The following is a 57,671-nucleotide window of genomic DNA, read 5'->3' as shown; positions in this document are numbered from 1 at the left end:
GCCGCCGAGTCCGAGCACGTGCACGACGATCGTGGCGACTATGACGAGAAAAACTGTCCCGCGTTTTTTTCGACTGCGCAGTTGCTTTCCTAGTTGTTGTTCGTTGTGGGGAAGCGACATCGTTTCTTATTAGAGTAGGATTGGGCGAAACTACGGAATGGCACTACATCTGACTGAACGAAACGTATTTAAGTTTTGCTTCGGCGCAGGCATTCAACACATCGATCGAACGATAGTGCGGCGAATACGCATCTGCTTGAATCGTTACGATCGTGTCCTTCTGTAGGCGATCCGCAGAGGCTTTTAGGCCTGCGAGCATACTGGTTAATCCGGTGAGCTTGCCGTAAGGGTCACCGCCGATATTGCCGCCATTGAGTAGCACCGTGCCATCGGGAAGTATATCGACCGTGTGCTTGGATGGTAATTCTGGCGCCGCAGTCGGCGGCGCTTGAGAGGGCAGTTGAATACCCAGGTCGGCTTCTTGTTTAATCAACTCGGTCGTGACCATGAAGAAGACGAGCATCAAGAAGACGACGTCAATCATAGGAGTCAGATCAGGTTTTCCTGCACTTTCGAAGATGTCGCTAGCTTTCATAGGTTCTTAGGTTACAGGTCGCTCTGATAAGTGGCAAAGATGATATCGTTGACCCCATTCTCTGCGCAAATCGTAAGCAATTTATTAACGTGCTGATGCTCAGCCATTCGGCCGGCGCGAAGGACGATTTTGACGGCACTGTGATTTTTTGTGATCTGTGCCAGTTTGTCAGAGAGCTCTTGCTCAGTCATGGGTGTCACACCGTAGTAGAAGGTGCCATCGTCAGTTACTGAGAAGCTAAAGCGGTCTTTGATTTCTTTCGGAATGGCTGCTTCCTCAGCGACTGCTAGGTTCAGGTCAATCTTGTTGGTGGTCAGCGCGCTGGCCACAGTCATGAAGAAGACGATCAACAGGAAGACCACGTCGATCATCGGCGTCAGGTCGAATCCTTCGCCTTCTTGTGGGACTTTATAGCCTTTTAAACTCATCCGTATTGGTGCTGATTGAGCTACGCACGAGGATTACGCGGTGCTTGCGGTATCGTGGCGGATGGTGAGGTGGACCCAGACACCGATTTACTACGAGTGCCATGGACGAGATCGCCATGCATGTCGTCGAGATACATGGTCATGTCCGCAACGAGATTACCGTATTGATTCTTAAAATAAAAGAAGAAGAACATGGCAGGGATACCGACTAACATACCAGATGCGGTGGTGATCAGCGCCTCCGAGATATTACCTGCAAGCACTTCAGGTTGGCCCATCCCGACAGTCGCGATCGAGTCGAAGGCCTTAACCATACCAGAGACCGTTCCTAGTAGTCCGACCATCGGCGCAATCGAGGCAATAATGGAGAGGTAGTTGATCACAACAAAAGGCTTTGCGAGCTCTTTACTTGAGCCGGCCTCTAGACGTTGACGAAATAGTTCCGTATCGATGTGGCCGCCCTTAATAGAATCTAAGCCGTGGTTGACGATACGAGTGAGTGGTGCGGAGTGTTCCTCGCAGAGTGCTGCCGCGCCCGCGATATCGAGCTGATTCAGTTTTTGACCGAGTTCGGAGGCGACTACATCGTCGAAGAAATCCTTCTTACGCAAGGCGATGAAATTATAAATAGTCAGCGCGAATGCCGACATCGAGAGAATCCCGAGTGGATACATGGCCCAACCGCCTTGCTTCACCTTCGTGAATAGGCTATTGGAGGATGCCACTTCAGGTGCTGCTTCGGTGGTTTCTTCGCTTTGAGCGAAGGCAAAGGTGGCGAGTCCGACAAATAGAACGGCGCACAGTGTGGTTCTAATTTTGTTTAATTTGATTGGGCTTATCATAATACTTAACTGGGTTATTCAGAGGGTTCTTCGTTGGTTTGATTGTTTAAAGCGGCTAAATAGGCTCCATCTGGAAAGAGTAGATCCATCTCGTCTAAAATGTTTTGTGCGATCTCAGGTTGTTCTAAATTAGTGTAGCACAAAAAGGTAAAGTAGAGTCCTGCTTGCTTGATGTGACTACTCATTTGAATGACTGCCATTGAGTGTCCTAAATAATTGAGCGATAACTTAGTCTCTCCCTTCAAGAAGGACTGCACACCAAGGACTAAATATTCTGTGCCCGTGCTCTCCACGTCTGCCGGTTCCATGGATTGCGCTTGCTGTAGATAACGATCGGCATCTTCAAATTTACCGAGCTGAAGCGAGAGATAGGCACAGTTCAGAGCCGCCTTTTTCTTTGAGAGTTCTGAGCCTCCACCCAGCAGTGAAGCGTAGAGTTTTAATGCTGGCTTAAACAGGCGTATATCCAGTAATCGCTTGGCGATGATTAAGTTAAACTTACGCGACTCCTTGGACGGGCGTGCTGCAATTAGCTGATCGATCAGCTTGAGTGATTTCTCTTCTTCTCCGCTTTCGAAGAGTTTGATCACCACGGTATAAAAATGCTTCACTGTTTTTTGAGGGCTTCGATTGAGCGCGATATATTGAGACACATCGTAAGCGCGCTCCCAGTCCTCCGTATCCATGATTGCTTCGATATATGCGTTGATGAGGATGTGAATATTGGTCGATTCGGAGCGAATACTCGCAAGTGGTAATAGCGGCCAGATCTGATCATGTAACAGCTCAACCTTCCTCTTTGGGTCGGATTTTGTAAGCGCTGCACTCAGGTCATCTGTCATCGGCATAGTGATGGTAAACTGTTCCATGTGATCCCATCCCACCATGACTGAGCCTTGACCATCGAGCATCTCAATCTCAATGCCTTCCGTGGACGGGCGAACAAAACGTGCTCCCATCACGCCGGAGGCTTGTGTGATTTCCAAGCGAACCGGTGTCGCACTGGAGAAGTCTGGTTCGGTATACGTGTCTTGCTCGACTGCAAACACAGTGCTGCACGCGATTGTGCAGTAAAAAAGGAGTGTCCTAATAAGAGAAATATTCATTATTCAAATTCCTTTCTGATCAAGGCTGCAGCTTTAGTATCTTCGAGCCCTGGAGTTAGCTTGAACGCTTCGAAGACGGTCTGCGCGCTCTCTGGTTCATTCATTGCTTTTAAGGTCGTAATATCTTCGTAGTAAGCCGTAGCGAGTAGTTCATTGAAGCCAGGGTAGCCGAGCATGATACGCTCGTAGAAGCCATGTGCCTCTGAGAGTTTGCCTTCGGCGACATAGGATCGACCAATCCAGAGCAATGCATCACCGTGCCGCTGCCCTCGCCATTCATTGTGGTGTAAAATCGTCTCAAGCTGTTGGCGGGCTTCTTTGTAATTGCCTCGTTCGATTTCCATACGCCCGATTTTAATAGCAGCGTCGCCGGACTCATCTGCCGAAGCGAAGCGTTTGATCAGGGTCTTGTAGGTGTCGATTGCATCTTGGACGCGATCAACATTTTGGTAGGTCTCTGCCAGCAGTTTCGTCATCCCCAACTCAGCACTTGAATTCATGTAATCGACGCGCGAGGCTTCGATGAAATCGATCACTCCTTGTGGGTTCGATTTCACATATTCTTTCAATATCCACAACTTACCAGCCAGACCGATCTGAGGCCACAGTTCCTCATTATCGACGAGGGCAAGCATCTCTGCATTTGGTATGCCCTCTGGGGTCTGCGTGATAGCAAGCGCGGTTAGAATGCGAACGACCAACGGCACATTCCCGGCCGCTTTGGCGTGGTTCAGCTGATTGCTTAACCACGCATCTGCAGTTAGCTCCGGAATCGACTCATTGAGCGCCTCAATCTCAGCCTTCAATGCCTCTAAAACCGCCAATTCCACGATCGGGTAAGGTTTCTGAACAGGAGCAGGGGCTTCTGGTTTTTTTAGCGCCCGATTCTTCACGCGTGCTGCATGCGCATCGTCAAATACCTTGAAATGATCCATGATGACTGCGCGAAATTCGTTATCCTTAACGAAGCGCTCTTTCACCAATGCATCGAGATTGGGGTTCTTTTTAAAGTAGTGATATTGCTTCCCGCGGTCGCCGATCAGCTCTTTAAGTAAGTCTGGTGTATTCGCGACGAGATTAAGGAATGCCTCGGTGTTCTCACGTATCTCACGCAGGCTGCGGTCTTTCTTTAGGTAGTCCACAAGGAGCTCATCCAGTTGTTCATCTTCGGTAATCTCAAAGAACCGATACAGTGGCTTCTCAATGATAGCGAGTGCAACGCGCGGTTGGCCTAGCTCATCATGGATGTTTGCTAAGGCTGATACCACTGGAATGATTTCCGGGGATGCTTCATTGGTTTGGATAAACGCAGTCAACCGCTCAATGGATTCATCGACGTCGCCACGATCCACCCAGATACGCGAGATCTTGAGCTCACCGGTAGCACGTAGTCCCAAATCATCGGTATACTGATCGATTAAATAGTAATGTTCTAGGGCAGCATTGGCATCCCCGAGCATGTCGACCAAGTTACCTAGGACTAATTCCGCTTGGGCGCGTAGTGGATTGTCGGGGTAGCGGTTGACGAATTCTAGGAGTAAATCCTTGGCTTCCTCTATTCGATCAAGCCCCATGACACAGAGCGCTTTACGAAAGGAAGCATCGGCGCGAAAGCGTGTATTCTCATTTTGGATCACTTCTTCAAAAAGCACCAGCGCCTCTTGGTTGTGTTGCTCCGTGAGGTGCCCGAGTCCGAGGAAATAGTTAATCACCAGCGCACTGCGAGTGTCATCGTGTTGATCTTTATAGCCTTGGAAGTCCGCAATCAATTCGAGCGTCTGAAATCGAGTGAGACGCGCCATCCCGCATTTAAATAAGAGCAATGAGGCGGCGGGATCATCGGGAGATATTCCCATATACCAACGTGTCATTTCATACAGCTCATCGTATTCCCCGAGTTCCAGATAGTCGGTAGTGATTTCGTCGGAAACGGTTCCGCGGTAGCGAGTAAATTTATCAGTCTCTAGGTAGCGTCGTGATAGGTCGACTGATTCGCTGGATTCACCTAACTTTCGTCCTAAGGAAAATGCCGCAAACAAGATATCTTCCGCGTATTCATGGTCAGGATACAAATCGACCATCTCACGGAAGCGCCAGAATGCCTCCCAGTCTCTGCCCATTGCCATATAAATACTAGCAATGCGCCAGTTCAAGAGTGGCGTATAGTTCGGCGACGCCTCGAGCGCGGCCAAGTCGGCGGTGGCGTTATCAAGTTCAGTCTTCGTATCGACGTAGAAATTGCGTAACACGATATTCCCCTCAAACCTCTTTAATTTTCGCTCTAATTGGCGAATGTGCTGCTTTAGTCCTACTTGAAGCGACTCATAGGAACGAACGAACTGGTAAAATAAACTAGCAGTGGCCAAGTCGCCTTCATCTCGAAGTTGATCGCCGACATCCATCAATGATGTGTTAAAGCGTGGGGTGAAGAATACTGGAGCCGGACTGCTAAAGAATTCTAGCATTTGACGTGATTCGCTGACGTCGCCTTGCTTCGCTTTAGCAATCAGCATATATGCCGCATAGGTGGTGCGGTCGATCGATGATTCTGCACTGCGCATGCCCGCTTCGAAATATGGCAGACCAGCGCTCCATTGTTTCTCTGCGATATAGATCAGGATGATTTTCTTTAACACCTCTTGGCGCGCTACGCCAGGAACAGGGTTCATGTAGAGGGGGATGTAAGCTTGGAGCGCTTCTTTGAAGCGTTTAGAAATCGCATGAATGTCGCCTATGTTATAGCGTGCGGAAGGAACTAGTGTGTTGTTTGGATAACTTGCAATAAACGCATCAAACCCTGTCAGAGCGTGATCTAAGGCGCCTTTGTTATTCGCATCGAAATACTCAAAAACGTATGAGAGTGCGACGTAGAAATCCAAAGTGGGGTGCATCTTTGCAGTCACCTCCGGATTTTTGCGTAATGCCTGTAGTAAGGGGCGCGCTTCAACTAATTGCTGTGAGTGAATCAGGGTATTCACGCGTTGAAGTTGGCCAGCGAGCGATTCGTCCACGGGAGACTTCGCGCTATAAGCAGCAGTGTGAAAAATACTAGCGAACAACAATACAATGATGAATCGATAGATATCTACGTAACTAGGGTAAGACATAATAGGGGGTATAAAAGAATGGTATCAAGTTGCGCACGGCGCTGAAGAACAGACGACGTTGGGGTTGCACAACTAAGTAAAGAAGCAGTGGTTTGTTATAGACTATCAGATATTGTAGTTACTTCATATCACTTAAAAAAGGTATGGTGATGGAGGCTACTGAATGAGTAGGGGTATTTCACCGCGATCATACGGAACGATCGGTGTCTTGTCACCTATCCAAAGTGATAGGTTCGGTCATATTGATGGGAGATATAGACACTTTAAATCTTGGCTTGCACACTGATTCAGGGGGATTCGTATGACTATTGTAGATGGTTAATGTTCGAGACTGATACCTAATACTATAGGATAGCGAGCGTTCGCGCAATACGGTCAAATGACCAGTTCCGGGAGTTGGGGCGCGTAAATATCTTGCCTTGCATGGCATCGTCGAATGCCCTCTGCTGCTGCATCACAGCAACAACCCAAACTCTGAGCGTATGAGACATAAATGGATCTGGATCGCGGCATTATTTGCCTGTATTACTTGTGGACTGACTGCGGAGGAAACACCGCAACAGCCGAACATCGTGTTCATCTTTGCGGATGATATGAGTTACGAGACGATAGGGGCGGTCGGCATGCTCGACATTGATACGCCAAACCTCGACACGCTCGTCGAGTCCGGGGCTAGCTTTACGCATGCTTACAATATGGGCGCGTGGGGCGGGGCGGTTTGCGCGGCCAGTCGCACCATGCTGAATACGGGGCGTTTCCTGTGGGATTCTCAAGCGAGCACGAAGCCATTTACGAAAGAAGGCCGCATGTGGGCGCAGCGCATGCATGCGGCGGGCTACCAAACTTACTTTGCCGGAAAATGGCACGTTCCAAATGTGGAGCCTCCCGCGCTTTTCGACGTCGTAAAAAATGTTCGTAAGGGTATGCCCAAGCAAACTCCGGAAGGTTACAATCGCCCGAAGAGCCCTGAGGATTATGCGACTGGTTGGAAGCCTTGGGAGACGAAATACGGTGGCTTCTGGGAAGGTGGCAAACACTGGAGCGAAGTGCTCGCCGATGATGGCGCCGAGTTTCTTGAAACGGCTGCGCAAAATGATCAGCCCTTCTTTATGTATTTGGCTTTCAATGCCCCGCACGACCCGCGTCAGGCGCCGAAGGAATATATCGACCGCTATCCTTTAGAGCGGATTGTGATGCCTGAGAACTTCCTCCCACAATACCCCTATGCCGATAAGATTTGTGGCCTAAAGTTGCGAGATGAAAAGTTGATGCCGTATCCGCGCACTGAATATGCAGTGAAGGTGAATCGCCAAGAATACTTCGCGCTCATCACGCATATGGATGATCAGATTGGTCGTATTTTGGCTGCCATCGAGGCCTCTGGTAAGGCCGATAATACATATATCGTGTTCACCGCGGACCACGGTCTAGCGGTCGGGCATCATGGTTTAACAGGTAAGCAGAACATGTATGATCACAGCGTGCGTGTGCCATTTCTAGTCGTGGGGCCAGGTGTGTCGCCGAGCTCGCAGGTGGATGCGCCAATATATTTGCAGGACGTGATGGCCACTTCCCTTGATTTGGCTGGAGCATCGACCGACGGTGTTGATTTTAAAAGCCTGGTGCCATTATTGAAAGGTGAGAGCGCTGAGCACTATGATGCCATTTACGGCGCCTACATGAACAAGCAGCGGATGATCACCCAAGGTGATTGGAAGTATATTTCCTATCCGACTGCCAAGGTTGAACGGCTCTTCAATCTGAAGAAAGACGCGAACGAAATGCACGATCTTTCCGGCAATCCGGAGTATGCGAGTCAATTACAAACCATGCGTGAAGCATTTGCTGAATTGAGCAAAGAGCTCGGCGATCCGCTGAGCAGCGCACGTAAGAAAAAATCGAAAAAAGCCAAAGAATAGAGGCCGTTGACTAGTTGTCTTGGTCCCATCAGGTCTCGTCCATCTACCTGATTGTGGTGATAGACGCGATTATGTGTTTTCTGTTAAGATAAATGTTTAATTTGGCGTTTGCTTTCGCAACGTCCCTAAACCTCACCCCTTTCACCTTAAATTCCAAATATTTTGAAAATAACTAGCTCTCTCGCCTTATTAGCGCTTTCGCTCGTTGGACTCAACGCAAGTGATGAGCGTTATGTCCTACAATATGATTCTCCCGCGGCCAATGACCTGATCAAAGCCAAAGGTAAGAGCAAAGAGCCTAAGTTCATCAAGACTGCATTGCCACTGGGCAATGGGCGTCTCGGGGCGATGTTCTCCGGTGGCGTTGATGAAGAGCATTTATGTATCAATGATATCACGCTGTGGATGAATACTCGGCGTGGTCAGGACGAAGTGGCTCAATCCGCAGCACGCAGTGTCACACCTGAGGATTATGAGAAGGTCCGTGAAGCCTACCGCGAAGAGCGCATGGGCAGCGGCCCTGAATCGATGGAAAGTATCTCAACCAAATATCTGTCAACCAAGCAAAAGGTTGGTAATTATGCCCCCTTCACAAACGTCGTGATTGCGACAGGGCACGATGCCGCTTCGGTTTCGAACTACCAGCGCTCGCTGGACACACGCACTGGCCTTGGCCGTGTGAGTTATTCCGCCAATGGCGGGCAGTTTACCCGTGAATATTTCTGTAGCTATCCAAATGATGTCATGGGCGCACGATATACCGCGGAGGGTGCGAAATTGAACCTCACGATTCAGACGATCACTTATCACAAGGTGAATGTGCTGAAGGCGACCGGTAACCGCATCCTCTTGGAAGCGGAGACGAACATGACGCAGGATAATATGCACTACGCCCAGATCATCGAAGTTGATGCGGCGGACGGCAAGGTCACTGCGCAGGCGGATGGTTCGATCAAAGTTTCCGGCGCGACGGACGTGAGTATTTACCTTGTTGGCTATACCGACTACCTTCCTAACTATCCCACGTTCAAAGGCCGCGACTTTCGTGGTGATGCTGAGAAGGCGATCAATGCCGCTTCGAAGTTGGGCTACCATGCGTTGAAGCAAGCCCACGTCGCTGATTTCACAGCGCTGATGGACCGCTGCCGTCTGGAGTTGGACTTCAAGCCTTCCGGTAAGACAACGGATGAGCTGACTAAGAATCCGAGCCTTGAGCTGGAGAATCTCTATTTCCACCATTCACGCTACCTGCAAATCAGCTGTTCTCGAGGCGCACCAGTGCCGTCGAACTTGCAAGGTCTTTGGAATGCGAGCCTTAAGCCTGCGTGGAATGCCGATTACCACTGGGATATTAATGTCGCGATGAACTATTGGATGGTCGAAACCGCGAACCTCCCAGAGTCTTTTGCGCCTTATATGGAGTTTATGAAAGTGATGGCCGTGTCTGGACAACACACGGCACGTGAAACCTTTGGAATTAACCAGGGCTGGAGCATGGGGCTGAATGGTAATATCTTTGGCTGGACTGCTCAAAATGAGCACGGACGCCGCATGCAACAATCGGGGCACTGGGCCGCGCAACATTTACTCGAGCACTATGCGTTTGGCGGTGACAAGGAGTATCTTGAAGAGGCCTATCCAATCATGAAGGGCGCTGCTGAATTTTTCGTGGAGCACCTGTCTCCATGGAAAGATGGCACACTGGTCGTCTATCCGACTTGGTCGCCGGAAAATAATTATGCCAAGGGCAAACTGAACAAGCAGACTTATGGCGCGGCATGGGATCAGCAGCTGATTCTAGGGCTCTTTACCGACTGCATCGAAGCGTCTTACATCTTGAACCGTGATGCCGAATTCCGCGCAACACTACAGAAGATGATTCCACAGCTCAGCCCGCAGAAGATCGGTAAGCACGGTCAATTGCAGGAGTGGATCGACGACTACGATGATCCAAAAAACAAGCACCGCCACATTTCACATTTGATTGCCCTGCATCCAGGGCGTGACATCTCGCCGCTGACGACTCCAGAGCTTCACCAAGCCGCTCTCGTGACCATGAAACATCGTGGTGACGCATCCACTGGCTGGAGCACTGGTTGGAAGACCAACTTCTGGTCGCGCCTGCACGATGGCGACCACGCGCACAAGATCTACCAGTTCCTGACCTCGAAACGCGCGTATCCAAATCTGTTCGACTTCCACCCGCCATTCCAAATCGACGGCAACTTCGGTGGTGGTGCAGGCGTCTGTGAGATGCTCCTACAAAGTCATCTGCGTAGTGTGAATCCAAATGCCGCTACTGTTTCAGAAGCAGCCTTTATTGCTTACCAACAGTCTCCGGAGAACCCGAAGCATTTTGTGCCCGTTGTGCCAGGTGAGTCACTGGTAAGTGCACCGTTCATTCTACACCTATTGCCTGCACTGCCGTCCGAATGGGCAACTGGTAAAGTCAAAGGTCTACGAGCACGCGGCGGTTTTGAAGTCGATATCGAATGGGTCAATGGCCAACTCGTCGAAGCAACTATTCACGCGACACGCGACAGCGCCTGCCGTGTGTATTCCAACGGTAAAATCAGTGACACCATTACTTTGAAAAAGGGTGAATCGAAGGTTTGGAAGTAATTATTACAGCATTTGTTTGATCGATATCACGACTCCGACGTAGGGGCTTTGCTTGCGAAGCCCGCGCACAGGCCAAACGCACACGAAGTCCCGCAACGTCCCCTACGCTCGCGGGTGTCGCGAGCAACACCCCGACACACAATCACAATATGATGAGCAAAAGTATAGCGCTCATACATGAAAATGTTCTCTAAAGCTGCCATCGGTTTTGCTATATTCGGGGCGCTATTGAGTGCTTTGCCTCCAGCGCTTGCTCAGCCAGATCCACATGCTGGCCATGCCAGTGATCGCTCATGGGCAGATCGCCTTGAGTATGTCGGCGTGGCGGTTGAAGAAGAGGACTACCATGTGTGGGGTGCTTCGCCAGTAATCGGGCCGGAGGGAAAGACGCATTTGTTTGTGTCGCGTTGGCCGATTGCCGAGGGCTTTGGAGCTTGGCTCACGCATTGTGAGATTGCCCGCTATGAGAGTGAAAGCCCAGAAGGCCCGTTCGTATTTCAGGAGGTGGTTGCAACCGGCACAGGTGAGGGCGGCTGGGAGCATCAATCGCCCCATAATCCAAATATTCAGAAGGTCGGCGATCGCTATGCGCTCGTCTATATTGCAAATCGTGGCGGCCAAGGAAAGGCGCGCGTCGCAACGCAACAAATCGGCATGATGATCGCTGATCACCCTGCTGGGCCTTGGAAGAAGGTCGGTAGCGACGGCCTCATACTGTCACCACCCGATGATCCGAATATTTGGAGTTATCAGTCCACCGTTGGTGTCAATAATCCTGCATTGTTCGTTCATCCGGATGGTCGTTTCTATCTGTATTACAAAGCGATGAAGCAGGGCGATGTGCGTCGTATGGGGCTCGCGATTGCAGATCAGTTAGAAGGCCCGTATGTATTTCAAGAAGAACCGTTGACTAGCAACGCCACTGAAATCGAAGACGGCTATGCCTTTCAGGAAAATGGTGATATCTATCTGCTGACCACTCACAACCATGCGGGAGCCGGTTACCTCTGGCGCTCCGGTGATGGTATGAACTTTGAGTCACCTATTGTTGGATTTGACTCCATGGCGACTTACATCGATTCGGATCAATTGGAAGGAGCCAAAGTGCTGCGCAAGCAGAATTTCGAGCGCCCTCAGGTGTTACTTTTCGACGGCCATCCGAAGTATCTCTACCTAGCCTCAGGCGCAAATTGGAACGCTGGTAAAGGTTCCATGTCTTGTGTCTTTCGTATCAAATAATTTTCTTATAAATATATCATGAAACATCTCCGATCACTCTCCTTACTTGGCCTTGCCATGTTGTTGCCGTCATTGGCGTCAGCAGCCTCGATCAGCTCACCCGATCAAGCGATTCAACTCGAGACACATGCGGCGAACGGACAGGTCACGTATTCTGTCGAGTTCAACGGTAAGTCCATCATTGCCGAATCCCGCTTGGGAATCGAACTGGCAGGTGGTGCATTTTCGGGTGCCCTTGAAATCACGGGTTCGACTAATAGCTCGCATGATGAGACCTGGAAGCCGGTTTGGGGGCAGTTCAGCGAGTATCGTAACCACTATAACGAACTGACCTTAGAAGTCTCCGAGGCCGAAACACCGAAGCGCACGATGCAGGTTATCTTGCGTGCGTATAACGATGGTGTTGCTTTTCGCTACGTATTCCCAGAGCAGCAGAGCCTAAACAACGCGAATTTCGCAAAGGAGCTCTCGCAAGTATCCATCGTCTCAGAGGCACCGACCGCATGGTATGCCGCCTCTTCGACGACTTTGTTCAATGATGTGCCATTCGAAGCGATCAAGAAACCTAGTCGCACCCCATTTACCGTGAAGCTGGCAGACGATTGCTACGTCTCCTTGCATGAAGCCGCAGTGGTCAACTCCTCCGATGCGAACCTCACACTTGGCAACGATAAGCGCACCTTGACTTACAACGGCGCGATGCGATCAGCTGCTGGTGCGGTCAGCGCTTGGCGCACCATTTTGATAACTGCGACGCCTGGTGAGCTAGTCGAATCTTCGATGATTCTTAATTTGAACGATCCCAATAAGCTGACCGACACCAGCTGGATCAAGACTGGTGTGAGTTTGTGGGATTGGCGCTGCCACGGCGGTAAGGCTGACGATGGCTTTGTATATGGTATCAACGCCGAGAGCTATATTCGCTATATTGATTTCGCCCACGAGCACGGCTTACCATTCCTCATTATCGATGCCGAGTGGTATGGCCCCGAGCGTAGCCCGAAGTCCGATCCTATCACTTTTGAGCACGAAGTCGACATGCCCAAGGTGGCTGCTTACGCGAAAGAAAAGGGCGTCGGCATCTGGCTTTATATCAATGACAAGGCACTCAAGGGCTTCGATATGGATCGCACGTTCTCACAATATAAGAAGTGGGGGATTGTAGGTATCAAACATGGTTTCCTCGGCGGCGGTAGCCAACCGAAGAACGCCTTTAGCGTGAAGGTGCTGGAGAAATGTGCGGAATACGACATCATGTATAACCTGCACGAGCCCAACAAGCCGACTGGCCTGACGCGCACCTACCCACATTACATGACGAATGAATATGTGAACAGTATGTTGGATGCTGCAAACCGTGTCCCCGCGACACCGTCCGAGCTTTCGGTCTTCCCAGTGGTGCACAACCTCGGCGGCCCCGTTGACCGTAGTTGCGGCCTGTTTGACATGGATCAATCCATTGCACGTGACAAAGTGCACAAGCAGATCCCCAGCACCGTCGTGTCCCAGGTGGGGCAGTGCATGGTGTTTTATAGCGGTATTTTGACGCTTCCCGACATGCCGGATGCCTATAACCGCAAGATGGATCTTTTCGAATACATTAAGCATCTACCGATGACTTGGGATGAAACGAAAGTCTTAGAGATGGAAATCGGCGATTACATCACCATGGCACGCCGTTCGGGGGATACATGGTTCACTGCGGCACTCGCCGATGAGTCCGGTCGCACGACCGAGATCACACTCGATTTTATCAAGCCAGGCGTGACTTACGATGTCACCCTTTACGAAGATACTGCGGAGAGCAATTATCAGTTCACTGGAGGATGGAATCGCAAAGACGCGCAAAAGAAAAAGATGCCGTTCAAGCCAGTCGAAACGAAGCGCGAATTGTATCAAGTTCGTAAAATGACAGTTAAAAAGGGCGACACCATTTCCGCTTACATCGCGCCGGGCGGCGGTCACTGTATGTGGATTCGCCCGCAGTATTAATGGGATTCTGCGGGTTTAAGGTTCATTTATCCGGGAGGTAGATTGAGCTACGAAAGTGATCGGTTTTGTTGATAGATTTTTTGACAAAAAATCAAAAAACTATTTATTTAGATCGGTCTACAATCGTATAATATGTGATGGTCTGAGTCCTGATTATCCAGCAACCCCGAAATACCACGAATAATGATGATTAAATCCTTACTTGCTCTAACCATTGGCCCATTGATCGCAGGCGCAGCACAGGGAGCCACTGTTGTTTACCAAGACAGCTTCGATGATGACGGCATTGCCAACAACTCCGGCATAGGCGGAGGTGCGGCTAATCGCACCTTGGCAGGGCACTCTTGGTCTGACGACGGTGAATTGTCATTTAACACGTCTGGCACGAATTTCAAGAATAGCGCCATTGCCTACTCAATAAATAGTTGGCAGTCGGATGGTGGTTTCGAACTTACAGTCAATTACTTTACGAGCAGCATCGGGGATACCGCTGCGAACCTGCTCTCTTTTGGTCTGATACGAGACGATGTGGATCTTGCTACTGTTGCCGCTGCCGATAGTAGTAATCCTTTTGCAAGAGCCGATCTTGGTGTTTATAGTATAGGTGCCAATGTGACAAATGGACAAGCTAACCAAGGTTTGAATTTTGTGAATGGAACTGCCGGAACCCTATTAGATGCTTCCGGAACCAACCAGCAATTCATTGCCAACTCCGTGACGCCTGTTGTCATTAGAATTGACGCTGATGGTTCCGGGGGCGTGGACTGGACCTATTCGATCAATGGCGTGACGGAGGCAACTGGTAACATTACGACATTTGATTTAGATGACAGCTATCGCTTTGCCGCTTACGGGCAGGACGACTCTTTTAATAGATATATTTCGTCCGTATCTTTGTCCACTGTTCCTGAGCCAAGCTCCTACGCCTTGCTCGCGGGCCTGCTTGGCTTGAGCTACGTGATGATCCGCCGCCGTCAGGCTTAATCGTCGGTCACAAAAGACTTCTTTTTCGAATCCCCAAGTTCCTGTCGGAGCTTGGGGATTTTTTATGTGTGCATACGCGCTGTTTGCTAGGTGGTGACAGGTAACCACAGAGCCTTTTTCCGGTGGGAAGCGCCTCGCTCTAAATTTTGAGAAAAAGACCAAAACCTATCTACATTGATAGGTAACAGGCAGTGGAACTTCTGGTAGTTTGAGTGTCTTGTTCCACCAACCCTAGCCCAATACTACTAAATATGAAAAAAGGACTCATTACATTAACCGCAGGTCTAATGATTGCAGGCGCAGCAAACGCGGCGACAGTGTTCAATGACACCTTCAGCGATGGTATCCTTTCGACCGCCACCACTGCAGGCGACGTCAACGGCGGCTTTGAAACTATAGACGTTAATAATGTTAATCCCGTTTTTAGCGCCAATGAATCTGGGGGGCTTGCTACTTTTAACGCAACAGGAACCAACAACCGCAGTGGTATGATTAGCACCACAGCGTTCGATGTCTCATCCTATACCAGCTTTACTGTGACATGGGTAGTCGAGACTTATTCGGATACTGCTAGTAATGGTTTCCAGTTAGGACTGTCGACAACTGCTAGTTCTTTCGATAATGTAGCTCGTTTCCTCTTTGAGAACGGGACAGACAATGTTATGGACGTCAACTTCGGCTCTCAATCGTCTGTCGACAATACAATCGCTGCCGCAAGTCAGACTAGTGGTTTCACGCTTACAGCTACTTTCGATGCGTCAGGTATTACCTATTCGGCAACTGGCTTAGGCGCAGGGTATCTTGGTGATACTGCTATTGCTTATGCAGGTGGAGACACTTACGCTAGCTTGTTTGGTGGATCGACAATGTTTGTCGGCGCAAATATCCAGGCGCCTGGTTCCCCGAATGCACAGTTCGTGCTCAATAGCATTGAGGTGACAGCCGTTCCAGAGCCAAGCTCCTACGCCCTGCTCGCTGGCCTGCTTGGCTTGAGCTACGTGATGGTCCGCCGCCGTCAGGCTTAATCGTCGGTCACCCAAAGACTTATCTTTCGAATCCCCAAGTTCCTGTCGGAGCTTGGGGATTCTTTTGGTTCATTGTCTGATCCGGTTTTGAAGAAGTGATGATCTGTTCGATATATTCATCTCATTGAGTAGCGAACTTGCGCTAGCAAGGTCGATCGTTCTATCCGAGAATCAATCGATGGGACTAGCGTGCCATCGCTACAATCAAACCATGATATAGCCTAATGCCATAGCATATTAAAATTCATACAACCGCTAGGAAAGGAAGGGAGAATGTCACACCGATTGAAGCCCCTCCCTTCCTCGCCCGCTAGGGCCCTTTATTATGCCCTTGGGTGCTAGCGCTAGCGGTTGTGGAAAAAAGCGAAGCCAAGGAAGGCGTGCCGTCGCGTTGTGAATCGAATCCATCGCAGTGTTGTCGCGGTGTCGAGCAAGCTCGAGCCCTACTTTTCAACGCTTTGATTATTATTAAGACTAAGAGTAGGGTTAAGAAGACGCAGTCGATTTTTGTGCATAGATACCTTGTTTGCGTGATAGCGCCCCTCGCTGAAAAATGTTAGGCTATCATGATGATCATACGTATTGTCCGTCAGGTTATTTCAACGACCCTATTGTTAGGTGCGGCTTCCACTCTGTGGGCTCAGCAGTCGACTGATGCTACGGGAGACCAACCAAATATCATTTTCATTCTTGCAGACGACCTCGGCTGGCAGGACGTAGGCTTCATGGGCAGCAAATATTTCGAGACGCCTGCGCTGGATGCCCTAGCGGCAGAGAGCCTCGTGCTTGAAAATGCGTTTATGTATCCGACCTGCTCGCCGTCGCGGGCGGCGATCCTGACTGGGCAGCAGTCCTTCCGCACCGGGTGCTACACGGTGCCAGTGTTGGAGAAGGGAAAGGCTGCCGACAATATTTTTTCAAAATGGACAGTCGGCGAGGAGCACCCGGTGTTTTCCCAACCATTGAGCGAGGCTGGCTATAAACTAATTCACCTAGGCAAGTGGCACATCGTTGGACCCAATCCTGATGCAGAAGGAAAACTTCCGTTCAAAAAGAAACTCGGACAGCCGAGCAACGGTGACCTGAGCTGGCTGGCCGCGCACCAAACGCCGGAAATTCAGAAGTATTATCCCATCGGTCGCGGGTTTGATGAGAATGTCGGTGGCACCTGGTGGGGCGATCCGGCTCGTGGCTATAAAAAGGGCTACAACGCACCAGGCGGTGGCTATGTCGCGCCATTTAAGAATCCATTCATTCAGGAAAAGGAGGGTGATGGATGGCTGACAGACCGTCTCACCGACGATGCGATTGACTTTATCCAGCGCCACCGCGATGAACCTTTCTTTGTGAACTTGCATTACTATGCGCCGCACAAACCCTCGGTTCCGCGCAGTGAGGCGTTGATGGATCACTTTATGAATAAAGCGGGCGACCCCGAAACGGGGCAGGGCATGGGGGTTGCTAAAAAGAAGAGAGAGATCGCCGCCTATGCGAGTATGATCAAATCGATCGACGATAATGTGCAACGCATTCTCGACTACTTGGATGATGCGGGGCTACGAAAGAACACGGTGGTCGTATTCACCTCGGACAATGGTTTTAATGGTCTTCAAAGTCGCAACACCCACCTCCGTGGAGCGAAGGGCAACGTCTATGACGGTGGCCTGCGTGTGCCAGCCTTGGTGAATTGGCCGAATGTCGTAAAACCGGGACGTATTGATACGCCCGTTCAGGGACTGGATTTGTTCCCCACATTCCTCGAACTTGCTGGGGTTCGCGATTACACGGGCACCTTGGATGGCGACAGTTGGGTGCCTCTGATGCGTGGGGAAGCGCTTGAGGAGCGCCCGATTTTCTGGCATGTCGCGAGCACTTATAAAGATCCGCCTTGCTCGATCATACGCAAGGGCAAGTGGAAGCTGATTCAATATCTAAAAAATGGAAATATCGAACTCTACGATACCGATGCAGATCTCAAGGAGAGTCACGACCTGTCCAAGAGCCACCCTGAAATGGCACAGCAGCTATTGAATGAACTCGTCGCATGGCGCCAGCAGAATGACGTGCCACTGCCGCCGAGTTCTTCGCTAAAACAGTAATAGAATTCAAATCACAGTGATCCCGTTGGATGGCTTTCAGTTCTGTGCCTAGGCAGTGCGGACGGCAGCGTAGAACGCGGCAAGCGCGGAGGGCATCCCTCCCGCTGTGGTTTATCCTTAAAAGAGTAGTTAGAAGTTAGGAGGAAGGAGCTAGAAGCTGAGCATCAGTGTTTTATGGCGTCTTAGACGCTCGCCAAATTGGCGTCTATAGGAGAATCTACAAAGGCTTCATAATCAAAGACTAACTTCTGACTCCTAACTTCTAACTCCTGAATCGAGGTTTATTGGGGAGGGACGAGCTCTGCCTCGTCTTGCGTCGTGCGGGTGCATTGGTTGAGCGCTTCGGTTCTGTGCCTAGGCAGTGAGGACGGCAGCGTAGAACGCGGCAAGCGCGGAGGCCGTCCCTCCCCAATCAACCAACACATTCGGGAGAGCCGCATGAGCCGCAGCACTGTTCACAAATTATGATGCGCGTGAGATATTACTGATGCGACGGTCGTAACCGGTTCCCGGATCCGCTACACTTAGGTTCGGCGAACAGACAGAAATGGCGTTACAGAATTCCCTTTTTGTAGGCTTTCCCCACTGCTGCGGGCGCATTGCTCGCGTCGAGCTTTTGAAATATATTTTTCACGTGAAACGCAACGGTTGGCACGCTGACCTTCAATTCTTCTGAGATCTCTTTTTTGAGCATTCCCTCTGCGAGTAACTTGAGCACCTCGAGCTCGCGTTCAGAAAGCGGGTTCCTGATGGTAGTCTGCTTCTTGTCTTTCTTGATCCGGTCAATGATATAGCTCGCGACCCCTGAGTCCAATGACGCGCCACCATCAATCACTGTTTGAATGGCAGCAATAATTTCTGAAGCCTTTGCGGACTTCAGCAGGTAGCCTGTCGCGCCCTTTGAAATCGCATCGACGACGTCTGACTCGTTGTCCGACTGCGATAGGATGATGATTTTCGCTTTGGGGAGATAATCACGAATCCATGAGATCGCCTCTAGGCCAGACATGCCAGGTAGATTGAGGTCGAGAAGTATAATATCGGGATTCTCCGTGATTTTGTGATTTTCGAAATCTCTCAGCGCGATTTCCGCGGTGCCGTATCGACTGATCACTGTGAGATTGGGGACTTTCTCTAAGGAGCGCTCAATGACATTTCTGTAAGCGATGTGATCCTCAATAATCGTAAGTGAAATACTATCTTTCATATTAAATTGCGGCTTAAGTGCGCTTCAGGTTGAGGGTGATCGAGGTGCCGCCCTCAACTGGAGTGTCTGTTGTGATTTTAGCTTTTAATAGTCTGGCCCGTCGTGCCAGTGAGGGGGGAATTTCCGTGGTGCCAGAGCCATTATCTGTGATCACAAATTGCACCCTGTTCATAGATGCGGAGATATCAATGGTTACTTCAGAGGCTCCAGAGTGGCGGATGATGTTCACCAGTGATTCTTTATAAAATAAATAGAGGTCGATCCGTCGCTTGGTTCGTAGTGTTCCGAGTTCTGTCTTACCTTTGAAATTTAATGTATATTGGATGTCCGCGAGTAGGCGTCGACTCATCTTCTCGATTTCATCCTGCAGGTCTTCGCACAACTCTTCGGCTTCAAGTATGTTGGTGCAGTAGCGCGCCGCTTTACCGCTCCGTTCGCTCATGATCCGCATTTCATCGAGTAGACCGATCAACTCGTCGCGCTCATCCACCGAGTCTCTTGCAAGGTCGCTGAGCAGACTAATGGTGTGCAGGTTGGCTCCGAGTTCGTCGTGTAGGTCGGCGGCAAAGCGCTCTTTAATTTGTGCGGCTTGCTTCACGCGAATGTTGCGACCGATTAGTATCGTAAAGCAAATGGCCGCCACAGCTGCTGCGAGTAGCCAAGTCATCACCCTTAGGTTCGACTTTTGTTGGGCGTAGCGGTGGCCGATTTCAGCGAGAATCAAGGGGCGTTCGGTTTCTAGACGATGACGCTCAGCAAGCTGCTCTAGCCAATTGTGCATGGGGAGAATGTCGCCGTAGAGATTTCTGCCATCGGTAAGCGCTTTAATTGAGCGCGAACTCGCCTCATGACGAGGTGCGATATTGGATGTGAACTCTTTGCCCAGTGCTACATTCTGAGCATTGGCAATGAGCTCTATCTCGGCAAATCCAATTTGAAAGTCAGGCGTTATGCGCTCATTATTAGCGACGCTGAGGCGGATATATCGGCAGTTCGTATCTGGGACGTCCCACATCATGATTGGCTCATCTGAGGAGGTGAGGTGCTCTGTATAATCGACGAGCACTATAGCGTCGGAGAAGTCAGGATTATTTGCCCCCTCAATGCTAAAGGCAGGTGGAGTGCCCGCGCCATCCATATTACTTTGTGGCACTGTATTACCTTTCTCAATCGCGTGTAGATTGATCTGTTCAATGGGGTAAGACGTGCCTAGATCCACGTTGAAGAAGGCAGTGGTCGTCTTCCCTTTTGTAAGTTGATCCATTGGCCTGCTTAAATAACTAATGCTTCGTTCTCCCGTTGAGGAGTTCATTAGGTAGGGCACGCTGCCATCGACGAGATAGGACTTCGACCATGAGGCTGAGAGTCGCTTTAGGCGTGACTGGGGCTGGTTCGGAGCTTTGACTGGTTGATGTAGAGCCACATTGGTGGCACCGCTAAAAATGAGTAGTTCGGACAGCTCAAACGCATAATACTGGTCAAATGTTCGAAGTGAGAGCTGTGTTGCCTCGATACGAACCCATGACGCCGCCGTGGGCTCGATCGGAATAATAACTGGCGCAATGCCCATACCCTGTGGTGCGGCGCGCTGTGCATCGTATTCTGCAAGGATCCTTCCCTTTGGATCGCTTTCAGTTCCGGCTAGTATTCGGAACTGAAGTGGAAAGGCATCTGTGGTGAAGCCTTTCTGGAAGTCACGCCAGATTACAGGAGTCAGGACAATCTGATCGATCAGGTATATTTGCTCTAGGTCGATTTCGACCCACTCAGTGGCGTCTGCATTCGAATGTCGATTTGAGCGATAACCGATCGCGCCGTCACCTGTGCGTAAACTCATTTGAGCGAGCGAGCCAAGTCGCTGATCGATCTCCGCGAGTCGTGTTTCAAGCCCATTGAGTGACTGGTTCTCAAACTCGACTGCATGGCTTACATTCGAGAAGCAAGAAGCCAGCGACAGCACAAACGGCAGCCAAAGCACACCGTTTTTTTTGTGGAGAATCTGAGAGATGAAATCGAGCATACTTCAGAAGGGGCTATGACACCATATGAAAGTGCCTATTATAGCCAACAACCGTAGCAAATTACCTATAATTTTATGACCGAAGGCCACTCAAAAGAGATAAACCTATCTAAAAAGATAGTTCACGGACGATGCGTTCAATGGTAGTTTATTCAGCATATTGGCAATACCTCTTTTGCAATGATACCTGATTCAGGCGATCGCGTATGCTTTCGAGTAATAGTAATATTAAAATTAGGCGACCTCATTGCCATTCATCCATCTTAAAACAACTCATTCATAAAAAAGAAATTCGTATGAAATACAAAAATATCATCATGCTTCTTGCATCGCTTACGGTGCTTTCACCTTTCGCTCATGCCGACCAGACGGACGATTCACACATGGAGTGGTGGCGTGAAGCCCGCTACGGCATGTTCATTCACTGGGGCCTCTATTCGATCGCTGGCGGTGAATGGAAGGGCAAAGACTATGGCAAAGAGCAGGGCGGTGCGAGTGCCGAATGGCTCATGAACAGCGCCAAAATCCGTGGCAAAGAATATCGTGAGACCCTTGCCCCGCAATTTAACCCGACTGACTTTGACGCGGAAGAGTGGGTGTCCCTCGCCAAAGAAGCGGGCATGAAATACATCGTCATCACTTCTAAGCACCACGACGGTTTCTGTCTGTTTGAAACAGAGGCGACTGATTACAATGTGATGGAGGCCACTCCATTCAAGCGCGACATCATCAAAGAGCTCTCTGATGAGTGTGCTAAACAAGATATCAAGTTCGGCGTGTATTACTCTCAGTTCAAGGACTGGTATCACCGCTCACGTGGTAAGGTCAAAGGCACCATGACTAATGCTGAATATCTTGCCTTGGTTGAGAAGAACCTCGATGAGCTCCTATCAAACTATGGCGATATGGCCGTGTTGTGGTTCGATGTCGGTGGTAATAATGTCGTCGAAGCCGATGCTCAGGGCGCACGTGTGCGTGAGCTACAGCCCGACTCTGTGATCTGCAGTCGTCTCTACAGCCGCAAGGTGCCAGTCGCACAGCAAAAATATGCTGACTTTAACTCCCTTCCAGACCGCATGCTACCAGCGAAGCGTATGACAGAGGATTCGGAAACCTGCATGACATTGCGCCACAACTGGGGCTACGACGCAACGGACGACGCATGGAAAAGCGAGAAGGACGTCGTTGAATTCCTAGCATTGTGCGCAGCGCGTGGTGTGAATCTACTGCTCAATGTCGGCCCGGATCCAATGGGCAATATCTTGCCAGAGGAAACCGAGCGACTACTCGCAGCCGGTAAGTGGATGGCAGTGAATGGTGAGTCGATCTATGGAACGACTGCGTCGCCTGTTGATTTTGATTTCATGTGGGGCGCGATGACTCAAAAAGATCAGACCGTTTACCTCCACGTCCTTGAGTGGGACGAGAACGGCATTGAGTTTAACGGCATCGTCGGCAAGCCAGCGAAAGCTTACTTCCTTGCCGATGAGACTAAAGCAGCGCTGCCTGTGAGCTACGACGCGAACGGCACTATTACTAAGATCGAGGTGCCAGCTGAAGCGCCAGATTTCCGAGACACTGTGATTGCCGTTGAGTATGACGCACCAATCGTCGCTGATAAGGCTGCAAAGGGTAAATACCACTGGTATACCACACGTTCGAAGCGTCATACCGATATCAAGCACAACCGCCATGCTGGGCAAACTGAGCTACTTGAAGCTGTTAAAGCCGCACGTCACTAGAATATGAAACGCTCATTTATACTCGCACTCTCTTTGGTCACTGCAGCGGTCGCTCACGCCGCAAGCCGTCCAAATGTTATCTATATCCTCGCCGATGACCTTGGTTATGGCGACGTGCAGGCGCTCAACCCGGAACAGGGGAAAATCGCCACACCGCACATGGATCAGTTGGCGGCAGAGGGTATGGTATTTACAGACGCACATTCGAGTTCATCGGTTTGCACGCCGACTCGTTATGGCGTGCTGACAGGGCGCTACAATTGGCGCACTCGCCTGCAGAGCAGCGTGCTGTTTGGGTTTGATCAGCCGCTGATTGCTCCAGATCGCTTGACGGTTGCTGGCTTCATGAAAGAGCAGGGCTATAATACCGCAATCATCGGAAAGTGGCACCTTGGCCTCGGACTGAAGAACCCTGCTGGAAAGCCGACCAAAGGCATGAAAGCTCAGATCAATGGTGTCGATTGGAGTGCCCGAATCACCGGTGGTCCCGTGGATCTGGGCTTCGATTATTGGTATGGAATCGCTGCCTCCTTGGACATGCCTCCGTATATCTATATCGAGAACGATCACTTCATCGGTGAGTGCACGACTATGAAAGCGTTTCATCGCAAAGGGCCCGCTCATGCTGACTTTGAGGCGATCGAGACCTTGCCCACGATCGGTGATCGAGCGGCTCAATACGTTCAGCAGCAAACCGCGGACAAGCCCTTCTTTCTGTATGTGCCGCTGACTTCGCCGCATGCACCGATCATTCCGACAGAGGAGTGGCAGGGGAAGAGTGAATTGGGCACGTATGGCGATTTCGTGATGAACACGGACGCCGTGGTCGGCCAAATCATGGCTGCAGTGGATGCGGCCGGACTTGCGGATAATACGATGATCATCGTCACTAGCGATAACGGTTGCTCGAAAGTGGCAGACATTCCCGCGTTGAAGGCTCAGGGGCATTTCCCGAATGCACATTTCCGCGGGTCTAAATCGGACATTTGGGACGGTGGCCACCGTGTGCCATTCATCGTGAGCTGGCCTGCAGGAGTCAAACCCGGCACACGTAGCGATGAGATCATTTGCCTGACTGACTTGATGGCGACCTGTGCGGATTTAACAGGTGCCACGCTGCCTGAAACGGCAGGCGAGGATAGTGTTAGTTTCGCACCAGCGCTCAAAGGAGAACCGATCGTCTCGACGCGTAAAGGTGTGGTTCATCACTCCGTGAGCGGTCAGTTCGCCTATCGCGAAGGGAAGTGGAAGATTCTACTGACCAAAGGCTCTGGCGGTTGGACGAAAGAGAAGATGTCCGACAATGCGCCGGCGCAGCTCTATGATATGGAGGCCGACCCAGGTGAGCAGAACAATCTCTATCGCACGTATCCTGAAGTCTTTGAGCGTTTGCTCGCACAGTTGGAGTCTGATGTGAAACGCGGGCGCAGCACCGCAGGCCCAACGCTCACTAATGATATTAAGAATGTAAATTTCAAGAAACGCTTCAAATAGCGATTCTCAATCGTGCCCACTCCAGCCTGACCAGCTCCGTGTTTACCCCCATCTCAATGAAACAGTTGTTCTACTTTTTGTGACTGTGCAACTAGCACTCACGGTCTCCAGTGATGAATGGAACAATCGATATCACATTCTCGAATCATGTCTGCCATGCTGAATCAGCCAATCACCCTAGAATCAGGAGTTAGAAGTTAGGAGTCAGACGGAGGTCTGCGGCACGACTGAGCTCGCCGAAGTCCGTAGATGGCGTAGCAAGTTAGTCCCTGGTTATGTATCCCTTACAATCGCGTTCACTGGCGCCTACCGAGCGCAGCGACACTTTATGATGCCCTTGGGTGCAACCGAAGGGCGAAGCCATTTGGCGAATCGAAGATTGTTCATAAAACACTGCTATTCAGCTCCTAACTACTGCCTTCTAGCTTCTAACTACTCTTTTACGGATCACCCATATTATGAGACGCATTACCCCTAGATTTCAAAATACGTTTAAGCACACTGTTGCATTCATCAGCAGTGTATATTGTGCATACGCGAGCACTCAAGCTGCCTATTATGTCGATCCTGCCACGGGATTCGATTCCAATTCTGGCACCCTGACTGCGCCGTTTGAAACGATCAAAGAGGCGCGCGACACAGTTCGCTCGGTCAATGACAGTATGACAGGTGACATCGTCGTGTATCTTCGCGGTGGTGTGTATGCTTTGAACGAAACGCTTGAGCTCGATGCGCAAGATTCTGGAACAAACGGCTATCGCGTGATCTATCGCAACTATCCGCACGAAGAGCCGATCATTACCGGTGGCCGAGCTATTAGCGAGTGGACAGACGTAGGAGGTGGTATTTATGCAGCCAGTGCCGACTCGATGGCGTTTAACCAATTGTCGGTGAATGGGCGACCCGCTCAGCGTGCGCGTCATCCAGAATACGGTTCGCCTTATAAAATTCTGACAACGAACCCATTCAATCAGAGGATCAAAATTAACCTGACAGAGATCGAAGCGTGGACGGGTAATCTTGGACGGATGGAAATGGTCATCGCCAGTTCTTTCACTTCCAGTCGCTTGCGAATTGAACAGTTTGTGGCTTCTGATGATAATGGTGATGATGTGGATGATGTGGCGTTTGTGACTCCCAAAGATCCAGAGCGCGCGGCGTATTGGGGGTGGCTGGACGGCCCGCTGGAAGGCACGCCTTCCTATTATTTTGAAAACCATATCGACTTTTTGGACACGCCAGGTGAGTGGTTCCTCGATCTGGATACAGACATTGTTTACTACATGCCAAAGGATGGTGAAGACATGCCGACTGCGGATGTCTGTGCACCACAGCTGGAGCAGTTACTGTCAGTCGAAGATGCCGAGTATCTCACGTTCTTTGGACTGACCTTTGAGCATGCCAGCTGGTTGGCTCCGATGGAACGAGGCATGGTGCAACGTCAAGGGAGTATGGAAGTGCTACGGACTACATATGACGAAGCGAATGAGAAGTGGAAGACTGCACAGTTTAATGTGGTGCCCGTTGCGACCTATTTTAAACAGATCAGCAATGTTCGTATCGAGCGCTGTGTCTTCATGAACATGGGAGCCGCTGCGATGGGCTTTGATACAGGCACCAACAATAATACGGTGGTCGGCAATGTATTCTCTGAAATTGCTGAGTCTGGAATTATTTATGACATGGATAATTATCGTTTTGCGACGGGCGATGCGCTGTCGACGCTGGATACGTTTGATTCCAATTATTTCTTCCGTATCGGCACGCTCTATTATGGCGGCACTGGGCTCTTCGCGTTTTGGCCGGATCAGATCACCATCACTCACAATGAATTCGCTCAGATCAATGGCTTAGGCATGAATGTGGGCTGGGGCGCGACTTCAGACCCCGTTGCCACGAAACAAGCGGTGGTCACACACAATCGCATGCATGATGTCTCTGTTCGCGCGCGTGATAGTGGTGCGATCCATACCAAGAGTAATCAGGCTGGAGCGACTGGCGAGTCTGCCATTGATACTGGCGGTCTCTATAGCAGGAATTGGATTTATAACAGCACCCCGCGCACCTGGTGGGATACAGGACCAGAGCGTTACAGCCATGGAATATATTTAGACGATGCTTCGGAATATGCCACAGTGAGTCATAATGTGTTTATGAATATTCATGATACAGATCTTAAGATCAAAGGGGACACACACACCTTCATCAATAATGGCTCTCAAGATCAGACCATCAAAGATGAGTCAGGTCTCCGTGACGGATATTTGGATATTAAGGATTTCTGGCGTGGCGGTGCCATCGGAAGAGACCTTGAACCAGGCGACGCTTACAGCGCTACAGGACTTGATTTAGGCGTATTGTTTGATGATAGCTACGCTTCGGATGCCGCGGGCTCACAGCCTGCTGGTTACACCTACGATGAAACAGGTGGAGTGATCGAGGTGGTCAGTGTGTCAGACAATAGTATCAGGATGAGAGACAACAATACTGACAATTCCATCGGCACCACATTGAGCCGAAACATCGGCGAGCAGTCTGGCACCCTCACATGCACCTTTCGAATGAAGGCAGGGCAAACGACGAACAGTCTATTTTTCTATCTCTTTGATGATGCTGGTAAGCGTGCCTGCCAAGTCGGTTTCTCTGGGAATGGGAATCTACGCTATTTCTATCAGGATGGGACCTATATCGATATCGCGACTTATGCAAAGAACACATGGTATACCTTCCGTCTCGAAGTCGATGTGCAGAAGCAAACCTTTAGCGTGTGGATCGACGATACATTGGTGCTAGGCGATTGTATGTTTTACCATCCGACTGAAAACCTCACTTCGCTCCGATTTCAGAATTCTTTTAAAACTGGATACTTTGATCTCGATTATCTCACAGTCGAAAGTGATCTCGTGGCATCGAGCTCAGTCACCACTCAAGGCACTCCGTATGCATGGATGGATCAACACTACGATACCACTGGTTGGACGCCTGCGGATTACGAGGCGCAGGATGCTAAGGATGATGACTTTGACGGAGCAAGCACAGGCGAGGAATATCTCGCGGGCACTACTCCTGTAGATCCTTCTAGTGTGTTTAAAGTGCTCTCACTCGGAGCCGACGAAAGTGACCTTTCGTTCTCATGGAAGACACTTCGCGACCGGAATTACACGATTCAATCCTCGATCGACCTCCAGCCAGATAGCTGGGGTGATGTGATCAATCTACCGGGCAACGGTGGGCTGAAACAGTTCTCTGCAGCAATCGAAGAGGGTGCTCAGTTCTACCGCATAGTGATTAAAGAGTAGGGCGAGGCAGACAGATACGTAAATGCGTGATACTCAGAGCTCTTGAAGCTCATATAATGGAGTCATCCTCTAATCGTGTTTATGAATTTTCTGACGCCCCTCGGTTCGCTCAATCTCCTTTTTACCGCAGATACTAGGCCAGCCGACGGCATCGCGCAGTTATGCGCTGTGCCACTACCAACCGTATTGCGGTGCCAGAAGGACATACTAAGAGCACATGACGGCCGATCCATCCCGAATGGCCTTTAATCAATTAAGCCTTTAATTATGATTCAATACCGACGTTTCGTAACAGTCGTCAGCCTAGTGTTCTCGGCAACGATTCTTGGCGCGCAGCCGCAACAACCGAATTTCCTGATCATCCTCGGCGACGATATCAGTGCCAATACGATCGGCTGTTATGGTTCGGAGAACCCGAATACGACGCCCAACATCGATCGCTTAGCGGACGAGGGTATTCGCTTTACCAATATGTTCGTGTCCGAGGCTGTCTGCGCTCCTGCCCGCGCCGAACTTTATACCGGGTTAATGCCATACGGTAATGGTGTGATCGCAAATCACGGGGCGACGAAGACTGGCACTTTGAGCGTCGTTCAACATTTGAACCAATTAGGCTACCGAGTCGGCCTGACAGGAAAGACACATATTAAACCCGCGTCGGTGTATCCCTTTCAGAAGGTCAAAGGCTTTCAGTCAAACTGTAACGCTAGAAAGCCGAAACCTGATACCTGGGATGGCGTGGAAGCGTTCATGACAAAGGATGCCGACCAGCCGTTCTGTTTGGTCATTGCATCGATCCATGCCCATGCGCCATGGGATGCGGGTGATACGTCCCTGTGGGACGTGGACTCGCTGAAACTCCCCGCGAACTTGGCAGATACGCCAAAGACTCGACTGTTATTCCGCGAATATCTAGCCGAGGTGAGATTGTTCGATGAACAAGTCGGCAAGGCAGACGAGCTCTTGCAGCGCCTCGGACTCGATGACAACACGGTATTGATCGTCTTGGATGAAAACGGTGCGGGTATGCCGTGCGGAAAATGGACGACCTATGATTGGGGCGTGCGTTCTGCCTGTGTCATGAAATGGCCCGATGCGTATGCTGCCAATTTTGAGACCTCGGCGATTGCGCAATACTGCGATATTCTACCAACCTTAATCGACGCAGCTGGCGGTGACGTGCCTCTCGCGATGGACGGCAAGAGCCTCCTGCCGCTCATCACCGGTAAGCAGACAGAGCACCGCGAACAGGCTTATTTCGTTTATAACAGTGGCGGAGAAGGGACTCCGTTTTCTTCACGAGCGACCACAGATGGGCGTTATAAATTGATTTGGACGTTAACACCGGAAAATCCATTCACAGTGCGCACGATCAACGGCTTTGACTATGGCTATGTCGATAAGATGGAAGACCGTCATGTGCGCCAGATGTATCAATCATGGTTGGAGCAGGCAGACACCGACGACGCTGCTGCGGCGATGGTGCAGCGCTATCGGCATCGGCCGGAGTTTCAGCTCTACGATCTCGATAACGATCCTGATGAAATGACAAACCTCGCCACAAATCCTGAGTATGCGTCAAAGGTCGATGAACTGAAGCATTCGATCCAAGCGTGGATGGTCGAGCAGGGCGACTCGGGTGCTTTGGTCCAATCAAAGGCTCATTCCCTAAAAAAGTCTAAAAAGAAAAAGTAATTCAGCCCGCGTTGTCATTCAGTTGGGGCGAGGTCGCGTAACTGCGGCTTAATAAACGCTTAAGATGAGATAGCTCAAGTCGTGCTGGATAAGCATTCATTAAGCGTAATTAAGCGGTCAAAAAACTAGGTTCCTTTTCTTCTGTATCGTCAAAGTGTGGCATAGAGTGAGGCACGAACGGAGTTGCCCACTACAGTCTGGATCTACTAGTTTTGAGTATCAATGATCCAACCATTTTGAGACTTCAAGATGCGAATATGCTGCCCCTTGGATTCTTCAATGTCTCCTTTTTTGAAATCGCTAAGTCTAGCCTCAATCATCTGCGTCATCATGCTGTTCAGCATGCCCTGGGCTGTCCCCGACACTTCACTTTTCAATCGCTCAATATATTCTGTTTTTGAAACTAAATATTCCCCCTTGAAGTCTATGATCACATAATACGCATCATCCTTTTGGTAGAAATCATTAATGACTACGTCGAAGATCTTAACGTAACCTTCACCGTTATTTCTATCAGTAATTGCCTGTATTTGCTTGGTGATGTCCTGAGCTGTTGGCGCTGGTTTGCTGCAAGATGTCAGCAAGATACACAAAGTGATGCAGATGAATGTTAGGGTTTTCATTTTTTGTAGATCGTCAAGAGTGCTCATGTAGTGAGGCACGAACGGAATTGAGCAGCTCGACTGGTTCGACCTCATTTGATTTTAGTTACGTGGATCATCGCGGTGCTACCGTCGGTTTCAAATTCTCTTTTTGTAGATGGATAGTAGGCCTCGTGCTCCGCCCAGATCGATAGATCGTCCCGCATGCACCAATTCCTTTTGAATTCAGTTTTTCCTTCTTCGTCCGTCGTGTATTCAGCCGGAAGCATCGATAATGTGTAATAGACGACTTTTACAGTAGCACCTTCAACTGGTTCGCTCTTTTCATTCAGGACAAGTGCTTTATTCACTGTTGTTGTGCAGCAGCCAGAGAGGAGAATGATGCTAAGTAATGCAAAAAGTTTAAACATGGTTTCTTTTTGTCGAACAGTATTATAAGTCTTTGTAGCTAATCTTTTGCTACAGGTTTTGTGTGGTGAATAGGATGATGAATAACTCGTTGGTGCAAGATATTTTAAGAACTTTTTGGTGGGCGAATGCGTTGCCGCTTGGCATTGAACGTTTTTGGGGATGAATGGCTTAAAATAGGAGGTTTGAGCTGAATTCTAAAAACTCTGACTAACGGATATTTTGCAGGGGGTATAAATGGCATAGTCGATAGGGTCTAAGGCTCATTTCGGGGCTGCGTGTTTTACGCATCGCTTACGTGGGATTCAAACCCCTATTTCAATAGGGTGGCTGTCTGAAACCCCCTATTTTAATAGGGCTCAGAGGGTTGTTGTCAGCGCGCGTATAAGACTTCGTCTCACGCGATTCTTTAAGTGATGTATTACGTCTATATTCTACATTCTGATTGTGACCAGGGGCTTTATATTGGATTTACGAGTGACTTGACTGCACGTGTTGCGGCTCACAATCGAGGTGATTCAAAATCAACGGCTTCTCGATGTCCTTTACGGCTTATCTATTATGAGGCTTATACGATGGAGCAGGATGCTTTGGGACGTGAGCGTTATCTTAAAAGTGGAGCTGGTCGAAGGCATATTGATAAGCAATTACGGTGCTATTTCGAACAGTATCCGCATAGGAAGACGACGTGAAGAGAAACCGCGTGAGGCGTAGCCTTTTACGCGGGTGACGACACGAATTTATCTCCACGTCGATGGGAGTAAAAAGCCAGACAGTCCTGCGGATGGATTGTGACTCGGCGGTGCCGAGAGTGAGCGCCTTCGGCGAGTGTCCGCGTAAAGAGCTTCGTGCGCGTATAAGACTTCGTCTAACGCGACTTCGCTCCACGCGGCTTTGAAGTGCGAGTGGGAAGTGTTAGTGCGAACGAGACGTTCGATGAATCTTCGCGCTACGGCTGGGGCTTGGAGGCTTGTGCTCGGAGGCTTTGGCTCGGTGGACAGACAGGACGGAGGTCTGCCGTAGATGGCGTCGCGTAAAAGACGATGTCTCACGCGATGGCAGCAATGTCTGTGTCACGGCTTTGGTGCTTTGGCTCTGTGGCCGAAACCAGTTCCTGGATCCGCTAGCTGGGACTCTGTTAGGTCGATTGATATGTTGTAATAATCTGCGTCCATCTGCGAAATCTGCGGTTAGACAATGCCGAGCTTGAGTTTGGAATACGTTGGTTCGGTTGAGACGTTCGATGAATCTTCGCGCTACGGCTTTGGCTCGGTGGCTTGTGCTCGGTGGCTTTGGCTCGGTGGCTGGGGCTCGGTGGACAGACAGGACGGAGGTCTGCCGTAGATGGCGTAGCAATGTCTGTGTCACGGCTTTGGGAAAAACGAATTAGGTGCCTTGAGCGTAGCGGGCGTGAGACTTCGCAGATGCAACGGGCCGAAACCAGTTCCTGGCTCCGCTACGCTTGGGTTCGGTGCTTGGGATCGGTGGCCGAGTGGCGCATTTACGTGATAGTCGAAAAGGTCTTCGGCTTGTATGCTAGGAGTTTCCTTACATGAGATAATTTAATATGATTAAAACAGCCTTCCTCTGCCTACTAGCGATCCTACCGATTGCGTTATCGGCGGCCCCCGACACCAGTCGCCCTCTCAATGAGCTGCTAGATCCCACGGTCTATCAGGCACCAGCCATGCATCCGCACCCGTCACACGATGTGGGTGACATCAAGGCGGTGTTTTATGACAGCATCGATTACAACGGGCAGCCAACGCGCGTGTTTGCCTATATCGGCGTTCCTAAAAGTGACAAGCCGCTGCCTGCGATGGTGCTCGTCCACGGGGGCGGGGGCACCGCCTTTCATAAATGGGTGAAGCTGTGGAATGATCGCGGCTATGCGGCCATTGCAATGGATTTGGAAGGACACCTGCCAGAGAATGTTGCCTCCGGTGGTGGACGTTTGAGTCACGACCACAGCGGGCCTTCCCGCGTGGGACGCTTTAACGATGCGGAGAAGCCGCTCGAAGCGCAGTGGATGTATCATGCCGTGTCTGACATCTTTGTGGCGCACACGCTGTTGGCTTCGCTACCTCAAGTCGACGCCGACCGTATCGGTGTGACGGGTATCTCATGGGGCGGCATTTTGAGCAGTTTGGTGTCTGGCATCGATGACCGCTACAAATGCGCCATGCCTGTGTATGGCGCTGGCTACCTCTACGAGTCCTACGGCCATTTTAAAAGCGTCAGCGGTGATGCTCAGAAATATTGGGACCCGGCACGTCACTTTAAGGATGGTTCCGTGCCGACACTCTGGGTGAATAGCGATGTGGATGGTCACTTCTCGATTAATATTACATCGCATAGTTTTGAAACGACCAGCGACCATGCTTGGATGACGATTCACCCCGGCATGAAGCATGGGCATGGTGCCGGGTGGGATCCGAAGCGCGTGCCGGAAATTTATGCCTTGGCCGATTTCTATCTAAAAGGCGAGGGCGCACCACTGGTGCGTATTGTGAAGCAACCGTCCCGCCGCGCAGTGGCACTCAGCTACGAAGCTGAAACAGCCATCGAGAGTGCCACCGTTTATTATTTGAACGAACCGATCAGCTATCGGAAGCCGGCCAATAACCCGAAGGCGAAGCATTCGGGTCCGGGCACATGGCTCACCCTTGATGCGAAAATCGATCCCGCAACTCGCACGATCTCTGCGCAACTGCCGGAAGCGTGCATGACCTATTATGTGAACCTCAAGGATAGCCGAGGGCATCTGGCTTCGTCCGTTCTCGTAGAACTGGGAAATACAGATTAGTTTTTACGCTGCGGTTGTTAATAAATTACGTCTCCCTTCGCCCGAGCACTACAGCATTATGAAATTACCCCGCATCTTCAAATTCTTCACGCTCTCTGCGGTATGTAGCACCATACTGTTGGCTCTGGCGCCTCAGGCCATTGCTGCAAAAGGCTTAGCCAGTGAGGACGAACTCTATACGGGCCGCAGAGCAGCCTTTGCCAATCCGAAGCATGATGATCCAGATAAACCAAATGTTCTGCTGATCGGTGATTCTATTTCGATTGGCTATACGCCCTATGTCAGGCGTATGCTTAAAGACTCGATCGATGTGTATCGAATCCCAACAAATGCACGAAACTCAGCCTATGGTCTGGAGAATCTGGATAAGTGGCTGGCGATGAAACCGGCGAATTGGGATGTCATTCACTTTAACTGGGGCTTGTGGGATGTCTGCTATCGGAATCCGAAATCGAAGACTCAGGGGCACCGTGACAAGGTGAATGGCACGCTGACTGAGACGCCCGAGCAATACCGAGCCAATCTCGAGCAGATCGTAGCTCGTTTGAAAGCGACCGGCGCGACGCTGATTTGGTGCAACACCACTCCCGTTCCGAAAGGCGAGGCGGGGCGCAAGCTTGGCGATGCTCTCAAATACAACCAGATTGCTGCAGAGATTATGCAAGCCAACGGGGTGTTGATTAACGACCTGTATGCACATGCTCAACTGGAGTTGCCTCAGATCATGAAAGCGAAGGGCGATGTCCATTACACCGAAGCAGGCTATCAGCATCTGGCAAAAAAGGTGGCGGGCGAACTCACCGCAGCGCTAGAAGTGTCAGGTGATGCGCGAGTCATGCCGTATGAGGAGATCTATGCGAAGCGACAGTTGAAGCGGATGGATCGCTCTAAGGATGGTATCATTTCTGAGCAAGAAGCAGGAGGTAATTGGAGGCGGCTGAAAGGCCTGGACCTAGATACAAGTGGGGGCGTGGATATGACAGAGCTCGCTGGCTTAGAGCGCCCTGTATTGCCCACCCAAGGTGAGGCGCAGCTCAATGTGCTCTACAAGAATTTGCCCGAAGAGAGCCTCTATCTCGACCTGTATTATCCGCCTAATACTGAGAAGGGCGATTTGCCCGTGGTCGTGTTCACACATGGCGGCGGCTGGGGTGCCGGCAGCAAAGAAGGGGCGGCCCAAGGATCGCATCGCGATCTGTTTCTCAAGGTCTTGGATGAGGGCTTCTGTGTGGCAGCGGTCAACTACCGCCTCGCAAGAATGTATGGAGACAATTACGTCCCGGAATGCGTGGCGGACTGTAAAGATGCCGTTCGCTTTCTCGCGAAGCATGCCGATGCGTATGGAATCAGTGCGGATAAGTTTTATTCAATTGGTAACTCTGCGGGTGGGCATCTCTCCATGATGCTTCTATTGAGTCCGCCGGATCAGCAACTGGGAGCTCCCGAACTGGCAGATGCGGACTATACGATGGTCGCTGGCGTGTCATGGTATGGTTGGGCCAATCAGGAGCACGAGGAGCTCTTTATTAAGCCGAATAAACCTCAGAAAGAGCCGCTGCGTGTGAATCACTCACTCATTGCTCGCCCCGGCCTGACGCCCGAAGCACATACCGCGATTATTCATGAGATGAGCCCCAGCACGTGGTTAACTCCAGAGAGTCCGCCGCTCTTCATGCTGCACGGCACTGAGGATCAGACCATCATCGTGCAGCATGCGTATTGGATGAAAGAACTGGCAGACAAACGCGGCGCGGATGTAGAGATTTTAATTGTAGAAGGCGCTGGGCATGGTTGGAGCAACAAGGGGATTCAACCGACACAGGAAGAGGTGATTCAAGCGACGGTGGACTTTTTTGTGAAACACAAGAAGTGACATGGCATTCCTAAATTTCGTAGCGAACTTGCGCTAGTAAGGTCGACGGGCTTTCAGCATACGTCGACGTGACTAGCGTCACATCGCTGCAATGATAGCGAACTCTGCCCTACGACTGGCTCAGGGCCTTGAACTTGCCGAAACGGCGGTATAAGCACTCGTTGTATTGAGCGCCAGGGTTCTACCAGAAAATGTGAAAGCTTGGTAAGAACACTCAAAATTATGTGCGCATGAATAGTGTATCTGCGTTATAGGCGAAATGAGACTGTGCTGCTATGCTAACAAACGTCGCACTTTCAGCCTCTTACCCCATGCAGCTCTATCTTATCTTAATAATTACTTTGTTGGTCAGCAGCGTTTGTAACGCGGATTCAATACAGGCAGATTTCTACTGTCATCCGCAGGGATCAGACGCATGGTCGGGCACATTAGCCGAACCCAACATGACCGGAACGGACGGCCCGTTTGCAACATTGGAGCGGGCGCGCGATGCAGTCCGAGGACTCAAGCAACGTCAGTCGGGTGATATTCAAGTCCTGCTCCGTGGTGGCACTTATTTGTTAAGTGAGACGGTTGTCTTTGGCTTGGAGGATTCTGGTAGCAGCGAGTCGACCATTACGTATGCAGCCTATCCAGGTGAGACGCCCGTCTTTAGTTCCGGCAAGGAGATTAAGGGCTGGAAGAAGGTGAGTGGTTCGCTTCCGGGGTTGCCCTCAGAGGCTCGGGGCCAGGTCTGGGAGGCGGAGGTCTCCGGTAAATTTCTAACCCTCTACGACAATCAAGGGATGATGCCCCGTGCGCGCTCGGATCACTTTGTCCCTAAAGGCAACGCGACCGAACTGAGATATCCTGAAGGTCTACTGAAAGACTGGCCGAATGTGACCGATGTGGAGATTTTCGTTCGTCCGACTCGGCTTTGGATGATGAATATTCTGCCCTTAGCATCAGTCGATGAAAAGGCTGGTGTTGCCAAGACTTCGATCAACGCAACCTATGGCATGAACAAGATCGGTTGCTGGGTTGAAAACGTGCTAGAGCAGCTTGATGAGCCAGGCGAGTGGACGCTTAACACAAAGCAGGGCAAGGTCTATGTCTGGCCACGCGGTCAGTCGCCAGTGGTGGCGCCGCAGTTGATTGAATTTATTCGTATCGAGGGTGATATCGATGAGCAGGGGCCGAAGGATATTCCAGTCCGCAATTTGCACCTTCGCGGTCTTACTTTCAAGCATGGTGATCGCTACACCTTGGCGAAGGGGGACGCCGGCACCCAGCACGACTGGGATATGTTTGATAAGGCCAACGCATTGGTTCGCCTACGTGGCACAGAGAACTGTGTGATTGATAATTGCCATTTCCTCCAAAGCGGTAGCGGCGCAATTCGGGTGGATCTGCATGGTATCGGCAACACGATTTCGAATAACCACATTGAGCAGATGGGCGGCGGAGGCATTTTGCTTTGCGGCTATGGCCCAGGCACCAAGGATGTGAACAAGCATAACGTTGTTTACAATAATCACATTCATCATGTCAGCGAGATCTATTGGCACTCGCCCGGCATTTTCCTCTGTCAGAGTGGAGAAAACCGTGTAGCGAATAATCTGATACACCATACGAATTATTCGGGCATGATTGTCGCTGGAATTGTAACCCGCTTTTTTGTGAAGCAGAACAAGCGTGAGTCCAGCCGTGCGATCCGCTGGCACGAAATTCAGAATTTACCGAAAAATCCAGAGCTGGAAGACGTGCGACCATATCTGCATACGCGAAAGAATCTAATCGAGAAAAATGAGATTCACAACGTCATGCAGATACTAGGAGACGGTAATGGGATCTATATTCGAGGCGCGGGTGCAGGCAATGTGATCCGCGATAATTACATTCACCATCTGGTGTCTTCGATCAAAGGACAAAGCGGGATGCGCACGGATGGCGGACAGATGGATACACTGTTTACGGGCAACGTCCTCTATAAATGCAAGTCGCAGGGCATGACGCTGAAGCTGAACAACCGCTTTGAGAATAACATCATTGCTGATGTCATTGCACCACGTGGAATCTACCTGAAGATCGTCGAGGGGCCGTCTACTGGAGCGAGCAACAAGCGTAATATCTTTTACTCAACGAATGCCGACTGCACCCTTATTTCCGAACCAGGCGGCGGGACGGGCCTAGTGGGTGAGGATCGTCGAGGCCGAACTCCTGCGCGGATGCAGGATATGGACTCCGACTACAATATCTACTTCTGTAAGGCAGATCCCAGCATCGGCGAAAAAGTGCTTAAAAAGCTGCAAGGCGATGGTGTCGATGCACACAGCCGGGCGGTTGACCCGCTCTTCGTCGATCCAGAGAATGGTGATTTCAGGTTTAAGCCCAACTCGCCTGCGCTTGAGATGGGGATCTTACCGATCGATCTGTCTGAGATCGGGTTAAGAACGACGAAATAGTGTCGATTGGGGAGGGACGGCCTCCGCGCCGTCCGCCGAACCTCAGCACAGAACCTCTGCACCAGCATAAGGCAAGACGAGGCTCGTCCTTCCCGAATGTGTTGAGCTAAAAAGCACAATTCGTGATGCGCGGCAGTCTCGCGTGAGTTCGCTACGGTGTGTCTGAAGTTTAATCAGCTGTAGCGATGCGACGCTAGTCGCGTCTATGCCTGCCGGGCGATGACACGGTGGTCGACCTCGCTAGCGCGAGTTCGCTACGGTGTGTCTGTAGTGAAATCGGCTGTAGCGATGCGACGCCAGTCGCGTCTATGCTTGTCGGGCGATGACACTGTGTGTCGACCTCGCTAGCGCGAGTTCGCTACGGTGTTTCTGTTGTAAAATCCGCTGTAGCGATGCGACGCTAGTCGCGTCTATGCTTGCCGGGCGATGACACGGTGTCGACCTTGCTAGCGCAAGTTCGCTACGGTGTGTCTGAAGTTTAATCAGCTGTAGCGATGCGACGCTAGTCGCGTCTATGCTTGCCAGGCGATGACACGGTGATCGACCTCGCTAGCGCGAGTTCGCTACGGTGTTTCTGCTGTTAAATCGGCTGTAGCGATGCGACGCCAGTCGCGTCTATAAATGATATGGATGTTAACACAAAACGAGGCTTGAAGAGACAATGACTCGCAAAAAGAACAAGCGTAAGGCAAAGTAACCAGCTATGGGAAAAAGTATGAAACGATTGATGACACTATTATCAGTGGGGCTGTTGAGCTTTTCTGCAATGAGCAGCATCGCTTTGGCTGCCAGTAAAGATCCAGAGCAACCGAACATCCTGTTTCTGTTAACGGATGATCAGCGTTGGGACGACATGGCGGCGATGGGCAATCCGATCATTCAAACACCCACGATGGATCGTCTCGCTGAGCTGGGGACGCTGTTTACACAGGCGACGGTATCCAGTCCAATCTGCATGGCCAGTCGCGCAACTTGCTTCTCGGGGCAGCCTGAGCGCTTCCACCGTGTTAATTTCGGGGGCTCTAAGTTTACAAATGTGACCTGGAGCCAGACCTATCCGCAGGTGTTTCGTGATTCAGGCTACTTTACTGGATTCATTGGCAAGTATGGGGTTTTTGCCCAATTTGATGCGGCGGAGAAATTTGACGTCTGGAACGGCTTTCACCAGCAGGGGAGCTTTACGACTAAAGACGGACGTCACCTGACCGAAGTGATAGCCGAGCAGGCGATTGATTTCATGGAGCAGTCTGAGGCTCAACCATTCTGTCTATCCATCAGTTTCAAGGCGCCTCATTTCGAGAAGAATTCGCTGCCCCCAATCGAGGCCTGCAAGGATCTCTACAAAGACATCGGTGCGATTCCTTTGCGCGGCAGCGAATTTATCAAAAAAGAGTATGTCGGTAATGACTCATTCGTTCGTGACCGCTATAACATGTTCTTCTCTGACGCTGAGAAACGCTCGGAGACCATCAAAATGCGCTACCGTGCGATTACCGGTGTCGATATGACGATCGACAAGATCATGCAGAAGCTGGATGACCTAGAGATTGCGGACAATACCGTGATCGTTTTCATGGGAGACAATGGCTATAGCTATGGTGAGCATGGGCTCGCGGAAAAATATTGGATGCATGAAGAGTCGGTTCGTGTGCCGATGATTGTGTATGATCCGCGCATTCCAGCAGAGCAGCGTATTCAGCAATCTGACGCGCTGGTTTCCAACATTGATGTAGCACCCACGCTGCTTGCCGCTGCGGGTTTGGAGGTTCCTGAAACTATGACTGGAATGGATATCGCACCGTTATTGACATCGGAGGATGTGGCTTGGCGTGAAACTGTTTTTTCAGAAAACCTCTTCACGCTCCGCGGAGGACCACTGTGTGACAGTGCCCGCACGCCCAAGTGGAAATATGTGGAGTATTTTGATAATCCGGAAATTACTCCAGAACTCTATGATCTGGAGAAGGATCCGCTTGAAATGAACAATATCTTTTCAAACCCGGAGTATCAATCCGTCGTCGAAAAGATGCGTGATGCGTTGATTGCACATCGTAAGTATTATTCCGCCGACGAATCTGGCTGGAAGAAGGGGAACGCTGTTTCAGCTCAGAAAAAGAAGGCCGGAAAGAAGGAAAAATAGGTCGATTGAGCCTGCGTCGCTGAACCTCGAACGAGACATTTCTACGAATTTTAATAAGCTGAGTTAGACATAAAAATGAATTACATAAAAATACAGAAACGAATCTGCATCTTAATAACGGCGGTCGCCAGCTCGCTTTGGGGAGCAGGATCAGACGCCGAACGGCCGAATGTCATTCTGCTGATGGCAGATGACCTCGGGTGGGGTGATGTGCAGTGTTTTAATCCCAAGACAGCGATCAAGACGCCGCACTTGAATGCAATGGCTGCGGACGGTCTGCAGTTCAACCGCTTCTATTCATCCTCACCGGTCTGTAGCCCGACACGTGCTTCGAGCATTACGGGACGTCATCCATTCCGCTTTGGCGTTTATTATGCCAACACCGGGCATATGAAGACCGAAGAACTCACGATTGCTGAGCTGCTCAGAGAACAAGGATACACCACTGGCCATTTTGGCAAATGGCACTTAGGCACACTCACGACGGAAATTAAAGATGCCAACCGCGGCAAACCGGGCAACACTGAGGAGTTTAGCCCACCATGGAAGAACGGCTTCGATGTCTGTTTTTCGACAGAGTCGAAGGTGCCCACTTGGGATCCGATGTTAAAACCAGTAAAGGAAGCCAGCGATGGTTGGAATGGTGGCGGTAAAGGCTGGGATTACATTAAAGACCGCTCAACGGCTGAGGCCTATGGCACACATTACTGGAATGAGCAGGGCGAAATCGTGCGTGATAATTTGGAAGGCGATGACTCACGCGTGATCATGGATCGTGTCGTGCCGTTCGTGCAGCAAGCGGCCAAAGACGATCAACCGTTCTTCGCAGTCGTCTGGTTTCATACGCCGCACTTGCCAGTCGTCGCCGGGCCGGAATATGCCGCGATGTATCCGGGGGTGAGTGACTTTGAGAAAAACTACTATGGCTGTGTGACTGCCATGGATGAACAGGTCGGACGCTTGCGCGCGGCATTGAAAGAGGCGGGCGTTGCGGACAATACCATGGTCTGGTTTTGCTCGGATAATGGCCCTGAAGGCGGCAATAAGAGCCCCGGGACTGCGGCGCACTTTAAAGGACGCAAGCGCAGCCTGAGTGAAGGCGGCGTGCGCGTGCCGGGGATTCTAGATTGGCCCGCCCGCGTGACGTCAGGGACGGTCTCTGAGTTTCCCGCAGTCACCAGCGATTACCTACCGACGATTTTGGATGCGATTCAAGCTGAATACATCGGTGAGCGCCCGTTGGACGGCATATCGCTCCTGCCGATGATCAATGGTGACATGACCGAGCGTGCCGAAGGCATTGGATTCCAGAGCCGCGGCATCGAAGCATGGTCGGAACAGCGCTATAAACTCTACCGAAACGGCAAGAAGCCTTGGGAACTCTATGATCTCATTGAGGACCCTTCAGAAAAGAAGAATATCGCAAAACAGCACCCAGAAATCGTTGCCGAATTATCGAAGAAATTGGTGACGTGGAAAGCATCATGCAAACTCAGTGATCAAGGAAACGATTACTAAGATGAAGTGTGTTACAGCGCTCAGGCGTGTAGATCGCTGATATCCCGTAGCGTGCAGCTTCAGCAAACGTGCGTCGTGCTGGCTAGGCCTGTCGAATAGAACGCCCTTTTAGGGCTAGCTGTCTGGGGCTTGAATTCCCGGGGCGTTGCCCCGGGCTGATATAGGTTGCCCCGTTGGGGCTAGAAATCATCCAAATTGAAAATATGACAATCTAGTTTTCTGCTTAACGGTTATATCATCTATATTATGCAATGGCATTGGGCTGAAGTTGCACGCGACGAAGCACTGATTTAGAGAATGTATTAGCAGTTGAAGCCACATCATGGTATTAGAAAGTGACGTAAAATAATGCTTTTACGTAATGGGGGACTCTGCATTTATCTGTTAGTATGGATGTTTCTGTCTGATTCCCCCATCTCCCATGAACCAATTTAATAAGCTGGTCTGTCTCTTTGTTGCGCTTGTGGCAGTGAATGTTGCTGACTCAAACACGACACTTTACGGCGAAACTCCAAATAGTTCACAAGCCAGTCAACTGGATGAGCACGCTCAAAAGAACAGTGGTGGATCTCGCTTCGAGTCGAAAGACTTTTACCCTGAATTCAGTTGGGATACTGCACCGATCTATTTGATGTTTGGCGATAAGAACCGCTTGCTGAGTTCGCAGCAAGTGGAGTTTATGGCCGGGCAATCGGGCTTTATCTGTATTGAGAAATCACATGGCATGGGTAAACTGGGTGCGGCCGAGTTAGGAGCCAAGCATGAGGCCGCGGCCTTTAAAAAAATAAATCCCAAGATCAAGGTGCTGTTTTATTTCAACGCCGCCTATGCATGGCCTTACACCTCATACAATCAGCATTTCACCAAGCAGGAGATCGAGTCTAGGCCTGATCACAAAGCGTTTCTCATTATCAATTCTAAGACGGGAGAGTATGCGGATCGTTATGGTGCGTTTTGCTTCGATGTATTGAATCCTGATTTCCGCGAATGGTGGGTCGAGACTGTTGCGAAAGGTGTCCGAGAATCAGGCTGCGATGGTGCCTTTATTGATCAAATGCACGGCTCTGCCGATTTGCGTAAAGACAAGAAGGCAGAGATTGAAGTCGCCATGGGCGAGATGATGGCGGCTCTCAAAGAGAGGATGGGAGCAGACAAGATCTTACTTGCGAATAATGCCTATGCGGAGAGCGCCAGGTATGTATATCCCGTGAGTGATGCGATCATGTTTGAAAACTATGCGAGTTCGAAATCGAGCAAGGAAAGTCTACTCGCCGAGTGGAAACATATGCACCGAAATGCCAAGGAAGGTAAAATCTCCGTCTTTCGTCTCGGCGTAGAGGGCACTGGCCGGAGGAATCTCAAACCAAATATGCCTAAGGAGGCGAAGGAAAATGTCGAGTTTGCACTGGCATGTTACCTCATCGGCGCGCAGCCGTATTCGTATTTCATGTATAGTTGGGGATGGAAGTTAAGTTCGGGCGCACTGGTCGATTACCCGGAATTTCACAAACCGCTCGGGCCGCCTAAAGGCCCACCCAGTCGCCCGGATCCCGATGGCTGGGAGTTTACCCGCGAATTCGAGCATGCCAGCGTCTGGGTGAATACCGAGACTCGAGAGGCCAAGATTACATGGGAGTGATGAAAGCTACGGTCATTAGCGGATTCACTGGAATGCATCTTTTATAAACACGATTTGTCTGCTATCTAGATGAGGTGATTCAGGTGCACGACATGTCAGTCTTTAATAGAAGCTCTTTGGTTGAGTGCATTCCTGCGGTCGGACGTTTCGTTGCAGCGCTGGTTCTCCTGAGCAGCAGTGCACAAGCCTTTGAGGGCTTTTCAGATCCGTTGCAGCCTTCGGTAATGCATCCCGTCTCTGAGACGCCAGAGACGCCGTTCTACCGCATTGGCACACGTTTGAACGAGGTGGACGCGTTGATTGAGCAGGAGACTCAGGCGTTAAACGCCTTGGCGCCGCTGCAACCTGCGAAGCAATTTGATACCTTCGGCTACCATAGCGATTACATTCCAGCGGTTGAAGGCGTTCCTGAGTTGCCCTTGTGGACCTTGGATTTTGATGCAAATCTTAAAACCCGACTCATTCTGGGAGTGGCCATTGTGCCATCGATTGACCAGCGCTCTTCCGAACTAAAAGGTTACGCATTTCCCAAGCGCTTCCGTATTTGTTCAGTAAATAGAAGGGGGCAGCGTGGCGAGGTCTATGTGGATTGGACGGAGCGCGACTTTCCTGATCCTGGCATGCGACCAGTTTTTTTTAAGTTTCCGTCTCTATTAGCATTGGAGGCATTGGGAGAGGACGACGTGAAGGATGCGTTGGATCGATTGGATGCATTACAACCCTTAGGTGAGCAGGACGCGAAGCAAGCATTGGACGATTTGGGCGCATCGGCGGCATGGAATGCGACGCAGTCGTTTTCGCAGGGCTTGAGACTGGAGGTTTTTTCCGGTCAAGAGGAGAACGGATTGGAGTTCATCTCGCTGGCTCGAGTGCACCTGATTCGGATGGGAGAGATTCATCCGGCGAGGCATATTTCTGTCAGCTCCAGCTTTGAGTCGGCGCCTTATTGGGGCGCTGACTATTTGGCCTCGCCTCGGTATACGCTGGGCATGCCGCTTTCGGCTAAAAATGGGACGGACGGAGACTTTACATGGGCGCTACCCGCGTCGAAGTTGGAGTCACCATTGATTATCCGAATTGAAATGCCGGAAAAGGATCAGCTCGGATTAGTTAATATTTTCCCAGGGCACAGTCCCGATGGGATCAACGTGCCAGGCTACGGATTCCCAAATACGATCAGTTTTAATCGTTTAGTAAAAATACCAAACCGTGGACGCTACCGGCGTTTTCCTTTGAAAACGCAGTTAATGCCAGGGAACCCAGGCAACAATATGATACGCCTTGCGGATGCGGGAGCATACTTTGATGCGTTGGAGATAGTGTGTAACGATTTCCCCGTGTATCAGGGACAGGCCGTGTTTTCACTCGGAGAAATCGAGATTTTGCTAAGAGGGCGTAACCTATCGAAGGGGCAGGATGTCATACTCAAGGATAGTGGCCTCAAAGAGGTTCCGGATTTGGGGGTGCTGGTGGACGGACGCGTCGATGGGAGGAATGTGTTATTGTTAACCGAATGGTTACAATCATTGGCGAAGGGGAAGTCGCATGAGGCACGTTTAGGTATGCTCAACGGGGAGCACCTGTTATTGACTGAGCGCCGGAAGCACATTCGTGCGCGTGCCGCGATGGGAGTTGGCCTTTTGATAGCCATCGGGGGAGGAGCCTTTGCCGCGGTCATGTTGCGCAGTCGGAAGAGCGCAGAGATCCGTTTGCGCCGCCAAGTCCATTCGGATCTACATGATGAAGTGGGCAGTAATTTGGGGAGCATTTCGCTGATGGCGGGGCAGTTGGAAGGCATCGCCCGAAGTAACCGAATGAAGGAAGGGCTGTTTGATTTGTCACTGATTACCCGAGAAGCATGCGCTTCGCTGCGCGAGGTCGTTTGGATGGTCGATCAAGGCACGATTCGTCTGCCCATGTTGATACAAAAAATGGCTGAACGGGCTGAGCGCGTTTTGATCGGAGTCGATCTCAGCATTGAGATTCCTGAGGATTGTCCTAATGAGATGGTCTCGCTAACCTTTAAGCGTCACTTGATCATGTTCTTCAAAGAAGCGGTGCATAATTGTGCGCGTCATTCGAATGCAAGCGCAGTTCGGGTGGCAATCTCGGTGACAGGGCGTCAGTTACAACTGGTATTCAGCGATAATGGATGCGGGTTCGATCCTGAATCGTCGTCGGATGGTTGGGGCCTCGGCAGCATGCGCCAACGTGCGCAGGAAATCAGTGGTGAAATGGAATTGAGTTCCAGACCGGGGGAGGGCACGACCATCACTCTAAAGATTCCATTGACAGCGCTTTCCAAAGAGCCGAACAAGGCCTATAAAACATCGAACTAATTATGATACCAATCAACGTATGGATCGTCGAAGATGATGCGGGATTTCGCCGCACGCTCAAAGGGCTGCTCAATGGAGAGGAGCGGATTACCTGCACGGGAGTCTTTCCTTCCTGCGTTGAGCTGTTTGATGCGATTGAAAAACAGGCGAATCCAGACTTGATCTTAATGGATCTCGGCCTCCCAGGTATGGGCGGCGTAGAGGGGATACGTAAGCTGGCCGAGCTGGCTCCTGACATTGCGGTAATGGTGATCACCGTTTTCAGAGACAAACAAAAGGTCATGGAGGCGCTCGATGCGGGTGCGGCGGGCTATTTATTGAAGACAGCGACCGGGCCGGAAATCATTAAAGGCTTGGAACAAGTCTTTCTGGGAGGCGCGGCTCTAAGTCCTGCGGTTGCAAAGATTGTGCTCGATGAAATGCGTAAGCCATCGGCCGAAGATAGTTTCAATCTCTCTGGCCGCGAAGTTCAAGTGTTGGAACAACTAGCGATGGATCTATCGGTCAAAGAGATAGCGGCGGAACTCGGCGTCAGTCGGCGCACGGCTGCCTTTCACTTAGAAAATATCTACCGAAAACTTCAAGTGCAGTCCCAGTCCGGTGCAGTCGCCAAGGCGCTGCGCTCTGGGATTATCTAGGCGAAGTTCTTTGGGTGATCGCAGGCGTTATCTGCTAGAGTTTTAGAATAAAACAACGAAACTGGCTATTTGACCAGTAGCAGAATCGTTTGTTTTTTTGTTAAGCTAGTTGCAGTAAGAAGTTTTTTCTCACTACTTAGTCACAACTTTTATGGGTATCATCTAGGAGGTGATTATCGGTGCGTTTTGAGAGGCGACACCGGACCGCGCCGAAGTGCTGTAAAGCACTTCGGCGTTTTTTCTGGTCATATGGCCAGTAGTCGTGGGCGAGGAATTTTGATACAATACTTGTTTCGTCATCAATGAGGGCCAATAGTATCAGTTCTGTCTGTTAGAACTGACTCGCTGATGCGTGTGCCTCAAAATTTAATTATGAATAGAATCAAAGTATGCTGTTTAATAGTCGGATTAGCCACCGGGCTAATGACTTCGATTTCGGCTCAAGTGCCATCGAAACAAAAGCTTGGTGATTATCGAGTGAAACTGCTGGCAGATTCTGCCAGTGAACTAGTCGGGCAGGCGGATGCTCCGGAATCTTTAGAGACCTTGTGGTATCGGCAGCCAGCACATGATTGGAACGAGGCATTACCATTCGGCAACGGGCGTTTGGGCGGCATGGTCTATGGTGGCGTCAATCGCGAGTGGATCCAGCTAAACGAGGATTCGCTCTGGTCGGGCGCTACGATTGATTTCTATAAGCCAAATGGCCCTGAAGTCATACAGCAGGCGCGCGACTTAATCTTTGCGGGTAAGTATGCTGCAGCTGAAAAGCTAATCAAGGGAAAGTTCCTCAGCCCTCGTTTTCCATCCGGCACACATACCTACCAAATGCTCGGAGATCTGGAGCTCACCTTTCCGACTGCAGAGAAGGTGACTAACTATCGCCGTGATCTAGATTTGGATGAGGCCGTTGCACGCGTGCAGTATGAGGTGGATGGTGTCCGCTATTTGCGTGAGATTTTCTCCAGTCCCGTGGATCAAGCGATCATCGTGCGCATCAGTTGCGACCAGCCGGGTAAGCTTGATTTCGATGCGGAATTGCACCGCAAATACCACGCGACCGTTGAATCACTGGGTGATGATGGAGTCGTCATGTATGGACAGATTCGAAGCATCAACGGCAAGCCTCGTGACACCAAAGGATTTCCCTCTCACGCCGAGGGCGCTGAGTATGCGGCACACATGAAAGTCATCCCACAGGGTGGCTCGGTCAACATGGCTAAAGGTAAGTTACAAGTGAAGGGGGCGGATTCCGCACTCATTCTGATCACCGCCGCAACTGATTTTCGCGGGGACGATCCGATGGCACTCAGCCAAAAGCAACTGACTGCTGCAGCTGCGAAGAGCTACTCGAAACTCATCGAAGACCATTTGGCAGAACACCGTCGCCTCTACCGTCGAGTCAAATTGCAGCTTGGTGGAGACAGCGCGGCGCAGCGTCCTACTGATGAGCGACTGGCCGCAGTTCAAGCAGGCGCCACTGACTTGCAGCTCATCACTACCTATTTCAATTATGGTCGCTACCTTATGATTTCTAGCTCTCGCCCTGGCACCACGGCAACGAATTTGCAGGGCATTTGGGCGGATGGCTTCAAGCCACCTTGGAATGCGGATTTCCATATTAACATCAACATTCAGATGAATTACTGGATGGTTCAGCCGACCAATTTGGCTGAATGTCACCAGCCATTCTTTGATTACATCGAGTCTTTGGTGCCGAGCGGTCGCACGACGGCGCGCACCATGTTTGACTGCGACGGATTTGTCGCAGGGCATACCTCTGACATTTGGGGGAACACGTGGCTCTTCGGTAACCCACGGTTCGGCATGTGGGTGACGGGGCCAGCATGGTGTCTACGTCAATTTTGGGAGAACTGGCTCTACACAGGCGATCGTGAGTTTCTTGAAACACGTGCCTATCCAATCATGAAGGAGTCCTGCGAGTTCTTCGTTGATTTCCTAGTGGAAGATCCTGCAACGGGTAAATTGGTCAGCGGCCCGACCACGTCGCCGGAGAACAATATCAAAGCGCCGGACGGCAGCCGTGGATCGCTCTCAATGGGGCCTGCGATGGATCAGCAGATTATCTATGAATTGTTTACCCATACGATTCTCGCGTCAGAAATTCTAAATACCGACGCAGCTTTCAGGGAGCAATTAATCGCACTGCGTGCACGATTGGACGCGCCGGTGAAGATCGGCGATGATGGCCGCGTGTTGGAATGGGCTGAGGGACTAGAAGAAGCGACCAAGGGGCACCGTCATATCTCGCACCTCTATGCGCTGCATCCTTCTTGGCAAATCTCACCAGGCACGACCCCTGAATGGGCAGCAGCTGCTCGCAAGACGATTGACGGCCGCTTGGCAAATGGTGGCGGTCATACTGGCTGGAGTCGTGCATGGATCATCAACTTCTATGCCCGTCTATTGGATGGCAATAAGTGTCAGGAGAATATCCAAGCACTCCTAGCTAAATCGACCTTTTCAAATTTGCTAGATACGCACCCGCCATTCCAGATCGATGGTAACTTTGGTGCGACCGCTGGCATTGCTGAAATGTTACTTCAGTCACATGAGCAAGCCAATGAAGGACTCCCAGCGATCGTTCTGCTACCTGCTTTACCACAGGCATGGGTCGATGGTTCGGTGCAGGGACTCGTGGCACGTGGCGGCTTCGAAGTCGATATCGCGTGGAGAGACGGCAAGCTCATTGCAGCTAAGCTTCGTTCGAAGCGCGGCCAGCCATGCATAATCCGTTACAGTGATAAAGAGGTGATTCTCCAAACCAAACCAAACGAGAGCTATGACCTGAAAGGTCTCTTATAATTCCTAAGCTCAGCGAGGGTATGTTCTCTATTTATAAACGCCTAGGTGGCTTCCTTTAGGTGGCCACCCGCTTACAGCAAATGGTCGCAACGGCCGTGTCGGTCGAGCACCTAAAGGAACTCGACTACGAAAATCACAACAGATGATCGGGCATAATCAGGACATTGTTTCTCAATTCGCATAGGAATACTTAACCAATTTTAAATTATGAATCGCAGAAAATTTATTACTACTAGCGTCGGCGCATATGCCGGATTTACATTCTTTGCTGGCGCAAATACGACGACTAGCTCCAACGAGCCACGTCTTGCCTGCATCGGAGTGGGTGGCCGCGGCAAACATGATGTCGGCGGCATCAAGGGAGCGAAGATCGTTGCCGTGTGTGACATTGATAGTAAGCCACTCCAGGCTGCGAAAAAGAAATATTCGGCCAAAGCGTATAAGGATTACCGCATCATGCTCAATGAGATGAAGGATGAGATTGATGGAGTCGTGATATCGACTCCCGATCACACTCACTTTCATGCGACACTGATGGCAATGAGTCTAGGTAAGCACGTGCATGTGCAAAAGCCGCTGGCACATAGCATCAGTGAAGTGCGCCAGCTGATGGCATACGCTGAAGAAACTGGCGTCGTGACTCAAATGGGCAATCAGGGGCACGCCTTTGAGGGGATCCGTTTAATACGAGAATGGTATGAGGCAGGATTGATCGGAGAGGTTCAGGAAGTCGTTGCTTGGACGAATCGTCCGAAGAAGGGCGTAGGGTTCCGCGGTGAGCGTAAGGAATATCCGAAACCAGCGCCCGTGCCGAGAAATGTGGATTGGGATCTCTGGGTGGGCCCAGTTGTGGATGCACCAGACTACGCGCCGAAAGCCTTTCATCCGGTCTACTGGCGTGGTTGGTGGAAGTTTGGAATGGGTGCGCTTGGCGATATCGGTTGCCACACACTCGATTCACCTTTTTGGGCATTGGACATGGATATCCCGACGCGGGTCGATGTTGAGCTGGATCATGTAAATCCAATTTACACACCAGAAGGAGCCGTGGTGAAATACACCTGCTACTCAAAGACCGCTAAGAAGGATGTGCCCATGACATGGTATGAGGGGCCGAAGAAGCCACCACAGTTAAAGTTACTAGGTGGTGACGTCACGCCGCACCAGGAAGGTGGTTTGATGATTATTGGTTCCAAGGGAATTATCTACCATCCGCGCATGCGTCCAGAAAGTCCGCGTCTGTTACCCGAATCGCTATGGCAGTCCTTTCGCACAACACCGTCGATGCGCCCAGCAAAAAAATATCCACGCATTAAGGGCTCGCAGATGGATGAATGGATCCGTGCGATCAAGGGAGAAGGCCCTAAGCCTGGTTCTAGTTTTGATTACGCAGGACCACTGACAGAAACCATCGCGCTGGGCACTTTGGCAATCCGCACAGGCAAGGCGATTGATTATGATCCGAAGACGATGACGATTAAAAATAATGATGAAGCCAACGCACTCTTACAGGTAGAAGCGAGGGAAGGTTTTCGCGTAGTTTAAGTAAATCGAAGGGCAGGTATCATGATGAATCCAGTTGTCTATATCACCTCTCTGTTGTTCATTGTCAGTCTCTGTGGGGCGACAGCGACCGGTTCCGTCTTACATTACAATCAACCGATTGCAGATAAGCTGAAGCGCTTGGATCACTCGAAGCCTCGATCGAAGATCAATAATCGTTTTATGACTGAGGCCCTACCATTGGGCAACGGGCGCCTCGGTGCGATGTTTTCTGGCTGTGTCGATTTGGAATATCTGGTGTTCAATGACATCACCCTGTGGATGAATGCGACTCGAGGTGAAACTGCATTCAGACAGTCTGGGACACCTGTAAACGGAAAAGAACACCTCGAAGAGGTGAGGCGTGCGATCCGTGAAGGCAGGTTCGGCACCGGCGAAGACGCTGCTGAGACTCTGGGCACTCAGTATCTCGCCTCGAAGCAAGGCTTGGGGAATTACGCACCGATGGCTGATCTTGAAATACAGACCGGGCATGATCCGAGCGCAGCGCAGGAGTATCAACGCAGTCTAGACATTTCTACCGGCATCGGTCGCGTGCAATATAAGCTCGGCGACGTCACCTACACCCGTGAATATTTCTGTAGTCATCCAGATGACTTGTTCGTCGCACGCTTTACTGCGAACGGTGGAACGATGGATCTGAAATTGAACGTGATCACCGCTCATGAAAATAGCACAGTCATATCTAACGATCGTGAGATAGTGCTGCGCGGTTTTTCCTCGATGACTCGTGATGACATGGCGTTTATGCAAACAGTCCGAGTTGATGCGGGAGATGCTCTGGTCGAAGCGAATGCCGACGGCACATTACAGATCAGTGATGCGAGGGAAGTGGTCCTCTACGTTACAGGCTATACGGACTATTTGCCGAATTATCCGGAATTTAAAGGCCGCGACTATGAGGGAGATACGCTACGAACCTTGGAACAGGCGGAAGCAATCGGCTATGCCGCGCTGAAGCAAAAGCACACGTCTGACGTGCAGGTCTTGATGCAGCGCGTGGAGCTTGACCTCGGAGTGGAATCTTCAGGGCTCTCAACCGATCTCTTAGTCAAAGAGGGTGATCCACGAGAGGCACACAAACTCTATTTCGATTATGCACGCTATTTGCAGATCAGCGCTTCGCGAGATGCGCCAGTGCCGACCAACTTGCAAGGGCTCTGGAATACGCTGCTGTCTCCGTGGTGGAATTGTGACTATCACAACGATATTAACGTCCAGATGAATTACTGGATGGTCGAGACTGCGAATCTACCCGAGAGCTTCGCTCCCTTCTTGCAATGGACTAAGGTGCTGGCGGAATCTGGGCAACATAGCGCACTGGGAACCTTCGGAGTGGAGAACGGCTGGTCAGTCGGGTTGAATGGTAACATTTTCGGGTTTGCGGCTCAAAATCCGCATGGGCGCAGGCTACAGCAAGGGAGTCACTGGTTGGCCCAGCATTTGTTTGAGCACTATGCCTTCAATCAAGATCGCGCCTACCTCGAGGAGTCCTATCCCATTTTAAAAGGTGCAGCAGAGTTCTTTCTCGAGCACCTTGCTCCGTGGCGAGATGGTTCACTCGTTGTGTATCCGACGTGGTCGCCTGAGAATTATTTCCTGATCGAAGAATATGGGAAATTAAACAAGCAGTCTTGGGGAGCGAGTTATGATCAGCAATTATTGGTGAATTTGTTTACTGATTGCATCGAGGCATCGCTGATTTTGGATCGTGATGCCGAGTTTCGCCAAACCTTACGGGAGTTTATCCCACAACTCGCTGCTCAGAAAATTAACGACAAAGGCCACATTCAAGAATGGCCAGACGATTGGGATGGCTACGAAGTCGACCACAGACACCTCTCTCACATGATTGCGTTGCACCCAGGGCGCGACTTCTCGCCGCTGGCCACGCCCGAACTCGCAGAGGCCTGTGCAACAGAGCTCAAGATACGCGTTGGCTTTGGTGGCTGGAAAGCGGCTTGGAGAGCCGCCTGCTGGGCTCGCTTACGCAACGGGGATGAAGCACTTAACTATTACAACGACTTGATTGTTGGCGAACGGGGCAGCCCCAACCTCCTGAACGGAGGGACGACTTTTCAAATCGACGCGAACTTTGGCGGCGGTGCCGCACTCCCCGAATTGCTGTTGCAGAGTCATCTACGCAGTATCGACGCTTCAGCTGATTCGATCGAGGAGGCAGTGTTCGTTGCGTATCGAGAAGATCCAACCCGAGCGGGGCACTTTGTCGCAGTCGTGCCGCCGGACAATTTGGTAGACGCTCCGTATATTCTAGACCTGCTACCGGCATTGCCGTCGGCTTGGCCCGAAGGCAGCGTCAAAGGACTCCGTGCCCGGGGTGGCTTCGATGTCGATCTCGAATGGGCAGATAGCAAGTTGACTGAGGCGACGATTCACGCGACACAAACGGGGTCATTCCGAATCTACTCAGGAGGTCAATTGAGTCCTGTGATCTCTCTAAAGAAGGGGCAGTCGAAGGTCTGGCCCGAGATCAATTAGACCACGCGCGCTATACTGCGCACGCAGAATAATTTGTAAAAGTGCCGTAGCTCATGTGCACCTGCCGAGTGTGTTGAGAAGGGAATCACAATTCCTGATGAGCGACAGAATCAGAAACCTACCTAGCTGATTCACTCAAGTAGGTAGCACATCTAGTGGAACGACGAAAACCGAAATGAATTGCCTGCACTGGTAGTCCTCGAAAGTGCAAAGTCTCTCGACCCGTGCAAGACTCAGATCTACAGAGAACAAGAACCATCTTACAGGGATAGATTTAGCCGTCCAGCTAGGCTTCAGGATCATGATCATTCGCGTAGATTCGTGGTATTCGTAGTTAGAATACATCGGTTCGGTGCGATTGCCCTGTCTTTTTAACTACGAATCACACAAATCTTCGCGAATAGAGGATGCGAACCGCCGATCATTTGAACTCTAATCTACAAAATAGGGTCCGACTAAGATCTGCCCCAAAAGGTGCAAGCGCTAGATCTAGAGAGCACTTGAGTCAATCAGACAGGTAGAATAAGAAATGCCCCAATGGTCAAATGACCAGTAGACACTGAGGGCGACTTGCGGGTAGAATACGCGATTTATGAAAGATCTACTATTATCCAGTTCAGCCCTTTTTGCAGCACTCGTTGCCAGCATTGCGCCGCTTCAAGCAGAAGAAAAAATCGATGAGAGCAGCTACGAATATCGTTTCGACGCTAGCCTCAAACAAACCCCGGATTCGATCGCTCGCAATGAGAAGTGGTTCTACGATGCGAAGTTCGGTGCTTTTATTCACTTCGGTGTCTATTCTGTTTTAGAGGGCGCCTATAAGGGTAAGGCTCAAGGCCCCAAATACGCTGAGTGGATTTGGGCCGATGCTAAAATATCAGCCGATGAATACCGCGAGGTCGCCCTGACCTTTAATCCGGTCAATTTCGATGCGGATGAGTGGGTAAAGATCTTCAAGGATAATGGCATGAAGTATGTCGTCATCACATCGAAGCACCACGATGGTTTCGCGCTGTATGATTCCGCAGTCAGCGATTTCAACATGGTGGATGCTACACCGTTTAAGCGCGATATCATCAAAGAACTAAGCGAAGCCTGTCACCGCGCGGGTCTGAAGTTTGGCGTCTACTACTCACAGGCTCAGGATTGGGATGAGCCCGATGCGCCGGTGATGATGCGTCGCCGCACCAAACTGAGTGTGATGCACCCGGAAATCCCGAAAGGATTTAAGCCAGATTTCGATAAATACCTACAGGAAAAGAGTCTGCCTCAAGTCGAGGAATTGATGAAAAACTATGAGATCGACTTGGTCTGGTTCGATACACCGATCCAAATGACCTTTGAGCGGGCGAAGCAGTTTACCGATATCGTCCGTAAATATCGTCCGGACTGTGTGATCAATTCTCGTCTGATCCAAAAGGGCAGAAACAAGGTATTACAGGAAAATTTAGAACTTTTCGACTATATCTCAGTGGGCGACAAGGAAGTGCCCACCCAGAACTTGCCACTCTATTTCGAATCTCCGGACAGTGTGAGCACCTCTTACGGCTATAAAACCAAAGGGAACCACCAATATCACACAGAAGAAGAGATGATTCACCGCCTCGTCAGCACCGTGTGCGCTGGTGGCAACTACCTGCTCAATAACGGACCAATGGGCAACGGCGAGATCGATCCCGAAGCCGTGCGCCTGTATGGCGTCATTGGTGATTGGCTCAAGGTGAATGGCGAATCGATTTTCGACACACGTCGTAACCCACTTTCTTATCGCCCAGAATGGGGCAACTGCACCGTCAGTAAGGATGGTAAGACGCTCTACCTGCATATCCTCGAATGGCCTGAGTCCGGCAGCATCAGCATCGAAGGGCTCCCTGCAAAAGCACAAGCAGTGAGCTTCTTGGCCAACGGATCTGCTGCTGACTTCGATCAAGCCGGTGAGACACTAGTAGTGACGCTACCGTCTAAGCCTTTGGATCCTTACGCATCAGTGCTGAAGGTCTCGTTGTAAGGTCTTTTATTCTTTCAGAACGCTGCCTCTCCCTCTGCTACGGCCTGAGGGTGAGGCAGCTTTTTTGTGACTGTCTCGTAGGAGATTTGCGCAATCGAGCCATTTAACTTCTTCCCTTCGCAGGGAAGGAGTTATCTACCGCTAACTTCATCGGCATCAATTTATATACTGAGGCGCATCATGTTCTGTGATTTATCGACACAACACATTCGGGAGGGACGAGCTCCGCCTCGTCTTGCGGTGTGCCGGTGCTTTGGTTGAGTGCTGAGGCTCGGCTGACGGCGCGGAGGCCGTCCCCCCCAATCAACCAAGATCTACCTCCGCCTCGTCTTGCGGTGTGCCGGTGCTTTGGTTGAGTGCTGAGGCTCGGCTGACGGCAGCGTAGAACGCAGCAGGCAGCGGAGGCCGTCCCTCCCCAAGCAACCAAGATCTACCTCCGCCTCGTCTTGCGGTGTGCCGGTGCTTTGGTTGAGTGCTGAGGCTCGGCTGACGGCAGCGTAGAACGCAGCAGGCAGCGGAGGCCGTCCCTCCCCAAGCAACCAAGATCTACCTCAGAGCCGCGGCACTTTTCACAAACCATGATGCGTGCTAGTATATAAGGATATGCTATCAAAAGGAGGTGTCTGGGCTTGTCGTGAGGCTCAGACGGAGGGGCATGTTATGTCCACATCGTATATCAGGAATGATCTCAATCGCGAGACCTCTAAGGCTTAGGCCAGTGTCGCTTTCCCGATTACAAATACTTCTTAGCCATACTTTTCAGCACCTCGCGTAGGTCTTCTTCGAGTAGCTTTTCGGCTTTGCTTATGGATACGATCACTCGCTCGCGTTCGTTGCGCTCAGGCCATTTACTGAGCACTTTTTTGACACGCATCGGATAGAGGCAGAGTTGCTTCGATTTTGAGGAGACGGTATTAAAGCATAAACTGTGGGGATCGATTTTCCCCAATATGCCAGCTTCTTCGAAAGCTTCCTCCTCGGCGACGATATGATCTTTGCGGCCTTTCTCGACATGGCCTTTGGGGAAGATCCAGTAGTCGCCATCGCGTGTCTTGATGAGCACGACTTTGCCGTCTTCAGTATAGGGGAAGACGCCGACTTGATAACTATCCATGTGGGATGCCTTCGAGGGCTAGGGTTTTGTTTTTGTAGCGTTTGTCCTCGGTCACTTCGTCGCCGAAGTAGTCGGGTAGGGAAAAGGATGCGCTGGCGGCTTCGGACTTGAACTCGACTTCAGCAACGATGAGAGGAGACAAGCTGTCGTGATAGACGTCCAATTCGATCAATAACTCGCCTTGCGGAATACGGTAGCGTGTTTTCGATGCGCTGGCCTTCTGTGAGTGTCCACAGTGCATTGAACTGTGCCGCATCGATTTCGATTTCTTCTTCGCGCCGCACCAGTCCATCGCCACGCTTACAGGTCAGGGTATAGCTGCCATCGGCATCGCGTAGCCGCACCTCAGTCGATCCCGTGGCAATATAGCCTTGGCGCAGCTGGGTGCTGGGCACGCCTTCGAGCGCCGGAGGGCGTGGGATTAAAAACTTTCGTTCGATTTCGATACAGGCACTCATAATCTTAGATTCTCCCGATTTCACCCCAGAGCGCATGAAAGGCAATGCTAGCTTTATGGTTTGGTGAGAAATGTAGCAAAGGCTCGCGATGCATGCCCATGGCCTCGACTTCCGCACTGTAGGGGATCTCGGCGGTCAAGATGCGTCTCTCAGTGCCGCGCATGGATTGGATGGTGGCTTGGTGCATCCGTTTGCGGCGATCGACCATTGAGAAGAAGGGGCGCAGCTTCTTACTTTTGTAGTTCCTGCAGTCAAAGAAGGCCTGAAGCTGTTCATAGGTGCGCTCAGATAGTGTCGTAGGCACTACAGGGATCAATATAATGTCGGCTGCACGGAAAATATTCTCTGCCACGAGGCTGAGAGTCGGCGGGCAATCGAGGATGATGTGGTCATACCCTTGTCCGACTTCTTTGACAAATTCGGCGAGGCGACGCTTAGAGCGCTTCATCCCCTCCAGTAGTAGGTCAAAGTTGCGATACGATAGGTGAGCTGGGAGTAAGTGCAGCCCCAGATAGTCCGTCTCACGTATGGCTTTCGTGCCGTCGCTTTTATCTGCTATCAATGAAGCGACGCTGTGTTTCTTAGGCGCGCGCATTCGGAAATAGAAGGTTGAGGCGCCTTGCTGATCGAGATCGATCAGTAGGGTGCGCTTACCGGCTTTGGCCGATGCGTAGGCGAGATTGACTGAGGTGGATGTTTTACCCACGCCTCCTTTGCTACTATAACATGCAATAACACTCATTATTTGCGTCTTTTCCTGTGGTGAATAGTCGTTTGAAGCGCTCGCTCATCTTGCCATCGCTAAACTGTAGGAAGCGCTCGGTCACATGGCTTCGAGCTTGTCGTTGCCTGTCGTTTAAGACTGCGATCAGTCCACCAACGGCAGCGGCAGATGCCTTGTCTAGTTGTTTCGCGCTGTTGAGATACTCCAGCATGGATTCAGTCTGCACGGAGTAGTCGTTGAAATCGCCTAAGACATTCTGTAAGCCGCGTAAGCGCTTCAGAATAGGCTTCAAATCGGCGGGGCCGTATAAAGAGGCGAATAACTCTAGCAAGTAGCGTAATTTTTTACATTCGATGCGTAATTCGTGCACCGCCTCATCAGGCGTCTCTGGGGTGATTGCCATGCCTTCCTTGCGTATCAGCTTGTAGTGCTTGAGTATCTCTTTGGAGGCGACTTTTTCGATCGGCAAAGTGCTGCGGGCACCCGTCGATTGCTCGGCGGCACTGAGCCACGATTGCTGCGCTGCGATTTGTTTCAAATACGCAGGTGATTGAAAGTGTTGCTGTATCGAGCGAATCACACGGCGACGTTCTAGACGGAAATCTTTAAAAAGACGGTCGAGCCCTGGGCTCAGGCACGCGGGGATCTCTTCGCGAT

39 protein-coding genes (1 of these 39 running past the window's edge) are annotated in these 57,671 nt (G+C 50.8%); 24 read left to right on the top strand and 15 right to left on the bottom strand.

Annotated features, from left to right (window positions below):
* The 6 genes in view from GZZ87_RS17220 to GZZ87_RS17195 are tightly spaced (at most 43 nt apart) and all read right to left on the bottom strand, a layout consistent with a single transcriptional unit that may run on beyond the window.
* Window positions 1-120, bottom strand: partial view of a hypothetical protein gene (locus GZZ87_RS17220; RefSeq protein ID WP_162027832.1) — the start only. It extends 1,044 nt beyond the left edge of the window; the window shows 120 of its 1,164 coding nt (coding positions 1-120); the start codon lies at window positions 118-120; its stop codon lies off the left edge, out of view.
* A 43-nt stretch (window positions 121-163) separates the two neighbouring features.
* A complete protein-coding gene (locus tag GZZ87_RS17215; RefSeq protein ID WP_162027833.1) occupies window positions 164-595 on the bottom strand; it encodes a biopolymer transporter ExbD in 432 nt (143 codons plus the stop codon).
* 11 nt (window positions 596-606) lie between these two features.
* Window positions 607-1,023: a biopolymer transporter ExbD gene (locus GZZ87_RS17210; protein WP_162027834.1), complete on the bottom strand. Its 417-nt coding sequence runs from the start codon at window positions 1,021-1,023 to the stop codon at window positions 607-609.
* A 20-nt stretch (window positions 1,024-1,043) separates the two neighbouring features.
* Entirely contained in the window at window positions 1,044-1,865 is an 822-nt protein-coding gene (locus GZZ87_RS17205; protein WP_162027835.1) for a MotA/TolQ/ExbB proton channel family protein, read from the bottom strand.
* 14 nt (window positions 1,866-1,879) lie between these two features.
* The gene (locus tag GZZ87_RS17200) at window positions 1,880-2,971 is read right to left on the bottom strand and encodes a hypothetical protein (RefSeq protein ID WP_162027836.1); all 1,092 of its coding nucleotides are present in this window, start codon (window positions 2,969-2,971) and stop codon (window positions 1,880-1,882) included.
* Window positions 2,971-6,078 (bottom strand): tetratricopeptide repeat protein, encoded by a 3,108-nt coding sequence (locus GZZ87_RS17195; RefSeq protein WP_162027837.1) that lies wholly within the window; start codon window positions 6,076-6,078, stop codon window positions 2,971-2,973. The genes GZZ87_RS17200 and GZZ87_RS17195 overlap by 1 nt, the downstream gene beginning before the upstream one ends.
* A 482-nt stretch (window positions 6,079-6,560) precedes the next feature.
* Between GZZ87_RS17195 and GZZ87_RS17190 the strand changes: the two genes are divergently transcribed.
* From GZZ87_RS17190 to GZZ87_RS17160, 7 genes are all read left to right on the top strand, one after another.
* The gene (locus tag GZZ87_RS17190; protein ID WP_162027838.1) at window positions 6,561-7,997 is read left to right on the top strand and encodes a sulfatase-like hydrolase/transferase; all 1,437 of its coding nucleotides are present in this window, start codon (window positions 6,561-6,563) and stop codon (window positions 7,995-7,997) included.
* 162 nt (window positions 7,998-8,159) lie between these two features.
* Entirely contained in the window at window positions 8,160-10,619 is a 2,460-nt protein-coding gene (locus tag GZZ87_RS17185) for a glycoside hydrolase family 95 protein (RefSeq protein WP_244648016.1), read from the top strand.
* A gap of 177 nt (window positions 10,620-10,796) precedes the next feature.
* Window positions 10,797-11,858, top strand: a complete 1,062-nt coding sequence (locus tag GZZ87_RS17180) for a glycoside hydrolase family protein (protein ID WP_162027839.1) — start codon at window positions 10,797-10,799, stop codon at window positions 11,856-11,858.
* Between the two features lie 18 nt (window positions 11,859-11,876).
* Window positions 11,877-13,850 carry a glycoside hydrolase family 97 protein gene (locus GZZ87_RS17175; RefSeq protein ID WP_162027840.1) on the top strand — a complete coding sequence of 658 codons (1,974 nt, stop codon included), beginning with the start codon at window positions 11,877-11,879 and terminating at the stop codon, window positions 13,848-13,850.
* A 183-nt stretch (window positions 13,851-14,033) separates the two neighbouring features.
* Complete coding sequence (locus GZZ87_RS17170; RefSeq protein ID WP_162027841.1) at window positions 14,034-14,834, top strand: PEP-CTERM sorting domain-containing protein; 801 nt, start codon at window positions 14,034-14,036, stop codon at window positions 14,832-14,834.
* A 251-nt stretch (window positions 14,835-15,085) separates the two neighbouring features.
* On the top strand, window positions 15,086-15,859 hold the full coding sequence (locus tag GZZ87_RS17165; RefSeq protein WP_162027842.1) for a PEP-CTERM sorting domain-containing protein: 774 nt from the start codon (window positions 15,086-15,088) through the stop codon (window positions 15,857-15,859).
* Between the two features lie 566 nt (window positions 15,860-16,425).
* Window positions 16,426-17,958, top strand: a complete 1,533-nt coding sequence (locus GZZ87_RS17160; RefSeq protein ID WP_244648015.1) for a sulfatase — start codon at window positions 16,426-16,428, stop codon at window positions 17,956-17,958.
* A 553-nt stretch (window positions 17,959-18,511) separates the two neighbouring features.
* On the opposite strand, the gene GZZ87_RS17155 is transcribed toward GZZ87_RS17160, so the two are convergent.
* Window positions 18,512-19,165: a response regulator transcription factor gene (locus GZZ87_RS17155; protein WP_162027843.1), complete on the bottom strand. Its 654-nt coding sequence runs from the start codon at window positions 19,163-19,165 to the stop codon at window positions 18,512-18,514.
* A gap of 13 nt (window positions 19,166-19,178) precedes the next feature.
* Window positions 19,179-21,185 (bottom strand): hypothetical protein, encoded by a 2,007-nt coding sequence (locus GZZ87_RS17150; RefSeq protein ID WP_162027844.1) that lies wholly within the window; start codon window positions 21,183-21,185, stop codon window positions 19,179-19,181.
* Window positions 21,186-21,481: 296 nt separating this feature from the next.
* Here GZZ87_RS17150 and GZZ87_RS17145 point away from each other — a divergent pair, with 296 nt between their 5' ends.
* From GZZ87_RS17145 to GZZ87_RS17130, 4 genes are all read left to right on the top strand, one after another.
* Complete coding sequence (locus tag GZZ87_RS17145; RefSeq protein ID WP_244648014.1) at window positions 21,482-22,927, top strand: alpha-L-fucosidase; 1,446 nt, start codon at window positions 21,482-21,484, stop codon at window positions 22,925-22,927.
* Window positions 22,928-22,930: 3 nt separating this feature from the next.
* The gene (locus tag GZZ87_RS17140; protein WP_162027845.1) at window positions 22,931-24,421 is read left to right on the top strand and encodes an arylsulfatase; all 1,491 of its coding nucleotides are present in this window, start codon (window positions 22,931-22,933) and stop codon (window positions 24,419-24,421) included.
* 458 nt (window positions 24,422-24,879) lie between these two features.
* Window positions 24,880-27,720: a right-handed parallel beta-helix repeat-containing protein gene (locus GZZ87_RS17135; protein ID WP_162027846.1), complete on the top strand. Its 2,841-nt coding sequence runs from the start codon at window positions 24,880-24,882 to the stop codon at window positions 27,718-27,720.
* A 267-nt stretch (window positions 27,721-27,987) separates the two neighbouring features.
* Entirely contained in the window at window positions 27,988-29,415 is a 1,428-nt protein-coding gene (locus GZZ87_RS17130) for a sulfatase (protein ID WP_162027847.1), read from the top strand.
* 206 nt (window positions 29,416-29,621) lie between these two features.
* Here GZZ87_RS17130 and GZZ87_RS17125 read toward each other — a convergent pair whose 3' ends face one another.
* Both GZZ87_RS17125 and GZZ87_RS17120 read right to left on the bottom strand, forming a co-directional pair.
* Window positions 29,622-30,038: a hypothetical protein gene (locus tag GZZ87_RS17125; RefSeq protein WP_162027848.1), complete on the bottom strand. Its 417-nt coding sequence runs from the start codon at window positions 30,036-30,038 to the stop codon at window positions 29,622-29,624.
* A 71-nt stretch (window positions 30,039-30,109) separates the two neighbouring features.
* Window positions 30,110-30,427, bottom strand: coding sequence for a hypothetical protein (locus GZZ87_RS17120; RefSeq protein ID WP_162027849.1), 318 nt, complete (start codon window positions 30,425-30,427; stop codon window positions 30,110-30,112).
* A gap of 414 nt (window positions 30,428-30,841) precedes the next feature.
* Here GZZ87_RS17120 and GZZ87_RS17115 point away from each other — a divergent pair, with 414 nt between their 5' ends.
* From GZZ87_RS17115 to GZZ87_RS17055, 13 genes are all read left to right on the top strand, one after another.
* Window positions 30,842-31,117 (top strand): GIY-YIG nuclease family protein, encoded by a 276-nt coding sequence (locus tag GZZ87_RS17115; protein WP_162028354.1) that lies wholly within the window; start codon window positions 30,842-30,844, stop codon window positions 31,115-31,117.
* A gap of 875 nt (window positions 31,118-31,992) precedes the next feature.
* Window positions 31,993-33,231, top strand: coding sequence for an acetylxylan esterase (locus tag GZZ87_RS17110; RefSeq protein ID WP_162028324.1), 1,239 nt, complete (start codon window positions 31,993-31,995; stop codon window positions 33,229-33,231).
* 58 nt (window positions 33,232-33,289) lie between these two features.
* Entirely contained in the window at window positions 33,290-35,104 is a 1,815-nt protein-coding gene (locus GZZ87_RS17105) for an alpha/beta fold hydrolase (RefSeq protein ID WP_162028323.1), read from the top strand.
* 275 nt (window positions 35,105-35,379) lie between these two features.
* The gene (locus GZZ87_RS17100) at window positions 35,380-37,548 is read left to right on the top strand and encodes a right-handed parallel beta-helix repeat-containing protein (protein WP_244648144.1); all 2,169 of its coding nucleotides are present in this window, start codon (window positions 35,380-35,382) and stop codon (window positions 37,546-37,548) included.
* 727 nt (window positions 37,549-38,275) lie between these two features.
* On the top strand, window positions 38,276-39,688 hold the full coding sequence (locus GZZ87_RS17095) for a sulfatase-like hydrolase/transferase (RefSeq protein WP_162028322.1): 1,413 nt from the start codon (window positions 38,276-38,278) through the stop codon (window positions 39,686-39,688).
* A 75-nt stretch (window positions 39,689-39,763) separates the two neighbouring features.
* The gene (locus GZZ87_RS17090; protein WP_162028321.1) at window positions 39,764-41,206 is read left to right on the top strand and encodes a sulfatase-like hydrolase/transferase; all 1,443 of its coding nucleotides are present in this window, start codon (window positions 39,764-39,766) and stop codon (window positions 41,204-41,206) included.
* Between the two features lie 421 nt (window positions 41,207-41,627).
* Window positions 41,628-42,845: a putative glycoside hydrolase gene (locus GZZ87_RS17085; protein ID WP_162028320.1), complete on the top strand. Its 1,218-nt coding sequence runs from the start codon at window positions 41,628-41,630 to the stop codon at window positions 42,843-42,845.
* 92 nt (window positions 42,846-42,937) lie between these two features.
* Complete coding sequence (locus GZZ87_RS17080) at window positions 42,938-45,184, top strand: ATP-binding protein (protein ID WP_162028319.1); 2,247 nt, start codon at window positions 42,938-42,940, stop codon at window positions 45,182-45,184.
* Between the two features lie 2 nt (window positions 45,185-45,186).
* Window positions 45,187-45,822 (top strand): response regulator transcription factor, encoded by a 636-nt coding sequence (locus GZZ87_RS17075; protein WP_162028318.1) that lies wholly within the window; start codon window positions 45,187-45,189, stop codon window positions 45,820-45,822.
* 372 nt (window positions 45,823-46,194) lie between these two features.
* Complete coding sequence (locus tag GZZ87_RS17070; RefSeq protein WP_162028317.1) at window positions 46,195-48,648, top strand: glycoside hydrolase family 95 protein; 2,454 nt, start codon at window positions 46,195-46,197, stop codon at window positions 48,646-48,648.
* A gap of 207 nt (window positions 48,649-48,855) precedes the next feature.
* The gene (locus tag GZZ87_RS17065) at window positions 48,856-50,193 is read left to right on the top strand and encodes a Gfo/Idh/MocA family oxidoreductase (RefSeq protein WP_162028316.1); all 1,338 of its coding nucleotides are present in this window, start codon (window positions 48,856-48,858) and stop codon (window positions 50,191-50,193) included.
* Between the two features lie 21 nt (window positions 50,194-50,214).
* Complete coding sequence (locus tag GZZ87_RS17060; RefSeq protein ID WP_162028315.1) at window positions 50,215-52,710, top strand: glycoside hydrolase family 95 protein; 2,496 nt, start codon at window positions 50,215-50,217, stop codon at window positions 52,708-52,710.
* Window positions 52,711-53,302: 592 nt separating this feature from the next.
* Window positions 53,303-54,718 carry an alpha-L-fucosidase gene (locus GZZ87_RS17055; RefSeq protein ID WP_162028314.1) on the top strand — a complete coding sequence of 472 codons (1,416 nt, stop codon included), beginning with the start codon at window positions 53,303-53,305 and terminating at the stop codon, window positions 54,716-54,718.
* Between the two features lie 733 nt (window positions 54,719-55,451).
* On the opposite strand, the gene GZZ87_RS17050 is transcribed toward GZZ87_RS17055, so the two are convergent.
* From GZZ87_RS17050 to GZZ87_RS17035, 5 genes are all read right to left on the bottom strand, one after another.
* Entirely contained in the window at window positions 55,452-55,832 is a 381-nt protein-coding gene (locus GZZ87_RS17050) for an NUDIX domain-containing protein (RefSeq protein ID WP_162028313.1), read from the bottom strand.
* Window positions 55,825-55,974, bottom strand: a complete 150-nt coding sequence (locus GZZ87_RS19805) for a hypothetical protein (RefSeq protein ID WP_244654007.1) — start codon at window positions 55,972-55,974, stop codon at window positions 55,825-55,827. The genes GZZ87_RS17050 and GZZ87_RS19805 overlap by 8 nt, the downstream gene beginning before the upstream one ends.
* Window positions 55,952-56,290, bottom strand: a complete 339-nt coding sequence (locus GZZ87_RS17045) for a hypothetical protein (RefSeq protein WP_244654006.1) — start codon at window positions 56,288-56,290, stop codon at window positions 55,952-55,954. The genes GZZ87_RS19805 and GZZ87_RS17045 overlap by 23 nt, the downstream gene beginning before the upstream one ends.
* A 4-nt stretch (window positions 56,291-56,294) precedes the next feature.
* Window positions 56,295-57,032: an AAA family ATPase gene (locus GZZ87_RS17040; protein ID WP_178092140.1), complete on the bottom strand. Its 738-nt coding sequence runs from the start codon at window positions 57,030-57,032 to the stop codon at window positions 56,295-56,297.
* Window positions 57,010-57,671: CHAD domain-containing protein (locus GZZ87_RS17035; RefSeq protein WP_162071477.1), on the bottom strand; the 662-nt coding region annotated here is incomplete at its 5' end. The genes GZZ87_RS17035 and GZZ87_RS17040, both read right to left, overlap by 23 nt.

This window comes from Lentimonas sp. CC4 (assembly GCF_902728235.1).
Taxonomy (GTDB): Bacteria; Verrucomicrobiota; Verrucomicrobiia; order Opitutales; family Coraliomargaritaceae; genus Lentimonas.
The sequence above is the reverse complement of the archived record's forward strand: the minus strand, read 5'-3'. Positions and strand labels throughout refer to the sequence as shown.

Coding starts and splice junctions, on each gene's coding strand:
- GZZ87_RS17055 (WP_162028314.1), top strand. CDS start 53,303: ATGAAAGATCTACTATTATCCAGTTCAGCCCTTTTTGCAGCACTCGTT.
- GZZ87_RS17100 (WP_244648144.1), top strand. CDS start 35,380: ATGCTAACAAACGTCGCACTTTCAGCCTCTTACCCCATGCAGCTCTAT.
- GZZ87_RS17180 (WP_162027839.1), top strand. CDS start 10,797: ATGAAAATGTTCTCTAAAGCTGCCATCGGTTTTGCTATATTCGGGGCG.
- GZZ87_RS17045 (WP_244654006.1), bottom strand. CDS start 56,290: ATGAGTGCCTGTATCGAAATCGAACGAAAGTTTTTAATCCCACGCCCT.
- GZZ87_RS17205 (WP_162027835.1), bottom strand. CDS start 1,865: ATGATAAGCCCAATCAAATTAAACAAAATTAGAACCACACTGTGCGCC.
- GZZ87_RS17050 (WP_162028313.1), bottom strand. CDS start 55,832: ATGGATAGTTATCAAGTCGGCGTCTTCCCCTATACTGAAGACGGCAAA.
- GZZ87_RS17120 (WP_162027849.1), bottom strand. CDS start 30,427: ATGTTTAAACTTTTTGCATTACTTAGCATCATTCTCCTCTCTGGCTGC.
- GZZ87_RS17150 (WP_162027844.1), bottom strand. CDS start 21,185: ATGCTCGATTTCATCTCTCAGATTCTCCACAAAAAAAACGGTGTGCTT.
- GZZ87_RS17070 (WP_162028317.1), top strand. CDS start 46,195: ATGAATAGAATCAAAGTATGCTGTTTAATAGTCGGATTAGCCACCGGG.
- GZZ87_RS17095 (WP_162028322.1), top strand. CDS start 38,276: ATGACACTATTATCAGTGGGGCTGTTGAGCTTTTCTGCAATGAGCAGC.
- GZZ87_RS17125 (WP_162027848.1), bottom strand. CDS start 30,038: ATGAAAACCCTAACATTCATCTGCATCACTTTGTGTATCTTGCTGACA.
- GZZ87_RS17165 (WP_162027842.1), top strand. CDS start 15,086: ATGAAAAAAGGACTCATTACATTAACCGCAGGTCTAATGATTGCAGGC.
- GZZ87_RS17115 (WP_162028354.1), top strand. CDS start 30,842: ATGTATTACGTCTATATTCTACATTCTGATTGTGACCAGGGGCTTTAT.
- GZZ87_RS17065 (WP_162028316.1), top strand. CDS start 48,856: ATGAATCGCAGAAAATTTATTACTACTAGCGTCGGCGCATATGCCGGA.
- GZZ87_RS17080 (WP_162028319.1), top strand. CDS start 42,938: ATGTCAGTCTTTAATAGAAGCTCTTTGGTTGAGTGCATTCCTGCGGTC.
- GZZ87_RS17075 (WP_162028318.1), top strand. CDS start 45,187: ATGATACCAATCAACGTATGGATCGTCGAAGATGATGCGGGATTTCGC.
- GZZ87_RS17210 (WP_162027834.1), bottom strand. CDS start 1,023: ATGAGTTTAAAAGGCTATAAAGTCCCACAAGAAGGCGAAGGATTCGAC.
- GZZ87_RS17145 (WP_244648014.1), top strand. CDS start 21,482: ATGAAATACAAAAATATCATCATGCTTCTTGCATCGCTTACGGTGCTT.
- GZZ87_RS17215 (WP_162027833.1), bottom strand. CDS start 595: ATGAAAGCTAGCGACATCTTCGAAAGTGCAGGAAAACCTGATCTGACT.
- GZZ87_RS17155 (WP_162027843.1), bottom strand. CDS start 19,165: ATGAAAGATAGTATTTCACTTACGATTATTGAGGATCACATCGCTTAC.
- GZZ87_RS17040 (WP_178092140.1), bottom strand. CDS start 57,032: ATGAGTGTTATTGCATGTTATAGTAGCAAAGGAGGCGTGGGTAAAACA.
- GZZ87_RS17135 (WP_162027846.1), top strand. CDS start 24,880: ATGAGACGCATTACCCCTAGATTTCAAAATACGTTTAAGCACACTGTT.
- GZZ87_RS17175 (WP_162027840.1), top strand. CDS start 11,877: ATGAAACATCTCCGATCACTCTCCTTACTTGGCCTTGCCATGTTGTTG.
- GZZ87_RS17170 (WP_162027841.1), top strand. CDS start 14,034: ATGATGATTAAATCCTTACTTGCTCTAACCATTGGCCCATTGATCGCA.
- GZZ87_RS17200 (WP_162027836.1), bottom strand. CDS start 2,971: ATGAATATTTCTCTTATTAGGACACTCCTTTTTTACTGCACAATCGCG.
- GZZ87_RS17060 (WP_162028315.1), top strand. CDS start 50,215: ATGATGAATCCAGTTGTCTATATCACCTCTCTGTTGTTCATTGTCAGT.
- GZZ87_RS17110 (WP_162028324.1), top strand. CDS start 31,993: ATGATTAAAACAGCCTTCCTCTGCCTACTAGCGATCCTACCGATTGCG.
- GZZ87_RS17190 (WP_162027838.1), top strand. CDS start 6,561: ATGAGACATAAATGGATCTGGATCGCGGCATTATTTGCCTGTATTACT.
- GZZ87_RS17090 (WP_162028321.1), top strand. CDS start 39,764: ATGAATTACATAAAAATACAGAAACGAATCTGCATCTTAATAACGGCG.
- GZZ87_RS17105 (WP_162028323.1), top strand. CDS start 33,290: ATGAAATTACCCCGCATCTTCAAATTCTTCACGCTCTCTGCGGTATGT.
- GZZ87_RS17140 (WP_162027845.1), top strand. CDS start 22,931: ATGAAACGCTCATTTATACTCGCACTCTCTTTGGTCACTGCAGCGGTC.
- GZZ87_RS17130 (WP_162027847.1), top strand. CDS start 27,988: ATGATTCAATACCGACGTTTCGTAACAGTCGTCAGCCTAGTGTTCTCG.
- GZZ87_RS17195 (WP_162027837.1), bottom strand. CDS start 6,078: ATGTCTTACCCTAGTTACGTAGATATCTATCGATTCATCATTGTATTG.
- GZZ87_RS17085 (WP_162028320.1), top strand. CDS start 41,628: ATGAACCAATTTAATAAGCTGGTCTGTCTCTTTGTTGCGCTTGTGGCA.
- GZZ87_RS17160 (WP_244648015.1), top strand. CDS start 16,426: ATGATGATCATACGTATTGTCCGTCAGGTTATTTCAACGACCCTATTG.